Here is a 57,671-nt window from a genome sequence, read left to right on the forward strand (position 1 = left end):
TCTATCGCTGTTAAACGTAAAGGTGCAGTACGTAAAGCTAAACTTTACTACTTACGTGAACGTTCAGGTAAATCTGCTCGTATTAAAGAGCGTTTGGGCGAATAATTTCGCAAAGAAAAAGGCTTGGGATCCCAAGCCTTTTTTGTTAGGTTATTTAATCCGTTCTTCGATAATCCCACCGCCCAAACAAATTTCACCAAGGTAAAATACGGCAGATTGTCCTGGTGTGACGGCTGATTGAGGTTCATCGAAAATCACTCGAATAGTTTCATCATCAATCGGTTTAATCACACAAGGAATATCTTGTTGGCGATAACGTGTTTTAACCGTGCAACGTACTAATTCACGAATTGGCTCGCGATCAACCCAATGTAATTGGCTAGCAATCAAACCTTTTGAAAATAAACGAGGATGGTCATGCCCCTGAGCGACAATAAGCTCATTATTTTCAACATCCTTATCTACCACATACCAAGCCTCATCACCCGCATTTTTTAAACCACCAATGCCTAACCCTTTACGCTGTCCCAACGTGTGATACATCAAACCATCATGGCGACCAATAATTTCACCATCAACAGTACGAATATCACCAGGTTGAGCCGGTAAGTAACGAGCTAAGAAATCCTTAAATTTACGCTCACCAATAAAACAAATACCGGTAGAGTCTTTTTTCTTCGCCGTAATTAAGCCAAGCTCTTCAGCAATAGCGCGAACAATGGGCTTCTCAATTTCACCAACGGGGAATAAACTTTGTCCTACTTGTTTATGGCTTAAGGTATAAAGAAAATAACTTTGATCTTTATTAGCATCTAAACCACGTAATAATTTTGCATTTTCATCATCACCAGCCCTACGTACATAATGCCCTGTTGCAATGTAATGAGCACCAAGATCTTCAGCTGCATATTCTAAAAATGCTTTAAATTTAATTTCTTTATTACACAAAATATCTGGGTTCGGCGTGCGCCCTGCTTTATATTCAGTTAAAAAATGCTCAAATACATTATCCCAATATTCTGCAGCAAAATTAATTTTATGTAGTTTAATCCCCAACTTATCACATACAGCCTGAGCATCTGCAAGATCAGCTGCTGCAGTGCAGTAATCCGTATCATCATCTTCTTCCCAGTTTTTCATAAACAGGCCTTCCACCTGATAGCCTTGCTGTTGAAGAATAAAAGCTGACACAGAAGAATCCACTCCGCCAGACATACCACAAATGGCTTTTTTTGTTGCATTTCTCGCAAGCTGTTCTTGCGTCAATTGAGGAAAGTATTGATTATAAGTATTTGAAATTAACATAGTTCTCCCGTAACTTCGGTTAAGACGAAGCACATTGGTCATTGAATGAGAAAACGGCAAAATAATTTTGCACATAAAGTGCGGTCATTTTTGATGCAAGTTATTTCACTTCATAAAATTGCGAATCACCATCTTTTTTCGCAAATTTTTGCTCATATTCGGCTTTTGCTTGTTTATCGCCCGCATCTAATTTTGATTGAAGCGTGTCGCAAGGTTTATCACAATCACAAGCTTTGGCAATACCAAGGGTAGATAAACCACCGCAGCTGCCTTTTAAACTTTGTTTTTTGATAATAAATCCGATAGACATCAACAATATAATTGCGACGAAAGCGATTAAAGTAAAAAATAAAGTTTGCATAACTATTCTTTTGTTTCTGTTAATTTTTTGAAAGCAGAGGATGATTTTGTCACAAAACCATTATCTGTTTTAATGATTAAATAAACGGCAAGATTATTTTTCTCAGCCACTTCTAACGCCTTGTCTTCACCAAGCACAAATAACCCTGTTGATAAGCCATCTGCAGTCATTGAAGTTGGTGCAAGTACCGTAATTGAAGCTAAATGATGCTGAATTGGATAACCTGTTTTCGGATCAATTTCATGAGCAAAGCGTTTACCATTTTCTTCAAAGTAAATTCGATAATCGCCAGAACTTGCCATTCCCATATTGTCTAATCCAATGACAGCTTCAACCGCTCTTTCACCTGTTGTAGTTGGTTTTTCAATTGCGATCTGCCAAGGTTTGCCTTCAATATTTTTTCCTTTCGCACGAATTTCTCCGCCGATTTCAACCATGTAATTCTGAGCATTTAATTGTTCTAACTTTTCAGCGACCAGATCAACGCCAAAGCCTTTAGCAATCGAGGACAAATCGACATAAACTTGAGGAAGTGCTTTGCTTAATGTCGGTTTGGCAGCACTCATATCGAGGGCAATTTTATCAATACCAACCCAAGCTTGGCGTTCAGCTAATTGTTCTGGTGTAGGTTGTTTTTCTGGACGTTTTTCCGGGCCAAATCCCCATAAATTAACGACAGGGCCAACAGTTACATCCAATGCACCTTCAGTCACTTTATTTAAACGAATCGCTTCGGCCAATACTTTGGCAAAATCTGCTGAAATCTCAATCGGTGTATTCACTTGGGTATTTTGATTGAAACGACTCAATTCCGAATCTTTTTTGTAAGTGGACATTTTCGCGTTCACATCTTTTAAGATAGCTTCAATTTCTTCATGCGTCTTTTCAGATGTTGCTTTCATTGAGCCTTCATCAAGGTATTTAACATGATAAGTTGTTCCCATTGTTTTACCACTTAATGAGATAACTTTTGTTTCTTTTTCACAGGCTGCAAGACTTAATGCCATTGCCACCGCCACGATACCGCTTATTAATTTTTTCATCTGGATTTCCTAAATCTGTGAACTACTAGCAAACTAAACAAAATTTACCTGTAATCATAGAAAATTTTCTAAAAACACCTTAAATTTTGACCGCACTTCATCACAAAGTGCGGTCAGTTTTCATGATGTTTTGATTAACTAAAATCAACCACCGAAGTCATCTAGTAAGATGTTTTCATCTTCAACACCGAGGTCTTTCAACATTTTGATTACCGCAGCGTTCATCACCGGAGGTCCACACATGTAGTATTCACAATCTTCTGGTGCTTCATGATTTTTCAAGTAGTTTTCATAAAGTACGTTGTGAATAAAGCCAGTGTAACCTGTCCAGTTATCTTCTGGTAACGGATCAGATAATGCCACGTGCCATGTAAAGTTAGGATTTTCGGCTTGAAGCTGATCAAAATCTTCTACATAGAACATTTCACGTTTAGAGCGTGCACCATACCAGAATGACATTTTACGTTTAGAGTGTAAACGTTTTAATTGGTCAAAGATATGAGAACGCATTGGTGCCATACCTGCACCACCACCGATGAAGACCATCTCATTATCGGTTTCTTTCGCGAAGAATTCACCAAATGGACCAGAAATTGTCACTTTATCACCTGGTTTTAATGACCAAATGTAAGAAGACATTTGACCTGGAGGTGCATCAGGCTGACGTGGTGGAGGCGTCGCAATACGCACATTAAGCATAATGATACCTTTCTCTTCTGGATATGAGGCCATAGAGTAAGCACGGATAATATGCTCATCCACTTTAGAGACATAACGCCATAAATCATATTTATCCCAGTCTTCGTGGTATTCTTCAGGAATATCGAAATCTTTATAGTTCACCACATGTGGATCAGCTTCGATTTGGATATAACCACCTGCACGGAAAGGTACTTCTTCGCCTTCAGGAATCGCTAATTTAAGCTCTTTAATAAAGGTGGCTTTGTTATCGTTAGAAATAACGGTACATTCCCATTTTTTCACGCCGAAAATTTCTTCTGGAAGTTCAACGTCCATATTGCCTTTTACATTCACTTGGCAAGCTAAACGATATCCTTCTTTTGCTTCACGTTTATTAATATGAGAAAGCTCAGTTGGGAGAATTTCACCACCGCCACTTTTTACTTTCACAATACATTGGCCACAAGAGCCACCGCCACCACAAGCAGAAGAAACGAAGATACCTTTACTTGCTAAAGCACCAAGTAATTTGCCGCCAGCTGGTAAAGTGATCGCTTTTTCAGGATCATCATTAATAGAAATGGTGATGTCACCAGAATCCACTAATTTTGATTTAGCGAATAAAATAATTGCAACGAGCACTAAAAGGATAACCGTAAATGCCGCAACACCTAATAATAAAATTGAAGATTCGCTCATTTATGCCTCCTTATAACTGAATTCCAGAGAATGACATAAAGCCAAGCGCCATCAAGCCTGCAGTAATAAAGGTAATCCCTAATCCTTTTAAGCCTGCCGGTACATCGGCATATTTCATTTTTTCGGTTAAGCCTGCAAGTGCAACGATTGCTAACATCCAACCTAACCCTGCACCCACACCATAAACTGCAGATTCTGCAAAAGTGTATTCACGTTGTACAGCAAAAGATACACCACCAAAGATCGCACAGTTTACAGCAATAAGTGGAAGGAAAATACCTAATGCGTTATAAAGTGCTGGGAAGAATTTATCTAAAGCCATTTCAAGTAATTGAACAAGACCCGCAATAATCCCGATAAAGGTAATAAAGTTTAAAAACTCAAGACTTACACCTTCTACCAATGCGCCATCTTTTAATACATGTTCGTATACAAATTGGTTCGCAGGCACCGCAATACCAAGTACCACTGTTACCGCAACACCAAGGCCAAACGCCGTAGAAACTTTCTTAGAAACTGCAAGGAAAGTACACATCCCTAAGAAGAAAGAAAGCGCCATGTTTTCAATGAAGATCGCCTTCACGAATAGGCTAATATAATGTTCCATTGATTATTTCTCCTGTTGCTCAGGTTTCCACGTTCTTAAGCCCCAAATAACGAAGCCGATAATAAAGAACGCACTTGGTGCAAGAAGGAATAAACCATTTGGTTGATACCAACCGCCATCTTGAATCGTTTGGAATACAGGGAAACCAAATAAACGACCAGAACCGATTAATTCACGTAATGTGGCGACAATTAATAAGATCGCACCATAACCTAAACCATTACCGATACCATCAACAAAGCTTTCTAGCGGAGGTGATTTCATCGCAAACGCTTCTGCACGACCCATTACAATACAGTTTGTAATGATAAGGCCAACGAATACAGAAAGCTGTTTAGATAAACCATAGGCATAAGCTTTTAATACTTGGTCAACCAAGATTACTAAAGATGCGATAATCGCCAGTTGCACAATGATACGGATACTATTTGGAATATAGTTACGAATCAATGAAATGAACAAACTGGAGAAACCGGTTACCAAACTTACCGCAATCGCCATAACGATTGCTGTTTGTAATTGGGTCGTTACCGCTAATGCAGAACAGATACCCAAAATTTGTAAGGCAATCGGGTTATTTTTAACAATAGGATCGAATAAAAGACCTTTTAAGTTTACTTTTGCATCAGCCATTATTTGATTTCTCCTGCTTTAAATTTCGCTAAGAATGGACCAAAGCCATTTTGGCTGAACCAATAATCAAATGAACCTTGAACACCGTTACTGGTTAAAGTTGCACCTGATAAACCATCTACACCGTACTCTTTATCTGCAGCAGAGCTACCTTTGTAGATTTTGAATTTTTGGTTACCTTGCTCATCGAATAATTTTTTATCGACAAACTGTGCTTGCCAACGAGGGTTCGCTATTTCGCCCCCAAGACCGGCTGTTTCACCTTGATCATAGTAAGTAATACCTTTGATGGTATTCGCATCTGGTGCAACAGAAACAAAACCATACATGGTTGACCATAAACCACGGCCATACATTGGTAATACAACTTGGGTTACATTGCCTTGCTCATCTTTTACAAGATAAACACGCGCTTGGTTTGCACGGATCTTGATCCCTGCTTTATCTGCCTCAGTTGGGATAGCTTGACTTTTAGCTGGATCTTTAACGGCATCTTTAGGTTCAAATTTATTAATTTCTTCTGCTGAAGCTTGAACGTAATCACCACTTTGCAAATCCACTAAACGTGGTTCAATAAATTTGCTGTAAGTGTCTTTAATTACTGATGCATTATCTTCTTTCATTAATCCGGCAACAGTTAAAATGTTACGTTGAACGTCGAGTGCTTTTTGTTCATCTTGTTTGGATTTTAATGCTACTGCAGCACCAGAAACCACGATAGAACACACTAAACTTAGCAACACAACAACGGTAACTGTACCGCTAACGCTATCTTTATTAAATTTAGCCATTTGTTCTTGCTCTCCGACGTTTGATATTTGCTTGAACCACGATGTAGTCGAAAATTGGTGCAAATAAGTTTGCAAATAAAATCGCTAACATCATCCCTTCTGGATAAGCTGGGTTCACTGTACGAATTAATACCGCCATCACGCCAATTAACGCACCGTACCACCATTTACCCGTGTTGGTAAATGAAGCTGATACTGGGTCGGTTGCCATGAAGATCATACCAAGTGCAAAACCACCTAATACAAAGTGCCAATGCCAAGGCATTGAGAACATTTGGTTAGAATCAGAACCGATTAAGTTGAATAGGGTTGCTGTGCCAATCATACCGATCATGACACCAGCCATAATGCGCCAAGAAGCAATACGGGTGAATACAATTAACGCACCACCGATTAATAATGCAAGAGTTGAAACCTCACCCATTGAACCAGGAATATTACCGATGAATGCATCCATCCAAGTAATAGGTTGACCGGTTACCGTGTGTTGTAATGCGGCTTGACCACCTTGAGACCATTGTGAAAGTGCGGTTGCACCAGAGAAACCATCTGCAGCAGTCCATACTAAGTCACCGGAAATTTGCGCCGGATAAGCAAAGAATAAGAATGCACGACCAGCAAGCGCAGGGTTCATAAAGTTACGACCTACACCACCGAAGAGTTCTTTCGCTACCACGATACCAAAACTGATACCTAGTGCAGCCTGCCATAATGGCAATGTTGGTGGAACGATTAACGCAAATAAAATAGTTGAAACGAACATTCCTTCATTTACTTCATGGCCACGTACTACTGAGAATAATAATTCCCAAATTGTACAAACGGTAAATACCACTAAGTAAATTGGTAAGAAGAAGATCGCCCCTAACGCCATTTTTGAGCCCCAAGTTGCATTATTGGTTAAGTCTAAACCTAATGAACTTGCAAACGCATAGTGCCAATCGTTAGCAATTAATTGATCTAAATTGCCTAATTGATTTAAAGCTGGAATCGCTTGGTTACCCACATTGTACATCCCGTAGAAAATCGCAGGGAACAACGCAAGGAAAACCGTAATCATCATACGTTTTGAGTCTAACGCATCACGAACGTGTGTGTTTTTGTGCGTTACCGTACCTGGTGTATAAAGCAAGGTATAAATCGATTCAAAGATCGGATAAAGCTTGCTGTATTTACCGCCTGGTAAAAACGCGGGTTCCATTTTTTCAAAAAGATTTTTTAAACCCATTTTTAACCTTCCTTCTCAATCTTATCCAATACTTGACGCAAGATTGAACCGTATTCATATTTGCCCGGGCAAACGAAAGAACATAATGCTAAGTCTTCTTCATCTAATTCAAGACAACCTAACGCTTGTGAACCATCGGTATCGCCCACGATTAAATCACGTAATAATAATGTCGGTAAAATATCCAACGGCATCACGCGCTCATAGCTACCGATTGGTACCATTGCACGCTCACCACCATTTTCTGCGGTAGTGAAGTTGAATAATTTTTTACCAAAGTGACCCAATACGGTACGGGTAATCGAATATTTGTTCGATTGCGGTGTGATCCAACCTAAGAACTCTTTCTCATTACCTTCTGCAATCACAGACACTTGTAATGCATAACGACCTAAATAATCGTGAGCGTCTTTTGCAGTTTGACCACAAAGTACTGAACCAGAAATCACACGGTTATTACCGTCTTTTAACTCACCTGCCGTTAATTGAGAAAGGTTGGCACCGATTACTGTGCGAACTAAACGAGGCTCTTTCACTTGCGGACCCGCAAGAGAAACAACACGTTCTACATAAAGTTCACCCGTAGTGAATAATTTACCTACAGCAATCACATCTTGGTAATTGATGTGCCATACGGTTTTATGAACACCAACCGGATCGATAAAGTGGATATGTGTACCCACTAAGCCTGCAGGATGAACACCACCAAAATCATGTACTTTTAGGTTAGCTAAATCCACGGTTGGGATATTGCTATCGCCAGCTTTACATAGATTTAATGGTTTATTTGGGAATAGACGACTTAATACTGTTAAACCGTCAATAAAATCTTGCCAATGCTCTTTTGACACCACCTCTGGATTTGCTGCCAAAGGATTGGTATCCATCGCATTTACAAACAGAGAAGAGGGTTCTGCATCTAAGGAAGGCACTTTGCTGAACGGACGGGTGCGGAACGCTGTCCACAAACCGGATTCAACGAGGTTTTGTTTAACTTGTTCAGAAGAAAGTGTATTAAGTTCATCTGCGTTATATTTAGTGAAAGTAACTTGCTCGTCACCTTGGACATCAATAACAACAGATTGTAATACACGTTTTTCGCCACGATTAATTGCAATGATAGTACCACTTGCAGGAGCTGTAAAAACCACACCAGGATTTTTCTTGTCTTCAAAAAGTACTTGGCCTTTTTTCACGACATCGCCTTCGCGCACCTTCATAGAAGGACGCATACCCACATACTCTTCACCAAGAATCGCAACCTGATTCACAGCGTTACCGCTATGGATTACTTGTGCTGGTTTTCCTGCAATAGGAAGATCCAAGCCTTTTTTGATTGTAATCATACTGTTTGCACTACTTTTCTAGGTTAAAAACACGATTGCAATCAAAGCATATGCTCTAAAAGCAATCTCGCGATTGAGCGTGCCAGAAAATACTTTGAGATCAAAGTATTATTAACTGACACATAAAGTTAAAAACTCAAATCTGTTTAATTTCTCGACGAGCAAGTAATCACTTACATGTCTAGAAATGGAAATTCGAAAATTAAAAGCACCTCATTCTATCGAAAAATGAGCTTTTATTCCACTTTAAGCCTCTATTTTTGTGAAATATTTGTGAACTTTTTAAACAGATATTTATCTGGAGCAAAAATAAATCTCCATCAAAAATAAGAAGAGAGAAGACTTATCGCCTTCTCTCTTCTCATGAAAATCGAATATGGGGAACGTAAGGAAATACTTACTGTCCAACACCAAGACAGCTTGGTGATTTTGGAAATGTTTCACCTAGGCTTTCCCATTCGCTTTTTGTATAAAGATGAAGCGCTAATGCATGAATGCCATTTTTTAAATCATCAGCAAAAAGTTGGTAAAGTTTTTGGTGGCGTTGCACCTTGCGTATGCCTTCAAAAGCATCGCTGACAATCACTAATTTAAAATGAGAATCAGCCCCTCGACCGGAACTGTGCATATGGCTTTCATTTTCCACGGTGACAAAGTGCGGTTGAAATTCGGATTGAATTCTCTCTAATAATTCTTGCTGTTTTGACATAGATAAACTCCCTAACTTTTTGCTATACATTCAGTGTTAAGTTTGTAAGAATAACACAAATTAACCTAATTCAATGAGGAAATTATGAAAGTAACAAACAAAATCAAAGCATTATCAACAATGACGTTGGCCGCTGCGACATTATTTTTAGCCGGTTGCCAAGCGCAATCTAATACCTTAACTTTTACCCCGCAATCACCAACTGCATCAATGAATATTAACCAATCAGCAGTGGTAACAGTCAATACTCGCGATTCTCGTCCACAACAAGAAATTGCAACTTATACTAAATCAGGTGAGCTGATTAAATTAAACACATCACCAAGCGTTACTCAACTTTTCCAACAAGTGATGCAACAAAATTTAGTTAGCAAAGGTTTCCGTATTGGACAAGCGAATAATGCAAATGCTGGCGTAACTGTTGATGTAAAAGAATTCAACGCTAAAGTTGAGCAAGGTAATTTACGTTATACCTTAAACAGCAAAATTCAAGCGGTTGTTTATGTACAAGGTCCACGCGGACAATACAACAAAACCTTTAATGCAACCCGTTCACAGTCTGGCGCATTTAATGCGGGCAATGATGAAATCCAAAAAGTGTTAGGCGAAACCTTCAAAGATATTGTTAATAATATTTATCAAGATCAAGAAGTTACTAACGCAATTAATCAATATACCAATTAATTAAAAGTGCCGTGTCCTTTTCAATAATCACTTGACGAATACGCCTTTCAAGCGTAACATTCGACCGATTTTTTAACGAGAAGGACACACACTTTGGACAGTCATAGTCGATACCGAATATCGCGTTAGACTCTCGCCTCTTATCAGCGAGAGCTCGCTGGTAATCAATTTACCTTTCTTCGGCATCTTTTATCGAACGAACCCCATTTTAAAACATACAAAAATTTGACCGCACTTTTCTCTAGTGCCAATTTCGTTTGATCTTTTTTTGTTCACAGTTGGATCTTCATAATCCCAAAAGGAGTATGACCAATGATTAACGCTTTTGCCATTAACGATTCCCGCTTGCTTCGTATTGATGACGAACCAGCCGATCTCAGCTCTGCCATTTGGTTAGATTTGCTGGAGCCGACAGGGGAAGAACGTGAAATGTTGCAAGAAGGCTTAGGACAAAGTCTCGCCTCATTCCTCGAATTGGAAGATATCGAAGCGTCCGCACGTTTCTTCGAAGACGAAGATGGCTTGCACTTGCACTCATTCTTCTATTGTGAAGACGAAGAAAACTACGCTGACCTCGCAAGCGTAGCATTTACTATTCGTGATGGTCGTTTATTCACCCTGCGTGATCGTGAATTACCGGCATTCCGTTTATATCGTATGCGTTCCCGTAGCCAACGCTTATTGGAATGCAATGCGTATGAAGTCTTACTCGACTTATTTGAGACCAAAATTGAGCAATTAGCCGATGTTATCGAAAACGTTTATGCGGATTTAGAAAAATTAAGTCGCGTGATTTTAAACGGTACGCAAGATGAAGCTTTCAATGAAGCCTTAAATACCCTAACAGAACAAGAAGATACCAGTTCTAAAGTGCGTTTGTGTTTGATGGATACACAACGTGCATTGGGTTTCTTGGTGCGTAAAACTCGCTTACCGCCAAATCAGTTAGAACAAGCACGAGAAATCTTACGAGATATCGAATCATTGCAACCGCATAATGAATCATTGTTCCAAAAAGTAAACTTTTTAATGCAGGCGGCAATGGGTTATATTAATATCGAGCAGAATAAAATCATGAAATTCTTCTCGGTGGTGTCGGTGATGTTCCTACCGGCAACACTTGTGGCATCTACTTACGGGATGAACTTTGAATTTATGCCAGAGATCCATTTTAAATATGGTTACCCAATGGCTATTGGATTAATGATTGGTGCGGCGCTTACGCCTTATATCTATTTTAAACGGAAAGGTTGGTTATAATGGAAATTTCCCAAACTGCATTATTTTTAGGATCGATTATCGATCTGTATTGTTTAGTGTTAATTTTACGCGTATGGCTCCCCTTAGCGAACGTGGATTATTACAATCCTATTTCTCAATTTACGCTGAAATTAACCCAGCCAGTTATTGCCCCATTGCGTAAAGTTTTTCCTGTGGTGAAAAAAGTGGAAACTACTGCACTGGTTTTAGTCTTCTTGCTTTGCGGATTGAAATCGGTTCTGTTTGGCGGGTTAAATCTCAACTACTTCCTACTATTGGGCATATTAGGGCTGATTAAAAATATCGGTATAGCCATTTTCTATGTGTTAATCGCTGGCGCAATTTTAAGTTGGTTTAATCGTGGCAATAACCCTGCATTCTATGCGTTATATCAACTTACTGAGCCATTATTAAAACCAATTAAACGTATTTTACCAACTGTGGGCGCGATTGATTTTTCACCGATGGTTATCGCCATTATTCTGTTATTTTTGAATAATCTCTTTTACGACTACTTCCAGGTTTTATGGGCTATCGCCGCTTAAAGTGCGGTCAAAAATAACATTATTTTTTCGGGCTGGATCTTCCAGCCCTTATTGTAAATGTGGTGAGTAAATTTAGTTATGTCAGCAATCGAACAAACACCTGAAGGACTACGTCTTAAAATCATTCTGCAACCCAAAGCCAGTAAAGATCAAATTGTGGGATTGCATGATGATGAACTCAAAATCACGATTAGCGCACCACCTGTTGATGGTCAAGCAAATACTCACTTGCTGAAATTTTTGAGTAAAGCATTCAAAGTACCTAAAAGCTCGATAGTTCTTGAAAAAGGTGAATTAAACCGACATAAACAAGTTTGGATTCCTTCGCCTAAATTAATTCCATCTGAAATTCAAAATCTCTTATAAAATCAGCAAAAAAATCACCGCACTTTCTACCAATTTTCCCTGTTTTACGCTATCCTATATCACATTTTACAAATCAAAACATGCCGCAAAGTGCGGTCAAAATTTAAGGTGATTTTCTATGCAACAACATTACCGTCCCGATTTGATTGAACCTGCAGTTCAACAATATTGGGCTGAAAATAAAGTCTTCAAAGCAATCAAAGATACGTCTAAAGAAAAGTATTACTGCCTTTCAATGTTCCCTTACCCATCTGGTCGTTTACACATGGGCCACGTGCGTAACTACACTATCGGTGATGTGGTTTCTCGTTATCAACGTATGAACGGCAAAAATGTGTTACAGCCGATTGGTTGGGATGCATTTGGTTTACCGGCTGAAGGGGCTGCAATTAAAAATAAAACTGCACCCGCAAAATGGACTTACGAAAACATCGAATACATGAAAAACCAACTCAAAATGTTGGGCTTTGGTTATGACTGGGATCGCGAAATTGCGACCTGCCGTCCAGAATACTACAAATGGGAACAATGGTTCTTCACTGAGCTTTACAAAAAAGGCTTAGTGTACAAAAAAAACTCAACCGTAAACTGGTGTCCGAACGATGTAACTGTGTTGGCGAACGAACAAGTGCACGACGGTTGTTGTTGGCGTTGTGATACTCCAGTAGAACAAAAAGAGATCCCTCAATGGTTTATTAAAATCACTGATTATGCAGAACAATTATTAGGTGGATTAGACCAACTTCCACAATGGCCAGACATGGTAAAAACCATGCAACGCAACTGGATTGGCCGTTCTGAAGGGGTAGAAATTACTTTTGATGTGGCAGATACCGCAGAAAAAGTTGCGGTTTATACCACCCGCCCAGATACTTTCTATGGTGTGAGCTATTTAGGTATCGCAGCTGCTCACCCATTAGCAGAATTAGCAGCAGAAAAAAATCCTCAATTGGCTGAATTCATCCGTGAAGCAAAAAATGCCAAAGTGGCAGAAGCAGACCTTGCTACTATGGAGAAAAAAGGGATGGCAACCGGCTTATTCGCTATTCATCCATTAACCGGTGAAAAATTACCAATTTGGGTCGCAAACTTTGTATTAATGCATTACGGTACTGGCGCAGTCATGGCAGTTCCAGCACATGACCAACGCGACTTTGAATTTGCTCAAAAATACAATTTGCCAATTAAACAGGTAATCGCACCGCTTGCAGATGAAGAAATTGATTTAACCAAACAAGCTTTTGTTGAACACGGTAAATTAGTGAACTCTGCTGAGTTTGATGGTTTAGATTTTGATGCTGCATTCAACGGTATTGCGGACAAATTAGAAAAATTAGGCATGGGCAAACGCCAAGTTAATTATCGTTTACGTGACTGGGGCGTTTCCCGTCAACGTTATTGGGGTGCACCAATTCCAATGCTCACCTTACCAAACGGTGAAACCATACCGGCACCAATCGAAGATTTACCGATTATTCTGCCGGAAGATGTGGTCATGGATGGTGTGAAAAGTCCAATTAAAGCCGATCCAAATTGGGCGAAAACCACTTTCAACGGAGAACCTGCGTTAAAAGAAACCGATACTTTTGATACCTTTATGGAATCGTCCTGGTACTACGCACGTTACACCTCACCAAGCTATGCTGAAGGCATGTTGGATAAAGATGAAGCCAACTACTGGTTGCCGGTGGATCAATATATCGGCGGTATCGAGCACGCGACAATGCACTTGCTCTACTTCCGTTTCTTCCACAAATTATTGCGTGATGCAGGTTTCGTAACGAGCGATGAGCCAGCACAAAAATTATTATGCCAAGGCATGGTATTAGCTGATGCGTTCTACTACACCAGCCCGACTAACGAGCGTATTTGGGTAAGCCCAACGCAAGTGACCCTTGAGCGTGATGAAAAAGGTCGTATCATCAAAGCCACTGATCCGGAAGGCCGTGAATTGGTTCATACGGGTATGACCAAAATGTCGAAATCCAAAAACAACGGTATCGACCCACAAGAGATGGTGGAAAAATACGGTGCAGATACTGTGCGTCTCTTCATGATGTTCGCGTCTCCTGCAGAAATGACACTTGAATGGCAAGAATCTGGTGTTGAAGGTGCGAAACGTTTCTTAGGCCGTGTATGGAATTTGGTGTATGAATACAGTCAAAATCCTGCAAAAACTGCTTTAGATATGACCGCACTTTCAGCTGACCAAAAAGCACTTCGCCGTGATGTGCATAAAACGATCGCGAAAGTGAGCGATGATATTGGTCGCCGCCAGACTTTCAATACCGCTATTGCAGCAGTGATGGAGTTAATGAATAAATTGACCCGTGCGCCATTAGAAAATGAACAAGATCGTGCTGTGATGGCAGAAGCATTAAGCGCAGTCGTGCGTATGCTTTACCCAATCACACCACATATCTGCTTTGAGTTATGGAAAGCTTTAGGTAACGAAAGCAACATCGACCATGCAGAATGGGTGAAAGCTGATGAAGCGGCGATGGTAGAAGATGAAAAACTTATCGTGGTTCAAGTCAACGGTAAAGTACGTGGTAAAGTGACTGTCGCAGCTGATGCGGATGAAGAAACCGTGAAAACGGTTGCATTTGCAGATGAAAATGTGAAGAAATTTACTGACAATACACAAATCGTGAAAGTGATTTATGTACCAGGTAAGTTATTAAATGTGGTGGTTAAACCGCAATAATCCATAAAATAACCGCATTTTATTCCAAGAGTTGCATAAACGACTCTTAAACAAAATAAAGTGCGGTGAATTTTACAGGTAATTTTTATGATGAAATCAATCAAAACGATCTGCTTTGTTGGGGCTACTGTCTTTTTAACGGCTTGTGGTTGGCACTTCGATAATGGTGCGGCTGTTCCTGCAGAATTAAAAACAATGGCTCTTGAAAGTAGCGACCCATACAGTGAAATGTCAATGGCAATGCGTAAGCAACTGCTTAGCAACAACGTAAACCTTGTTCCTGCAAAACAAGGTGTGCCAGTGTTGCGTTTAAATAAACAGACTTCAAGCGATAAAGTCGCATCTGTCTTTAAACAAGGCCGTGAAGCAGAAAAAGTACTGACTCTTGATGTTGAAGCAAGTGTACGTTTGGCAAACGGAGAAACCTATCCAATCTCTGCAAAAATCAACCGTACTTTCTTTGATAACTCACGTGCTGCATTAGCAAAATCAGCTGAACGTGATGTGATTTGGAATGATATGCGTGAACAAGCGGCTCGCCAATTAATTAATAAAATGGCCGCCTTGCAACATCAAGTTCAAGGAAAATAATGAACCGCATTTTTCCTGAGCAACTGGCCTCTAACCTGAACAGCCATTTAGCGAAAGTCTATTTTTTGGTTGGGACAGATCCCCTGTTGCTCAGTGAAAGTGAAGACCTCATTCATCAAGCCGCCCTTCTTCAAGGTTTTGATGAAAAAAATCAAATCACTATAGATACTAATACTGACTGGCCTGCATTAATCGAGGCCAGCCAGTCTATGGGACTCTTCTTTAATAAGCAAATTTTCATTCTCAATTTACCCGAAAATTTGACCGCACTTTTGCAGAGAAACCTTCTGCAATTTATCAGTGGATTAAATGAAGATAGCTTGCTTGTTCTCACCTTGCCTAAATTGTCTAAAGCAGCCGAAAAACAAGAGTGGTTTATTCAGGCGAATCAACTTGATCCGCAATCAGTTATAGTGAACTGCCAAACACCGAATTCAGAACAGCTTTCTCGTTGGGTGAAGCATCGTACAAAAAATATGGGATTATCAGCTGATGAGGAAGCCATTCAACTACTTTGTTACAGCTATGAAAATAATCTACTGGCATTGAAACAAGCATTACAGCTTTTAGATTTGCTTTATCCTGATCACAAACTTACGTATAACCGCGTTAAATCAGTGGTAGAACAATCTTCTGTCTTTACCCCTTTCCAATGGGTTGATGCATTGTTATCAGGCAAAGCAAACCGCTCAAAGCGGATTTTGCGTGGTTTACAGGCTGAAGATGTGCAGCCCGTTATTTTGTTGCGTACTTTACAGCGTGAACTGCTCACGTTGTTAGAATTAACCAAACCACAGCTGCGTAATCCCTCTCTTAACACGAGTTTGCCTACACAGACACTCAAAGCGGATTTTGATCGCCTTAAAATTTGGCAAAGTCGTCGTCCTCTTTATACAGCGGCAATACAACGACTCACCTATCAAAAGCTCTTTGAAATATTGCAAGAATTAGCAGATATTGAGCGCATAACCAAACAAGAATATGGTCAAGACGTGTGGGTAAAATTGGCAGACTTATCGGTTAAATTTTGCTTATAAAAAAATCTCGGCGTTAACCGAGATTTTTTATTATTGCGCAATTTTTAAATCTTGATACAGATAATTTCGATAGCTATTCACTAAATCCACATCCTCTGCATCTTCGAGCTTACCTTGGCTTAGCTGACGCATCGCGATATTCGCTCGCATAAAGTCATCTTTCGGTGATAAACCTGCCACATCAAGTAATACACCACCAACAAAGGCTAAATCTAAGAAATCTTGCTGTTGAACAAAGTCAGTCTTACGATTAGTTCTAACGACAAATTGAGTCACATAATCTGGATTTACAAAATTACCTTTCTTCGGTGGAAGCTGATTATCAAAAGCGACTTGGTGATCACCAAAATAACCGAATACATAAGGTGTTTCACGTGCTTTCAAATAATCATTCAAGCCTTCGATTGCCTCATTAAGGCTAGTAATGCGATCAATATAATCATTTAGGCAGGAAATCGCTTTTCCCCCTAAACGTTTACTCGCCAAATTAAAATGGTTTGGCATATTTGTGTTGTAAGGGCCGTGCTCTTTCATCGTGAGCACATAGACAAACATAGGCTGTTTCACATTTTCCAATGATGGATGCTGTTTCTGCAGAATCAGCTTAGTGTAATACATCATCTCTTCACTGGTAATGTGCCAGAGATTTTTGCTGATTGATGCTGGATAGCCTAAATCTTGTGGTTGCAACATCAAATCAAAACCAAAGTGGTCATAAGCAGGTTTTGCATTGTAGTTACCTTTCGTAAAAGGCGATAACGCCACACAAAAATAGCCTTGCTCACGAAGATTTTTAATAAAACCCGTCTGTAAGTGTGGCACAACCGAATAAAACACCCCACTTGCCAAAGCACCAAAATCGGTTGAAGGCACCCCTGCAAGAAAAGCAAATTCAGATTTCCACGTTGCACCGCCCACCGTATGTACGCGCAATGGACTTACAAATGCGGTATCTTCTTGCTTATTAAACATCGAAAATGGCGGGATGGTTTCTGCATCAAAATCAAATTGATGCGGATTCAAGGTTGATTCTTGTAGACACACCACAATATCGGGCTTTTCTGCACTTTCAGTTTTGCTCTCTGCCTTTTCACTTAAAAGTGCGGTCAGTTTTTCTTTAAATTTTTGGCTATCGCCTTCAAATTCTGGCACTTTAAAGAATACGCCTCGACAAGACATAGGCAGGTTTAAGAAAACATCTCGACCATCATCAGGCAATGAATCCAACCAGACTTTTGTCGCATCCGGATCTTTAGAATAATGCCACATTAAACCAAAGCTTGTTGCTGCGAGTATTGCTGCAAATAAGCGAAATCCAGTAGAGGCAGTTTCAACATCCGACCAACCAAAGATAGCATAACCCAACAGACCCAATAGCCCCAACACGCCGAAAATCGCCCCTTTATAATGTAAAAGGGTTTCCCAATTTCGCCAGTCTGTCACAAGCCAAAAATCTGAAATGAGTAAAGGCTGTTTGTAGTAATGAATTTTCATTCGATGGAATAACATCAACACCACAAAAAGTACGGACGCAAAATTCAATCCGCGTTGCCATTGACCGGTTATCGCAAACATTGAACTAAACAATAAGACGAATAATGCAATCGCAAAAAAATATGTCCAACGATAGTGCGAATTGACGATAAAAATCACCGTCGCAATAAAAAATAAACTCAGAAAAATACTTGGAATCATAGTAAATAAATTTGATTAAATGTTATTTGACACTTTCAGCCACTAAACGCTGAATCAGCTTTGAATTGGCTGGGGGGAATTGCCCTGCATCAAGCTCACTTTGTTCAAGCCAAAAACCTTCCTGACCTTCTCGACCAAACGGCTCGCCAATCCATTCAGTGACCAGATAAAAACTAAAATCTAAAATTTTGGTTGGATATTCAAATTGAAAACGTTCGTACAGTTCAGCATTTAAAATATGAATGCCAATCTCTTCTTCCAATTCTCTTTTTAAGGCTTCTTCAGGGGTTTCACCTGCATCAACTTTACCACCTGGAAATTCTAATGCCTGTGCAAAATCTTGCCCTTCTAAACGCTGGGTCAAATATAGCTGCCCAAATTCATTACGAATAATCCCTGCCGCAACTTGAATGATAGGCTTACTCATCATTTTTCCTTATCTCAAAAGTAGAAAGAGCGGTCATTTTTAGCGGTGTTTTAAAACACGCAAAAATTTAACCGCTCTTTTCCTTAACTAAGCATATCGGGCTTTATTGCCGTGACAATGCTTGTATTTTTTACCTGACCCACAAGGACAAGGTTCATTACGTCCAATATGGCGATCTGAATAGTCCTCGCTTTGAGCTTGCTCTGTGTTTTCGCCTAAAGGATGATGCGTTTGAGCTTCACGCTCAGCCATTGCTTGACGTGCACGTTCTGCTTCTTCCATCTCTTCCTGCGTACGTACTTTCACACGAGTGAGTGTCGTAATCACATGATGTTTTAAAGAATCTAACATTTCAGTAAACATACGGAAAGATTCTTTTTTGTACTCTTGTTTTGGATCTTTTTGCGCATAACCACGTAAATGGATACCTTGACGTAAATAATCCATTGCAGCCAAGTGCTCTTTCCAGAGTTCATCAAGGGTTTGTAACATCACGCCTTTTTCGAAATGACGCATAGTTTCTTCACCCGCAAGCGCTTCTTTCGCTTTGTATTCATCTTCCGCTTCTTGAATAATGCGCTCACGCAAGTTTTCTTCGTGAAGATTATTATTTTCTTCTAACCAATGTTCAATTGGTAACTCAAGGCCAAACTCTTGCGCTAAACGCTCTTCTAAGCCTTTAATATCCCATTGTTCTTCCAACGATTGCGGTGGAATATACTGGTCAATCACATCATTAAATACATCGCTGCGGATTGCTTTAATAGTCTCTGAAATATCATCATTATCGAGCAAGTAATTACGTTGTTCGTAAATCGCATGACGTTGGTCATTAGCCACATCATCATATTCAAGCAAGTTTTTACGACCATCAAAGTGGAACGCTTCTACTTTCGCTTGCGCCGATGCGATCACTTTAGCAAGTAGCTTAGACTCCATCGCTTCGCCTGGTTGAGTGAAGGCTTTACGCATCATATTTAATTTACCTTCATTCAGATAAATACGCATTAAGCCATCTTCTAAAGAAAGGTAGAAACGTGAAGAACCAGGGTCACCTTGACGACCTGAACGACCACGCAACTGGTTATCAATACGACGGGATTCATGACGTTCTGTCCCGATAATATGTAAACCACCGGCTTGCATCACGATCTCGTGATTTTTCTCCCACTCAGCTTTGATTGCCTCAATTTGCTCTGGTGTTGGATTATCCAATTTTGCTACTTGAGCTTTCCAGTTACCACCTAGGATAATATCGGTACCACGACCTGCCATATTGGTTGCAATAGTTACTGCACCTGGTGCCCCCGCTTCAGCAACGATTTCCGCTTCTTGTGCGTGGAATTTTGCATTCAACACATTGTGTTTGATACCCGCTTTATCTAACGCTTGAGAAAGCATTTCAGATTTTTCAACAGATACTGTACCCACTAGAACTGGTTGATTGCGAGCAACGCAGTCTTTGATATCCTCAATAATTGCATTGAATTTGTATTCTTCATTCTCAAACATGACGTCCGTACGGTCATCACGAATCATTGGACGATTTGTTGGGATGACGACAGTTTCTAAACCATAAATTTGTTGAAATTCAAAGGCTTCGGTATCTGCTGTACCTGTCATACCCGCTAATTTGTCATAAAGACGGAAGTAGTTTTGGTAAGAAATAGAGGCAACAGTTTGGTTTTCGCTCTTAATCTCTACCCCTTCTTTCGCTTCGATCGCTTGGTGTAAACCATCAGACCAACGACGCCCAGCCATTGTACGACCAGTATGCTCATCCACGATCACGATCTCGCCATCTTTCACGATATAGTCTACATCGCGCTCAAATAAGGTGTTTGCACGTAATGCCGCCATAACGTGGTGTAACAACACAATACGCGCTGGTGAATAAAGGGAATCACCTTCTGGCATTAAACCTTGTGCGATTAGCCACTCTTCTACTTTTTCTTGACCGCGTTCAGTTAAATACGCTTGTTTGGTTTTAAGATCTAAGGTGTAATCGCCTTCACCGGTATATTCTTCCGTATCTTCTTTTTCTTGCTTAATTAAATTCGGAATTAATTTATTTACCGCAATATAAAGCTCAGAACTGTCTTCCGCTTGACCCGAAATAATCAACGGCGTACGTGCTTCATCGATTAAGATAGAGTCCACCTCATCCACTAAAGCATAGCCTAAATGACGTTGGAAACGTTCTTCTTTGGAATGCGCTAAGTTATCACGAAGATAATCGAAACCTAATTCGCTGTTTGTCGCGTATGTAATATCTGCCGCATAAGCTTCACGTTTTGCTTCAGGCGGTAAGCCAGGGATATTCACCCCAACAGTCATACCTAAAAATTCAAATAATGGACGATTGGTATCCGCGTCACGACGTGCCAAGTAATCATTCACTGTCACAACATGTACGCCTTTACCCTCCAACGCCATCAAATAGCAAGGTAAGGTTGCGGTTAAGGTTTTACCTTCACCCGTACGCATCTCAGCGATACAACGGTTTGTTAGCACCATACCACCAATTAATTGCACATCGAAATGACGCATACCGAGTACACGTTTACCCGCTTCACGCACGGTAGCAAACGCTTCAGGTAAAAGTTGTTGTAAGGTTTCACCGTTAGCTAAACGGCTACGGAACTCATCAGTTTTTGCTCTTAATTCATCATCACTCAATGCTTCAAAAGCCGGCTCCATTTTGTTGATTTTCGCAACTTGTTTTCTTAATTTACGTAAAATACGATCGTTACGGCTACCAAAAATTTTTGTTAAAAAACTCATAATTTCTCTTTCAAATAAAAAATAAAAAGGATCATCCGATTAAAAAATCGGTTCGTTCAAAGATAAAAGAAAATTAAATGATGGCTGGGCCGGCACGAATAGGGGCAAAAACAGGGAATTCTGCCGCAATAAAGTGCGGTTGAATTTTTTCGTGTTTTTGATTGGAATGGGTTTTGTGATTTGTTGGCTGAGGTTGAACCTGCAATGCTTGACGAATTTCACGTACCGCAATCAACATATGTTGTTCAGATGATGTTTGGTAATTTTCGCCGCTCATATTTGATGAAGGCTGAGCCTCCAATCCCTGAGCGACAGGCAAAGCAAAAATCGCAATCATGCTTAACAGCAACTGCGACCAGAAATTTGTTTTACCTTTGTTTGATTTCATCATCTTATTGTCTCTGACAAAATTTGTGTGTATTGTATCGGAAATTCAACGTAAAGTCATTATTGGGGTATTTTTGTGGAAAACAAGCATGAGCGTTATCAAAAAGCCATGAATATTATTGATGTGCTAGAAGGATCACAATTTGCCAAAATCATGCAGAAAGGGTTAATGTTGAATGAACTGAACCAAAACATCAGTCGCCTTTTCCCACAAGAATTCAAAGGGCTCTTCCGTTTAGGCTCCATTACAGATGGGAAACTCTTTATCGAAGTCAAAAGTGCGGTCGTTCGCCAAGGGATTTTATTTCGCCAACGCGAATTACTCACTGCAATTCAACCAACTTATCCCGAAGTAAAAGGCTTTGAGATTAAAATCAATCCAGAATTAACCTGCTAAGCTAACCTTTAAAGATGGCAATTAATTCTTTTACTTTAACTCGTTTTTCTGAAGATTGGCTAATTGAGCGCTGTACTTTAACGCGTTTAAATTTTGCCCCTTTGTAAATCTCACGTGTGAATTTTGTATCGTGGTTAGAAATCACGACGGAAATTTGCTTTTCTTTTTGCGCTTTCTTTGCACATTCCGCTAAATTCTTTTGATGTTCAAGGCCAAAAGCATTCCCCGCATATCCAGTAAAATTGGTATCTTGTGGAAGCGGTGCATAAGGCGGATCACAATAGATCACACTGTGTTTATCCGCTAATTCAAACGTCTGTTGAAAATCGGCACATAAAAAGACCGCACTTTGTGCTTTATGGGCGAAATAGCGTAATTCATCTTCTGGGAAATAATGGGTTTTATAAGCCCCAAATGGCACATTGAACTCATTTTTACTGTTATATCGGCACAAGCCGTTAAACCCAAAGCGATTCAAATAAAGGAACAACACGGAGCGCTCAAAAGGATCGGTTGATTGATTAAAGGCATCTCGCTGGGCGTAATAATAGCCAGCTGTATTCGCATTTTCAGCGAAGAAAATTGGCTTACAAGCCTCAATATAGGCATCCACATTGTCTTTGACGATATTAAACAAGTTAATCAAATCAGGATTAATATCCGCCAAAATATAACGTTCAAAGTGAGAATTTAAAAAAACAGCGCCCGCGCCGACAAAAGGTTCAATTAAACACTGTTTTCTTTTAGGAAAAACTCGATTGAGATCGTCCGTTAAACGAAATTTACCGCCCGCCCATTTTAAAAACGGGCGGTGTTTAATTCGAGGTTTCGTTTTGTTATTTTTCGGACGCAACATGAGAGCAATGACAGTTAGTCATGTTGTGTGCAACGCTCAATCGCGTTTAGCACAAGAGATTTGTCAGTATCAGTTGCCACGTGGGCTTGTCCAAGCGCTTTTAACAACACAAGACGCAACTTGCCTGCCAGCACTTTTTTATCACGCATCATGTGCGGTAAATAATCGTCTGGTTGCATAGTATCAGGCGAAACGGTCGGTAAATTAGCACGCGCTAAAAGTTTTTCTAAACGTGCAACATCTTCAAAAGAAAGATCGCCTAATTGTTCAGATAACACCGCAGCCATCATAGTTCCTGCTGCAACAGCTTCACCATGTAACCAGTTTCCGTAACCTAAATGTGTTTCGATCGCATGTCCAAAAGTATGGCCGAGATTTAATAATGCACGATCACCTTTTTCAGTTTCATCGCGCGCAACGACATCCGCTTTAATTTGGCAACAACGCGCAATACAATGCTGAAGTGAACTTTGATTTAACGCAACTAATTCATCAATATGTGCTTCAAGCCATTCGAAAAAGGCATAATCTAAAATTGCCCCATATTTAATGACTTCCGCAAGTCCCGCATTCACTTCACGTTTTGGCAAGGTATTGAGTGTAAGGGTGTCAATAATCACCGTAGAAGGTTGATAAAACGCCCCAATCATATTTTTGCCTAACTCATGATTAACGGCAGTTTTGCCACCAACAGAAGAATCCACTTGGGCTAATAATGTGGTAGGAATTTGAATAAAACGCACACCACGCTGATAACTTGCTGCTGCAAAACCTGCCACATCACCAATCACACCACCACCTAATGCAATAATGGTGGTATCTCGCCCATGATTATGCTTTAAAAGTGCGGTAAAAATGAGGTTTAAAGACTCTAACGTTTTATATTTTTCGCCATCAGGCAATAATACCGATTCAACCTGACAACCTATTTTTTCTAACGTTTCTGTAACAGGCTCAAGATAATATTGTGCGACGGTTGGATTAGTCACGATCATCACCTTATCCCCTTTTTTCAGCGGATAACAGGTTTCATCTTTAAGTAACCCTTCGCCAATATAAATAGGATAACGACGTTCTTTTAATTCAACATTTACGCACAACATTTTAAATCCTTAAAGTGAACTGTTTAAGCCGTTTAGATTATCAATTAAATCAACAATTTGATTAACCATTACTTTGGCATTTTGCTCATCTGTTGGTAAGGTGATATCAGCAATTTCTTCGTATAACGGATTGCGTACTTTGGCTAAATCTTCCAACACTTGGCGTGGATCATCTGTCCCTTGTAATAAAGGACGTTTTTTATCACGTTGCGTACGTTGATATTGTTTATCTACTGAGGTTTCTAAATAAATTACAATGCCACGAGCAGAAAGATAATTACGATTCTCTTTTGACATCACTGCTCCACCACCAGTGGAAAGCACAACGCCTTGTAATTGGGTTAATTCATTGATAATACGCTCTTCACGCTTACGAAAGCCTTCTTCGCCTTCTAAATCAAAAATCCAGCTAATGTCTGCTCCCGCACGTTCCTCAATTACTGCATCTGAATCGACAAAATCCATATTCAATTGTTGCGCAAGCTGACGGCCAATGGTGCTTTTACCCGCGCCCATCGGACCCACTAAAAAAATATTACGTTTTTCAGCCATTGTTATTCTTCTAACTTAAATAATGTTCAAATTAATCTTTCCTAATAAAAACTGGCCACCTGAAAAAATGGCAGCCCGAAAGATCACCCAAAAAATAATGAAGATTATCGCAATAAATCCCCCTATGTTTCAACCTTTAGCGGGAATTTATTTTAAGAAGCGCAAAAGTGCGGTCAGTTTTTGAGGGATTTTAATGAATGATAAAGTCAAATAGAGCATCGAGATAAAGCATCCTAAAATTTAACCGCACTTTACAAACAAAAAAGGCTATTCAAGCGAATAGCCTTTTCTTTTATCAGTGAGTTAATTATAGATAACCAAACAAGCTTGTGAAAATGTAACCAAAGATACATGAAGTGATTACACCGATTAAGCCCGGTAAAATAAAGCTGTGGTTAATTACAAACTTACCAATGTGGGTTGTACCTGAACGGTCGAATTGGATTGCCGCAAGATCACTTGGGTAAGTAGGTAAAATGTAGTAACCGTAACAAGCTGAAGCAAAGGCTAAGATAACAGCTGGATCAACACCGATACCTAAAGCGAGTGGAACGAATGCAACCAATGCTGCCGCTTGTGAGTTTACGAATTTAGAAATTAATAATAACATCACCGCGTAAGTCCAAGGATGTGCTTTTACCACATCACCAAGTGCTGCTTTCATCATCGGTGTATGAACGGTAAACATGGTTTCCGCCATCCAAGAAATCCCGAATACAGCGACTAACGCAATCATACCTGAACGGAAAATTTCATTTTTACTGATTTTGCCCGCATCAGTTTTTGTAAAGATAACAATTAATGCACCCGCTAATAACATGAAGATTTGAATAACGTGAACCATACTTAAATTCACTTTTTTCTTCGCCGTATCTTTTAATACGATTGCAGCATTATCGATAGTTTCGGTTTTATCTCCCGCTGTGATCACAACTCTGTTATCTTGAGCGGTAATTGTTTGAGCAACTTCACCTTTATCGTTATAAATCGCGACGTTGTTATAGGCTGTTTTTACTTTTGCTTTACTGTCTTTAACATCAAGTACTAATGTACCATCTTTTGCTAACGCAACGATTTTACCGTCTTTAACATTAAAGGTTTTCACAGCTTTATCAGCAGAAACGATTTCAACCACTTGAGCTGGTGCTGATTTTTCAAAGGCTGGGCGTAAATCTTTAAAGTAACCTAATAGCGCTACCACTAAAATCGCACCAAAGAAGATCCACATCGCATTCCAGCTAGATTGTGGTAATTTTTTGTCTAACAATGATGTGCTATCACCATAAACATACTTTTTGAATTCTGGATCTTTTAATTTCTCTTGAAATTCCGGGTCTTTATCTAAATCTTTACCACGGAACCAACTGAAAATACCGATAGCTAATACACCACAAAGGGTTGAAGGCACAGTAATTTTTAATAAATCTAAATAGCCATCAAAACCTGCTAATGGGGTTTTAGCATTCACTAAGAATGTGGTTAAAGTCACTACTGCTACAGAAACTGGTGACGCAATGATACCCATTTGAGAAGCTATTGAACTTGCCGCCATTGGACGTTCAGGACGAATATCATTTTTGATCGCGATATCATAGATGATTGGCAACATGGTATAAACCACGTGACCTGTACCACATAAAATGGTTAAGAAACAGGTTACAAACGGCGCCAAAATACTGACATATTTCGGGTTACGACGAAGCATTTTCTCCGCAATTTGTAACATGACATCTAAACCACCACTGGCTTGTAATGTTGCCGATGTCACCACCACCGCAAGGATAGTTAACATCACATCGATAGCTGGCTTACCTGGTTCAATACCAAAGCCGAAAACAAGAACAATTAAGCCTACCCCACCGAGCATACCCAGTGCGATACCACCTTTTTTTGCCCCGTAAAACAAACAGATAAGAACAATAGCAAGCTGAATAGCAAACTGGCTACCTTCACCTAGGTTCATTAGAAAATCCATAAGATACTCCGAATCATTTTATGGTTAATTAGAAAAAATTTTGATCGAATACTAGCATCAAAATTAACTCATAATAAGTACTTTTAAGGTAAATCTTGTTTTAAATCAAAAAATAAAGGAACTAAATAATAAAAACAAATCTGAGTGAGATTAAATAAAGGAAAGTGCGGTCAGAAATTTAAGAGATTTAGATATATTTTGTTTTATTTAAAGATAAAGAATTTAGAAAAGAAATTTAAAGAAAAAAAATTAGGCGACCTAAAAGATCGCCCAACTTAAAAATTACTGATTGTTTTGAACGTAGTCAATCGCAGATTGAACAGTTGTGATTTTTTCAGCTTCTTCATCAGGAATTTCGATATCGAATTCTTCTTCTAAAGCCATTACTAATTCAACTGTATCTAAAGAGTCCGCACCTAAATCTTCAACGAAAGAAGCTTCTGGTTTTACGTCTTCTTCTTTAACACCTAATTGTTCAACGATGATTTTTTTCACGCGTTCTTCAATACTCATTTGTTTTTCCTATTGTTGTTTTAACTCATTTAAGAGCGGTTAGTGTATGCATTTTTGATAAAGTTGCAACTATTTCTTAGGTGGTCGCACCACAAAAAAATAGGCAATGTAAAAACACATACAGAGAAAAAGTTACATTGCGATTGGGATTTTATCATTAACTAAACTGCTTTGCTATATTTTATAGACAAAATCCCCGATATATATGCCCTAAAGGGTTAGCTCATATATAAGCCGCCATTCACATGTAATGTGGTACCGGTAATATAAGCCGCATCGTCAGAAGCTAAAAACGCTACCGCTTTTGCGATATCTTTTGGTTCACCTAAACGGCCTGCCGGTACATTACCAAGAATACCTGCTTTTTGTTCTTCAGTAAGCACTTCAGTCATATCTGTTGCGATAAAGCCGGGTGCTACAACGTTTACGGTAATGCCACGTGATGCCACTTCTTTCGCTAAACCTTTAGAGAAACCAATCAAGCCTGCTTTTGCTGCACAATAGTTAGATTGACCTGGGTTACCCATTGAACCCACCACTGAACCAATAGTAATGATACGCCCGAAACGTTTTTTCATCATGGAACGTAACATTGCTTTAGAAAGATGGAATACAGAAGTTAAGTTGGTTTGCATAATATCGAACCATTCTTCATCTTTCATACGCATTAATAAATTATCACGAGTGATACCTGCGTTATTCACAAGGATATCAATATCACCAAATTGTTCTTTAATTTGTTCTAATACGGCATCAATACTTTCTTTGTCTGCCACATTTAATACTAAACCTTTACCTTTATCACCAAGGTAAGCAGAAATGGTATCAGCACCTTTTTCAGAGGTTGCGGTACCAATTACAAATGCACCTTTTGATGCTAATTCTTCTGCAATTGCGCGACCAATACCACGTGTTGCACCTGTTACTAATGCGATTTTATTTTGCATTCTTAATCCCCTTTTATGCTAATAATGCTTCAACGGCATCTAATGATGCCACATCGTTTACTGATGTTGCTTGTAATTCTGCTACGATACGTTTTGTTAAACCGTTTAATACTTTACCTGGGCCGATTTCAACTAAAACCTCTACGCCATCTTGTGCCATTTTCTCAACGGTTTCAGTCCAACGAACTGGGCTATATAATTGGCGAATAAGTGCGGTACGAATTTCTGCACTTTCTGTTTCCGCTTTAACATCTACGTTATTTAATACTGGTATTGCTGGCGCATTAAGCGTAATCCCTTCAAGTGTTACAGCTAATTGATCAGCAGCTGGTTTCATTAATGCACAATGTGAAGGAACACTTACCGCTAATGGTAAAGCTCGTTTTGCGCCCGCTTCTTTACATAATGCAGCAGCACGTTCAACTGCCTCTTTCGCTCCAGCAATGACTACTTGACCTGGTGAGTTAAAGTTTACTGCAGACACCACTTTACCTTGCTCTGCTTGTTTACATGCATTGATAATCGCTTCATTGTCTAAACCAATAATCGCATACATTGCACCAGTACCTTCTGGTACTGCTTGTTGCATTAATTTACCGCGTAATTCGACTAATTTAATCGCATCTTTAAAATCAATGACACCTGCGCAAACTAATGCTGAATATTCACCTAAACTGTGACCAGCCATCACGCTTGGTTGCAATTGTGGGTATTTTTCTTGCCATACACGGAAAATCGCAATGGATGCCGCTAATAATGCCGGCTGAGTTTGCCAAGTTTTATTTAATTCTTCTGCCGGACCTTGTTGAACCAAGTTCCATAAATCATAGCCAAGCGCTTCAGATGCTTGTTTAAAAGTCTCAGCGACTACCGGATATTCGTTAGCAAGATCAGCCAACATGCCAACAGCTTGAGAACCTTGTCCTGGAAAAACCATTGCGAATTTTTTCATGTTTTCTTCCTATTTCTTCATCGTTTAAATGTTGAAAGTGCGGTCAAATTTAACCGCACTTTTAAAATTCTGTCGGGATTCTAACAAATTAATTAAAATCGCACCAATGCTGAACCCCAAGTCCAACCACCGCCAAAAGCTTCGAGTAGAAGCAATTGACCGCGTTGAATTCGGCCATCACGCACCGCTTCATCTAAAGCTGTTGGTACAGTCGCTGCACTGGTATTGGCTGTACGATCAAGCGTTACCACCACTTGCGACATATCCATCTCTAATTTTTTCGCTGTCGCAGTGATGATACGTAAATTCGCTTGATGCGGCACAAGCCAGTCGATATCTGTTTTTTGGAGATTATTGGCAGAAAGGGTTTCTTCCACGACATTGGAAAGCTCGCGCACCGCTAATTTAAAGGTTTCATTACCTTGCATTTCAATATAGCCAGATTTCTCCACGCCACGTTCTGCTTGTGGAAGCTGTAATGCCGCATTGTTATCTGACGATGCATGTAAATGCGTCGAAATAATACCTTCTTGCTCTGATGCTTCTAAGATCACGGCACCCGCACCATCACCAAATAAAACGACAGTACTACGATCAGTTTCGTCTAATTTACGCGAGTTAAGATCCGCACCAATGACAAGGGCTTTTTTCACGCTACCTGAACGAATAAATTTATCTGCTACGCCTAAAGCATAAACGAAACCGGTACAAGCCGCTGCTAAATCAAAAGAAATCGCGTCTTCAATACCTAATAAACCTTGAACTTGGCAAGCTGAACTTGGATAAGCGTGAGAACCACTGGTCGTTGCAACGATGATCAACTCAATTTCTTGAGGATCAAGATTGGCCATTTCAAGTGCTTTTTTGGCTGCTTCACATCCCATTGTTGCAACAGTTTCATCTGCTGCCGCAATACGACGTTCACGAATGCCAGAACGCGTCACGATCCATTCATCTGAAGTATCAACCATTTTTTCCAAATCCGCATTGGTACGAATATGGCTCGGCAAATAGCTACCGGTAGATAAAATTCTACTATTCATAATATCAAAACTTATTAATTAATAACGTTGTAAACCCGCCAAGATTTTTTGTGGAATTTGCAAACGAGCTTGCAAAGCTGCATCTGCAATTGCACGAGCAAATGCATCCACATTTGCGCTGCCATGACTTTTCACCACAACAGCCGTTAATCCGAGTAAAGATGCCCCATTATATTCATCTGGGTTAATGCGTTTCAAGCGATGATAAGCATCCTTAAAGAAAAAACGCAGAATCAATTTGGCAAATGATTTAAAAATAGGCTGTTTTTCTTTTCCTTTCAGAAGAGATAACAGATTCTTAGCCGCCCCTTCAAGGGTTTTTAATGCAATATTTCCCGAAAACCCATCACTCACGATCACATCAGCCACGCCATTTAATAAAAAGTTACCTTCAATAAAGCCGATATAATGAAGTGCGGTCGATTTTTCTAATAAATTCGCGGCTTCACGAATGGATTGATGTCCTTTAATTTCTTCCACACCAATATTGAGTAAAGCAATACGTGGATAAACTAAGTTCAATCGGTTTTCGGCAAAGATCGAGCCCATGACGGCAAATTCATAAAGATTTTGAGCAGAACATTCTACGTTTGCGCCTAAATCTAACATTACGGTTTTATCACCCGTCATCGACGGTAATAAGGATACCAACGCTGGGCGTTGAATCCCTTCTAAAGGCTGTAAGAGTACCTTTGACAATCCCATCAATGCACCTGTATTCCCTGCACTCACACAACCTTGTGCCTCGCCTTTCTGAACCATTTCAATTGCTAAACGCATCGACGTGCCTTTGCTATGACGCAATGCATGAGAAATGCCTTGATTGTTATCAATAGTCTTAGTGCAATGATGAATTTGAATACGTTCTAAAAGAGAAGAGGGTGCATTTTCCAGTAAAGGGGAAATTTGTTGGCTATCGCCAAACAGCACTAAAGAGAGCATTGGATCTGCTTCCAACGCTGAAAGAGATGCGGGGATAGTAATACGGGGACCAATGTCCCCGCCCATCACATCTAACGCTAAGGTTAGACGGTGCAAGTGAATACCTTATAAGTAAAATTACTTATTGATCACTTTGCGACCACGGTAGTAACCGTCAGCAGTTACGTGGTGGCGTAAGTGAGTTTCACCGCTTGCTTTATCCACTGATACTGCAGCAGTAGTTAATGCATCGTGTGAACGACGCATATCACGACGTGAACGAGATTTTTTGTTTTGTTGAACAGCCATTGGCTATACTCCTAAATTTAATTTACTTTTGCTTTAAATTAGCTAATACAGCGAACGGGTTCGGTTTTTTTGCCAATTCTTCAGGCAATTCGCCAAAAACCTGTTCGTGCGCGGACACTTCACAGTGTTCAGATGAATGCATTGGAACAAGCGGTAGAGCTAAAATAAGTTCGTCTTCCACTGCACCAAGTAAATCTATTTCACCAAACGTATTAAATTCGATTGGCTCATAAATTTCCGGCAAGTCATCAGCCTGATCCCAATTAGCCACTGGACTATACATAAAATGACATTCCAATGTTTGTTTGAATAGTTCGCCACAACGTTGACAGTCTAATTCGACATCAACTTGTACTTGCCCTTTCATCACCACTAATTTTTGTGGATCAATATAAAACGATAATGTTACCTGTGCATCGCTGAGCACTTTCCCCGTAGATTCAGCTAAACGCACTAACTGACTAGCGGTATAATAACCATCATAATCAATTCTTTGTTGAGCGTCTTTAACCGGATCAACGGTTAGGGGTAGTTTTACCTTTTGCATAGGGTGCGAATATTACCTGTTGTCAATAAAATAGTCAAAGGAAATTCGCACTAATTATAAGAAAAGTTCAATCTCTATCTAAACTCTCTCAAGATTTACACCTTTGCAAAGTGCGGTCATTTTTTCCTGTGTTTTACTCGGCATGCTCACTCAAGAAGCCACCACTTTGATGTTTCCAAAGGCGAGCATAAAGGCCATTTTGTTCAAGCAATTCTGCGTGAGTCCCTTGCTCAACAATTTGCCCTTTATCTAACACAATTAAACGATCCATTGCCGCAATAGTGGATAAACGGTGAGCGATGGCAATAACCGTTTTATTTTCCATCATCTTGTCGAGACTTTCCTGGATCGCCACTTCCACTTCGGAGTCTAACGCACTGGTTGCTTCATCCAACAGTAGAATTGGTGCATTTTTTAACATGACACGTGCAATAGCAATACGTTGACGTTGACCGCCAGACAATTTCACTCCACGTTCACCAACATGGGCATCATAGCCTTTTCTACCTTGCGCATCGCTGAGATAAGGGATGAAATCGGCTGCTTCCGCACGTTTAGCCGCATTGATCATTTCTTCATCTGTCGCTGTTGGGCGACCATAAATGATGTTATCGCGAACAGAACGGTGTAAAAGCGAGGTATCTTGTGTTACAAGACCAATCTGACTACGAAGGCTTTCTTGGCTTACATCTAAAACATTTTGACCATCAATGGTAATTGAACCTTCTTGTGCTTCGTAGAAACGTAGAAGTAAATTCACAATGGTTGATTTACCTGCACCAGAACGACCAATTAAGCCCACTTTTTCACCTGGTTTGATGGTGAGAGTAAAATGGTTAAGTAACGGTTTATTCGAATCATAGGCAAACGAAACATTGTTAAATTTTATCTCACCTTGTTTTACTTCTAATGCAACACAATTTGGCTTATCAACAATGGTATGCGGTTTGGTTAGCGTTGCCATACCATCATTCACTGTCCCGATATTTTCAAATAAACGAGCTGATTCCCACATAATCCAACGAGAAAGACCATTTACACGTAATGCCATCGCGGTTGCTGTAGCCACTGCTCCCACGCCAACTTGGCCGTTTTGCCATAACACCACACCTAAAATCGCAGTGCTTAACGTTAAGAAAATATTGGTTGCGTAAGTTAAGGTATCTAATGAGCTCGCCAACCGCATTTGTACATGCACGGTGACCATGAATTCTTCCATGGAGCGTTTTGCATAATTCGCTTCTCTCGCATCATGTGAAAATAGTTTCACCGTTGCAATATTTGAGTAAGCATCCGTAATACGTCCTGTCATTAGAGAACGCGCATCAGCTTGTCGTTGTGCTGTTTTCGCTAAACGAGGAATAAGCAAACGTAAAATAGTCACAAATGCCACAATCCACAAGAAAAACGGCACTAAAAACCAAGTATCTAAAGCCGCAAGCACCAAACCTGAAGTAATAAAATAGACGGCAACATACACCAGCATATCCGCAATGGTCATGACTGTATCACGCACCGCAAGCGCAGTTTGCATCACTTTCGCCGATACGCGACCTGCAAATTCATCTTGGTAGAAGCTTAAACTTTGGCCTAGCATCAAACGGTGGAAATTCCAACGCAAACGCATTGGAAACACCCCTTGTAGTGTTTGTAAGCGCACATTCACGCCCACAAATGACCATACAATACTGAAAATAAGCAAGGCTGTCATGCCGGCAAGCAAATGCCCTTTTTCTTGCCAAAGTGTGGTTGGTGAATAAGCACCCAGCCAATCCACCAATAATCCCATAAATTGGAAAAGTAAGGCTTCCATCACACCGGTACCGACCGTCAATACCGCGAGTAAAAAGATCCAGCCTTTCATGCCATCAATGCTTGACCAAATAAAACGAAACAAACCTTTTTCAGGCGTCGTTGGATTGCTTTCCGGATAAGGATTTAAACGGTTTTCAAACCATGAAAATATTTTATTAAACATAATAATACCTTAAAAAATTAAAGGCGACAGAGCCGCCTAAAGTGCGGTCATTATAACGTAAGTTTCAAACGATGGGCTAGGTTTTGCGAAATTGGCTCGGTGAAAGCCCATAAATTGCTTTAAACGCCTTACTAAAATGTGCTTCTGATTGATACCCTACCTCAAGGGCGATTGCCAAAATGGTCTTTTGCGTATTTTTCAATAAAACAGCCGCCATTTCTAACCGCACTTGTGTGAGAAATTTTCCTGGTGGCATCCCGAGTTGCTGTTGAAAGATCCGCATAAAGGTCGCACGAGACATGGATGCCAACTCGGCTAATTGCTCAATATTCCAATCTAATTGAGGTGAAAACAGGATTTTTTCAAGGACTTGATTCAGTCTTTTATCCTGCAACGAGGCTAATAAGCCTTGATTGAGCAAACCTATTTGTTGAGCATGACGCAAAATATAAATAAACAACACATTTGATAGCGCGTCTATCACGGATTTTGTGCCTTGCTCCGGTTTCTCGGTTTCTTGTAAAAAAAGTGAAACCAAAGGCTGCACTGGCGTATTTTGTAGCGAAAGATGTAAGTAATCTGGTAACGACTCAATTAATAATGACGGTTTTTGATAATAAAACGTCCCACAAAACATCTTCAGATCGGGCGTACCTGCACCTATTTGATGGACATTAAAAAGTGCGTTTGATTTCTCTCTCTGTAGACTATTCTCTCTTTTTTGTTGAGAACTGCCCAAAAAGTGCGGTCTATTTTGAGGGAGAAAAAAGAGATCGCCTTTTTTCAAATGAAACTGTTTTTCTGCAAAGGTTACCCAGCACTCACCTTGCTCAATTAAATGAAATAAACCTTGATATTCCGCCGCATCTGGCTGATGTTCAACTTGCCAATCCCCTTGAAACAAGCAGCGAATATTAATTTCCCCACGCACTTGCGCCAGTTGCGTTAATTTATCTAAATAATCCATTGTGAGATTTTCCGTCTAAAAGTTAAGACAATTTGACAAGTATCATACGCTAATCTGCTTATAATTCCTCCCGAAATTTGTACTAAATTTAAGGAGAAAAACTATGTTTGCAGATTGGAAAAATGATGTAGCACACGTTAAAAAATCATTCGGTGCATTAGGTAAAAAATACCCTAAAATGTTACAAGCTTACGGCGCATTAGGTGCGGCTGCAGCAGAAGGTAACGTATTAGATGCCAAAACCCGTGAATTAATTGCATTAGCCGTTGCAGTAACAACACGTTGTGAAAGCTGCATTGGCGTGCATGCTGATGAAGCGGTGAAAGCAGGTGCAACTGAAGAAGAAGTGGCAGCAGCATTAGCGATGTCTATCGCATTAAATGCAGGTGCAGCTTACACCTATTCTCTTCGTGCATTAGAAGCTTACAACGCACAAAAAGGCGAATAATTCGCAAGAAACTTTATGATTCTTTTAGCCCTCATTTGAGGGCTTTTTTTATCTCTAAAATTGACCGCACTTTAAAATAAATTCAAGGCTCTCATCTGGGCTACCACTTGTTCTACCTGAATTTCAGCCATTAAATTTTTGCCTTTTAATTTTGTCGCCCAAGGCAATTCACTTGAAGGTTTTCCTTGTTCTTTTTGCACATTTTCTTCATATACCGACACCACATTATCCAGATTATGATAAGGTGCGGTGCGCAATGGATTGTGATAGGCATACAATCCAATCACTGGCGTACCTTGAGTAGTAGCAATATGGGCCGGACCTGAATCGGGCGAGATGACTAAATTTGCTTGATGAATTAATGCGGCAAGTTGTTTCAAACTGGTTTTGCCTGAAGCATCAACCGGTTGAAAGTCACAAAGTGTGGTAATTTTTTTCACCATTTCTAATTCGTGTTTTGCCGGCGAGCTACAAAAAATCACATTCACATTATGTTGATGAGCAATATTTGCCACTTCCGCATAACGTTCAATCAACCAATCTTTCTCGGCTTTACTAGAACAAGGGGAAATAATCAGATTTTTACGTGTAGGATCAATAAACTGTTTGGCATATTCTCGATCTGAATCAGAAATTGCCAATTGCCAAGAAAGCATTTCTGCTGGTGGCACTCCTAGATAATCGGCAAAAGCCATAAAACCATCTAGTACATGAGGCGTTTCAGGATCTTGAACTCGACGATTCACAAACAACCACTGCCCTTCTCGAGAACGTTTTTTGCCAAACCCAATTTTATATTTCGCTTGAAGACCAAGAGAGATAATAGAAGCACGAAATGCCGTCTGCATATTCAAAAGTGCATCAAATTGATTATTTTTCAAAAACATCCATAAATTCCACACACCTTTCCAACCGCTCTTTTTATCGTAAGGAATCAATTCCACGCCTTCAATACCAGAAAGCAGACCCATTTCTGTTTTACCCACAATCCACGTTAATTTTGTTTGCGGCCAATAACGTTGAATATGTTGTACCACCGCAAGTGCATGGCAAACATCACCCACCGCAGACAAACGCAAAATGCAAAGTGATTTAGGGGAAGAGGTAAAAAGTGGAGAATGGGACATTTGAGTTCCTCGCGCATTTAATTTCCGTCTATTTTAAAGTAGAATGAGGGCATTTTCTATTATTCGGTTCAACTAAAATGCTTGAATTCCAACAAGATAATCAATTCTTTCTTTTTAATCTCACGGAAAAACCAACTGAACCCGCTTCATTTTTTGAATCGGCTTTTTGGGAAAAACAACAACGTATTACTGGTTCAGCCAAAGGACGCGGCACAACCTATTTCCTGAATACAAAAGATCTGTTTGGTGTAAACACTGCCCTTCGTCATTATTATCGCGGTGGTTTATGGGGAAAATTCAACAAAGATCGCTATCGTTTTCAATCATTTAGTGAAACTCGTAGCGTGGCAGAATTTCAGCTTTTAAATCAACTCCATCAAGCAGGTTTAGCCGTACCCAAACCAATTGCTGCACGTGTTAAAAAAGGCAAACTAGGGATTTGTTATCAAGCGGATATCTTGATTGAAAAGATCGAAAATGCTCAAGATCTGACCGCACTTTTGCAAACCCAGCAACTGCCGAATGACATCTGGCAAGCCATTGGTAAATTAATTCGTCAGTTGCATAATTTGCAAATTTGCCATACGGATCTCAACGCTCACAATATTCTCGTTCAACAACTCGGAAATGAACAAAAATGTTGGCTCATTGATTTCGATAAGTGCGGTCAAAAATCGGGTGATTTTTGGAAGCAAGGCAACTTGGAAAGATTACACCGCTCTTTTGTCAAAGAAGCCAGCAGAATGAATATTCAGTTCAATGAAGAAAATTGGACTGAATTGTTGAAAGGGTATAACACCTAAAACGCGTTAGAAAAAGACAATAAAAAAGACCGCCTAATGCGATCTCAATAAATGGTCCCCCCTGCCGGACTTGAACCAGCGACCAAGCGATTATGAGTCGCCTGCTCTAACCGACTGAGCTAAGGGGGGAAAGTGCGGTGATTATAGAGAAATAATCACTTGAAGTCTATAAAAGAAGGGATGATTGATGAAAAATCAATCATCCTTTTTTATCATTATTGAAGCACTGAAATATCAGCTACTTGTAAGAACAAGTCTTGCAACGTATTTAAAATCGCTAAGCGGTTTTGACGTAATGCAGGATCTTCGGCATTCACCATCACATTATCAAAAAAACTGTCCACTGGTGCGCGTAAATTCGCTAATTTATCTAACACAGCGGTGTAATCGCCTTGTGCGATAAGCGGTTGTACTTCAGTGCGTAATGCAAGTACCGCTTCAGCAAGGGCTTTTTCTGCTGGCTCTACGCACGCGGTCAAATTGATCTCGCCAATTGTAGCATCCGCTTTGGCTAAGATGTTGCTTACACGTTTATTTGCTGCTGCTAACGCTTCCGCTGAATCTAACGTACGGAAGTGAGAAACCGCACGTACACGTGCATCAAAATCAGCAGGGCGAGTTGGACGACGCGCCAATACTGCTTGAATCACATCCACTGCAATGCCTTCATCTTGATACCATGCACGGAAACGGCCGAGCATGAAGTCCACCACATCGGCAACCACGTTTTTATTCGTAAGTTTATCACCAAAAAGTGCGGCTGATTTTTTCACTAAATCTTCTAAATCTAGTGGTAAGTTTTTCTCTACGATAATACGTAACGCTCCTAATGCCGCACGACGCAATGCAAATGGGTCTGCGCTACCTTTTGGTGCTTGGCCGATACCGAAGATACCCGTTAGGGTGTCAAATTTATCCGCTAAAGCAACCGCACTTGCCACCAAAGATTTAGGTAATTCATCACCCGCAAAGCGTGGCATATATTGTTCGTTTAACGCCACTGCGACTTCTTCATCTTCACCGTCATGACGAGCGTAATGCATACCCATTACACCTTGTGTATCGGTGAATTCAAACACCATGTTGGTCATCAAATCACATTTTGAGAGTAAACCCGCACGTTTTGCTTTCGCTTCGTCTGCACCGATTTGTTTCGCAATTTCGCCTGCAAGTTGTTCAATGCGGTCAGTTTTGTCTTTCAATGTACCGAGTTGCTGTTGGAACAACACGGTTTCTAAACGTGGTAAACGATCAACCAGTTTTTGTTTTAAGTCGGTTTTGAAGAAGAATTCTGCATCGGTTAAACGTGGACGAACCACTTTTTCGTTTCCTTCAATGATTGCGGTTGGATCTTCAGGATTGATGTTTGAGACAAAAATAAAGTGCGGTAATAATTTTCCGTCTTTGTCATAAATTGGGAAATATTTTTGGTCGCCTTTCATGGTGTAAACCAAAGCTTCTGCAGGCACCGCTAAGAAACGTTCTTCAAATTTAGCCGCTAAAACGTTTGGATATTCCACCAAGGAAGTGACTTCTTCAAGCAAGCTTTCTTCAATATCAGCCACGCCGCCAAGTGCGGCCGCTTTTGATTGAGATTTTGCCAAAATTTCTGCTTTACGCTCGTTGAAATCAGCCACTACAGAACCTTTTTCACGCAATAATTGCGGATATTGATCTGCATGTTGAATTTCAAATTCTTTCTCGCCTAAGAAACGGTGACCGCGAATAGTGCGAGCACTTGCCACACCTAAAATTTCGCCTTTGATTAACTCATCACCTAACAGCATGGTCACAGTATGAACTGGACGAATAAATTGCACGGTTTTATCAGCCCAACGCATTGGTTTTGGAATTGGCAATTTTGCTAGCGCATTTGCCACAATGTCGTTCAGCAAGTTTTTAGTTGGCTGACCCTCAATTTTTGCACGATGAACTAACCATTCGCCTTTATCGGTCGCAATGCGTTCTGCTTGCTCAACGGTAATACCACAACCGCGCGCCCAGCCTTCTGCCGCTTTAGTTGGTTTGCCTTCTGCATCAAAGGCTGCAGATACTGCTGGCCCGCGTTTTTCGATTTCTTTGCTCGGTTTCTGTGTGGCTAAGTTCAACACTTTCACCGCTAAACGGCGCGGTGCCGCAAACCATTCGATTTTATCGAAGGTTAAACCCGCTTGGTTTAATTCCGCCTCAACGTTATCCGCAAAAGAGGTCGCTAATGTTTTGAGAGCTTTTGGTGGCAGCTCTTCAGTGCCGATTTCTACTAGGAAGTTTTGGGTTGTCATTTTGTTTCTCTTAAATAAGGCAAATTTAATATACTAAACATTTGTTAGTTAGAATTGATTTTTATTTAGAACTCCTTGAAATTGAACTTCTTCATAAGCATTTCTTAAACTATCAATTTGGTCATTTAAATTCTTTTCAAATAGTTCTTTCCTTTGTAACTCTGCAGCTTTTACTAGTAGCTCATTAAGTTCAACAGGATTTTCAGGATCTCGAACACTAATACTTTCACCAATAATATCACTAAACTTAGTACATATTTTATCTATAGTTAGCTCTTCTTTTACATTTTTCTCTATCTCAGACAAAATATTCTTTATAGGCGCTATAGTTTCAGTAGAAGGAACAACTAAATATATACACTCATCAAAATTATTATTTTTAGGATAATCTGAATCACTTCTAAGTTGAATTCCTTTGCTAGGATGAATAAATACTGAAAAAATACTAGAACCACAATTGGTTTGGAAATTTAAGCCATCACAATCTTTACCAAGTTCAAAGAATTCAGCCTTATAATATAAATTTAGAATATAAAGCCCAGCCATTGATGAAATAAGATGTTTTATATTTGCTCTTTCTAGAGAGGTTCTTCTGTTGTGTTTTATCGCTTGATACGCTTGCAACCACTTTTCAGAACTAGAACCTCGTTTATGAGCTTTCTTGAGAGGAGAAAGGAGTTTATTTTCATCATTATTAAAATAAAAATTATTGGAAACAACTTGTACTTTTTTTGATTCCAATTTCCATAAAGAATTCAAGTAGTTCATACAATCAGTATCAAAAAACAGGTTATTATCATCTGCTTTTGGTCCACCATTATTTATATATAACTCTTTCGCTAATGACTCAAACTCAATAGAAGCTCTTATCAAGAGTTCGGAAATCTTCATGGAATAAACATTTATTTGTTTATCATCAACATGAATATGATTAGTTAATTCAATCAGTTCTTTTTCTAAATTCTGATAGACAGACCAATATAAATTATTAGACATAATTATTCCTTTATAAGAAATCCTTCTCTCGCCCGTTCCACCACCAATGCAATCGCTGTTCTAACACTTCTTTACTTGGCAACACCGTCATATATTCCGCGATGTGAATATCAGAATTATTTACTTCCTGATAGCTTACCGTTCTTAATACTCTCCCTCAACACCCGTTGAAATTGCTCATAATCACAAAAGCCCTTTTCATCTCTTTCACAACCTTTGAGGGTTAATGCTATTTGGTTTGGTGGAGTCGCTAAACTTAATGGCGTGATGTTAATCAGCTGTTCGGTGGTTTGATACACATAATCCAACTTAAATTTAAGTTTGCCACTTGGTTTGTGTTTCCATACTTCAAATAGCAACTTGCCACCGATTGGGATATTTTCTAATGAATCATCCAACTCATAAGGCTCAACACCTAGTGCTGCAAGCAGAGCGACGATATTAGAATCATGTCCAACCAATAAGTTAATTTTGTTTTCACTATTTAGCTGTTGCTGAATAAATGCCAATAACGGATATGATGCATTTTGTGCTAACGCTTCGTTATTTTTAAATAAAGTACGGTAATATTCGTTTTTAATTTCGTTAATTGCACGCCATTTTTCTTGGCTATCCACGCGACCGTTTGCGATTTCTGAAGCAGGCTTGCCCACATAATGCGCGAGCAATAATGCACTGACAATTTTCTTTCCTTTGCTGATAGAGCCAGTAATTTTGACTGACTTGCCGTCTTTAATACTGTATTCACCGACTTTTCCACCTAAATCACACTCGCCTTTTTGTAAGCAGTTTGGTGAATGTTTATAATCGATGATTTCACTCAATAGCGCATAATTTGGCGCTAATTTTTGCTGTAAAGCGGTTAAATCAACGTTATTTTTTGCAGATTCAATCAAGTCTTGGCTTGGATTATGCGCCTGCGTGTTGAAAATGGGATCTTTTTCTGAACCAATTTTACCGTGATGTTGCAGTTGAACATTACAACCCGCAAATGCACCAGAAACAATCGCTTGCCCTGTTGCAATGGTGCGTTGCACACCATTTGCATAAGCAAAAATGCCTTCGCCCGATGCACAACGTTCTGTTGTTAGTAACCCTTTATCTGCAAGCCATTGACCTAAATACTGTCCGAAATAGGTTTCTAGCACCGTCCCTTTTGCAGTGAGATAGCCAGATGGTACATTCCATTTTGCCCATTCATACGGGGAATATTTCGCCATTTCTTGCGGATCTTTTTCCACTGGTGAACGCAATCCGTGTCGGCTGAAAATCAATACTTTCTCTAATTCATAATCAGAACTTGAGGAAGTTTGAGCATTTTCTGTTGCAAACGCACTACTTGCTAAAGCTGAGCCAAGCAAAAGTGCGGTGAATTTTAGGGTTATTTTTTTCATATTCGAGACCTAATCTAATTTTTCTACTAGTACCAATCTTTCTTCATTCACGCAATCCACTAAAATGCGTTTTACCCGTTCTTGCCAGAGGCTTTGGAAATGCGTGATTTCATCTGCTTTTAATTGATTGTTAAATGCTCTTGGCAGCAACTCACGGATTTCATCTGACCATGGGGCTACTTCATCTAAATTAAGGGTTAATTTAACCGCACTTTGATTATCTTTACGTTTTAAGATGAAGGTCGCATCAGTTTCATTATTGAAGCTCAATAAATTTCGGCGAGAAAAACGTTTAGCCACACCCATGCCAGCAAAACCCACTTCCGTTGTTGCGCCCGTAAGTAATGTTGCGATAGAGGCAACCACACCTGTTGTGCCTTCTTCTCTACCTTTTGTCATCAATACTTCAATATTGCCACGCTCTGGCATGTCATTACCATAAAGCGCTTTTAAACCTCGAATAACCGCAACAAAGCTTCCTGCAACAGTCGGGCAAGAATGACCAGCCAGTTTCACTGCATCTTGATAAGAATAGGTCATTAAACCACCTTCTGCTGCACCTAAAAATGCAGCTAAGGGATCACGCAAACAAATCGTCGGTCCTTGCTCAAAGAAAGTAGGAACGCCATTTTTAAATTCAATTGTCATAGTAAGATCCTTAGGATTACTTGTTACTTCTATTATGAAATGAAACTACTTACGAATCTTCCAACTTGTCTTGGTTTTCATTACAAGCGATCAAAATCATGGCAGAGGTTGCAAGAGCTAACGTTTTTTTCATCACTTTAGAAAATCTCTTTTAATTTAGATTCATCTAAAATAACACGATCATCATCTAACAATAACGCTGGAAAGCCCGCATAGCCTTGTGCTTTGGCATCATCAAATGCGGCGTGACGATCACGTAAGCGTAACCATTGTTTCAAGTTTGGAATGGAAGATAATACTTCCACTGACTCATAATCCACGCCCAAGCGCTTTAACTCTGCCACAAATGGCGCAGTATCAGGGCAATCTGCCGCATAATAAAGAATGGGTTTCATTATTCACCTCCTTGTTCTGCTGCCGCAGTTGGATTTAATTTCGGCTCAGCAATTTTGGTTAAGCGGTTACGATCACGATGTTCAAACGGCGCATCATAATTCGGGATAATCATGGTTGTTGTTTGATCGTATGACCAAGTGCCATCATCATGGAATTTTACCGTCATTTCAAAACTTTCCGTTGTAAATGAACGCTCTAAGAACGGATTCGAAATGATACCGTTTGTTAGTGAACCACGTACTGCTTTTACCGTAAACTCTTTCGCATCAGCTGGGGCATTACCGACAGCAATAAAGGTTTGCCCACGTGGAATGCTACCTGTTAATAAAATATTGCCTGTTTCAGGTTCCCATAACCAATAACCCACTTGGTCGTGGAATGTTTCCACTTCACCTGGCTCAACAATATGGGTGTGATAACGTAATCCATAATAGAGTTGCGGACCGTTGGTTTGACCATCAGTTGGATGGGCTTCGTAACGCTCGATATAAGGATCTTTTTCTGGCCCTTCTGCTTTCGGGTTGATATCCACACCACGCTTACCTTCCCAAACCCCTGCTAATTTTGCCAATGGGCCTAAATTCGCAAGTGTATTAGGATCAGTTTCTGCTTCCGTGTAGATATCATCTGGGTATTGAAAATCTTTCATTATTTTCTCCTTATATCGTTGTGTTAATGCTTAAAGTGCGGTTGTTTTTTGCCTATTTTTTACAGCCAGGGAAACCTAAGGCTTCACGGCTTGCATAATAAGCTTCAGCCACGCCTTTAGTTAATGCACGAATACGTAAAATGTAGCGTTGACGCTCGGTTACCGAAATCGCTTTACGTGCATCTAACAAGTTAAAGCTGTGTGCTGCTTTCAAAATACGCTCATAAGCCGGCAATGGTAATGGTTTTTCTAAGGCTAATAACTCTTGTGCTTCTTTTTCGTATTGATCGAAGCAGTAGAATAAGAAATCTGTGTTTGCGTGTTCAAAGTTATAGGTTGATTGCTCAACTTCGTTTTGATGGAACACATCACCGTAAGTAGTTTTGCCAAGCGGACCGTCAGACCAAACTAAGTCATACACAGAATCTACGCCTTGAATGTACATGGCTAAACGCTCTAAACCGTAGGTCACTTCACCTGTTACTGGTTTACATTCTAAGCCACCCACTTGTTGGAAATAGGTAAATTGGGTCACTTCCATGCCGTTTAACCACACTTCCCAGCCCAAGCCCCAAGCACCTAAGGTTGGGTTTTCCCAGTTATCTTCTACGAAACGAATGTCGTTTTGTGTCGGATCGAAACCGAGCATTTCAAGTGAACCTAAATAGAGTTCTTGAATGTTATCTGGAGACGGTTTAATCACCACTTGGAATTGATAGTAATGTTGTAAACGGTTTGGGTTTTCGCCATAACGACCATCGGTAGGACGACGTGAAGGTTGCACATAAGCAAATGCCATCGGCTCTGGGCCTAACGCGCGTAATGCAGTCATTGGGTGAGAAGTTCCAGCGCCCACTTCCATATCAAAAGGTTGAACAACGGTACAACCTTGATTTGCCCAATATTCTTGCAAGGCTAAAATCATGCCTTGGAATGTTTTTACGTTGAATTTTGTACTCATAATTTTTTAATAACAATGTGATGAAAAATACAGGCATTATACTTGAAACTATAAGGCGGATAAAGGCGAAAAAGTGCGGTCAAAAACCGAATTTTTTTACAAAATGAACAGAATTTGTAAAGTAAATGAAAATTCTCAACTAGGAAATGAATTTCTATTGTGCCAAAATAGTGCACTTTTCTAAAAGAGGAACCAACTTAATGAAAACTAACTTAATTACTACCGCACTTTTATTGAGTGCGTCAGCTTTTGTACAAGCTGAAACCAAAACCGAGCTTGAACCGATCAATGTGTATTCAGCTTACGCAACACCTGTAAACCAAGATCAAACTGCATCATCAGTCACCGTATTAACAGAAAAAGATTTTGCTGAGCGTAATGCGACTTATGTAAGTGATGTATTGAAGACTGTGCCAGGTGTGGCAATGGGAGCAACTGGAGGTCGTGGTGCTGTAACTAGTTTATTTTTACGTGGTGCAAATTCAAAACATACTGCGGTCATTATTGACGGCATTCGCGTTAATCCGGCTGATACTAACTTTGATTTTGGTGGATTAGCATTAAGTAATATTGAACATATCGAAATATTACGTGGTGAGCAATCTGCACTCTGGGGCAGTGATGCTATGGGTGGTGTAGTTTATATCACCACAAAAAGTGGATTATATAAAGACAAGCCATTTAATGCAGATTTTGACTTTGGCACAGGGTCGCACCGTACACGAGATGGTTCTGTTACACTTTCCGGTCAGCATCATGGCCTTTATTATGCGCTTCATGGCGATAGCCATCGTACACAAGGGATTTCTGCGCGTAGCGAACACGTATTTAATTATACGAGCGTATCCGGCATGAAAAGCACAAACGTGCCGGCAACTGAAAAAGACGGCTTCCACCGTGATAACGTGTCTATGCGTTTAGGTTTTGATGATAGTAAAAAAGGAGTGGATTTCCTTGCTTCTCACTCTTCTCAAACCTTGCATTTTGATAATAGTGCAGCAGATGAATTAAAATTTGATGATAATACCCGTACACGCGAAACTCGCTATAAATTAAGCGGTTATTTTGGTAATGCAGAAGATTTATTTGTGCATAAAGCGGCGGTAAGTCACGTTAAAATGGATACTGATACTGCACAATATAAAAGTTGGGCTTCCGCTGTTGGTAAAACAGAATACGACAGCAAAAAGTTGAATACGAACTATCAACTTGATATTAACTTCGACCGTGAAGGTGAAGTCAAACAAGCCGTCAGCGTATTAGCGGATTATCAAAATACGAAATATATTGCTTCCGCTTACAACTTTGCTGAGAAAAAATTAACCGAGAAAAGTATCGCTGCTGAATACCGTTTATTTACTGAATCTGACCATAGTCTCTCTGTAAGCGGTCGTTATACAGATAACAGCTTATTTGAAAATGCATTCACGGCTCGCCTTGCTGGAGCTTATCGTTTATCACAAAATTTAAAAGCACACGCAAGTATTGGTAAAGCAATCCACAATCCAACATTTATTGATGTTTATGGATGGGGAAATTATACCAGTTGGGCTGCAAACCCAAATTTAAAACCAGAAAAAAGCTTAGGTGGTGAATTAGGTTTATTAGTTGAAAGCAATGACAAACGTCATAGCTTAGATACCACACTCTTTGCCCGTAATGTAGATAATTTCCTTTCTGCAGTCCCAGTTAGAGGTTCTACAGCTTATCGCACAATCAATCGTGACGGTAAAACCAAAATCAAAGGCGTAGAAGTGGCGTATAACGGTAAATTTACCGAGCAGCTGTCAGGTTACGCGAACTATACTTACACCTATATTAAATCTGAAAATGATCAATATGGTTCAAACTACGTTCGCCGTCCAAAACACACAGGAAACCTTGGTTTAGCTTATCAAATCACGGAAAAACTAGGTTCTGATGTGAATGTTTCTTATGTAGGTAAACGCCTTGATTCCGGCGATTTCAAAATGCCATCTTACACCTTGGCAAACTTAGGCTTGAACTACAAAGTGGTAGATTACTTGACAATTTATGCGAACCTCAACAACCTATTCAACAAAAAATACGAAAACGTACTTGGCTACGGCCAAGACGGTCGCAACGTTTACGTTGGGTTGAAAGGATCGTTCTAATTATTATCCAGATATAAGGGCGTGCTTAGCACGCCTTTTTTACATTATTAACGGCGTAGCGTATTATTATCTATATGCAAAAAACTCGTTTGATTTTAACCGCACTTTTCTTGCCATTGACTTCGCATGCGTCGGAGCAATTTGTCTCGCTCACGCTTTGTGGCGATCGTCTTTTGTCGGAAATTGCACGTCCTGAGCAAATTGCCGCACAGTCACCTTATTCGAAAAATCCGTTGATGATGTTAGACAAAATCAATACCGACAAACCTGTGCTGGAACCACAATTAACGGAATTATTGCCCTATTTGGATAAAACTATTCTGATTAACGAAACCTTTTATCCACAATTAGTCGCAGAGCTGAAAAAACTCAATGCGAAGATTATTCCTATTAACGACAGCCCACAAACGCCTGATGAATTATTTGCGCTGATTCTAGACTTAGGCAAGCAACTGGGGGATGAGCAAAAGGCGGCAGATTTAGTAACAAAACTCAAATCGCAAAACTTTCACTTAAATCGACCGCTTACTGACACACTAATTTTGTCGGAAACAGGCGTAGTAGAGAGTTACTATCCGCAATATCCCGTGCTGTTAAATTTGCTCGGATTAACACCGTTAAAAACACCACTTACTGCACAAAATTTCTCACTAGAAAAAGTAATTTTAAGTCAACCAAATGTGCTAATTTCTCTGACTGACAAACAAGGTTACAATGCACAAGCCGAATTACTACACCACCCTATGTTGCAAGATTTTTTCAAAAACCAACCGCTTGTCAGCATCCCGATGAAATATACCTATTGCTTCGATCACGGCGTATGGCAAGGAGCGGAGAAGATTTATCAACAGTTAAAATAATGTAGTTGCAAATCTCTCCTAACCCCTCTTTGCTAAAGAGGGGTTAGGGGAGATTTGACAAACTAAAATTAACAAATAATATTTGGATTACATAGGAAATTGATCATTGACCAAAACACTTAAATTAAATACCGCACTTTTCTTCGCGTTGCTATTGATTAGCGGCTTTGCTGTTTATCATCAGCTCGGTGATTTCGCGCATCTCAAAAATGCGGATGGCGTGCTCACCGATATGCGTTCGATGGTGCTGTGGAATATTCGTTTCCCACGCATTGGTTTAGCTTTATTGACGGGTGCCAGCCTAGCGATTGCCGGCAATGCGATGCAAGGTATTTTCCAAAATCCATTAGCGAGTCCAGGCTTACTCGGCAGTAGCGCTGGTGCAACGGCTGCTAGCGTATTTATTCTTTATTATTTTGCTGTGCCATTTTCACTGCTTTTAGCGGGTGGTGTAATTGGGGCGCTTTTAAGTTTTTTCATCGTGTATTTGATCGCCAAAAACTACGGCACCACGATGATGATTCTAAGCGGTTTAGCGGTTAATATGTTGCTTGGTTCAGCAATTGCATTACTGCTTTCCAACGCGGAAAGTCCGTGGGCATTAGCCGAACTTTACCGCTGGTTACAAGGCTCGTTGATGTGGGCAAAATTAGATACTTTACTTATTTCACTCCCCATTGTTCTGGTGGGGATTTTCTGTTTATACCACACTCGCCGATACTTAGATTTACTCACCTTTGGTGAGGAAACAGCGAGCACCATGGGCGTGGATCCGAAACGTAGCTTTTTCATCAGCACCTTCGGTGTGGCTTTATTAGTGGGGGCAACCATTCCACAAACCGGCACCATTGGTTTTATCGGCTTAATCGCACCACACTTTGCCCGTATTTTATTGAAAACTCGCCCATCACAGCTTTACCTCAGCTGTGCGTTAATCGGGGCATTATTGCTGTTACTGGCCGATTTAGCCATTTTATATATCCCGCTGTTCTCACATATTTACATCGGCACATTGACGGCACTTATCGGCGCGCCTTGCTTGATTTGGATGTTATTAACGCAACAGAGAAAAATCTATGATTAGAATTGAAAAACTCACCCAATCCTATTGCTTAAATGACATCAACTGTACGCTTCCATCAGGTAAATTGATCGGCATTATGGGCGCCAATGGTGCGGGAAAATCTACCTTATTGAAAACCATTGCGGGTATCTTGCCCCTCAAACAAGGGGAGGTTTGGTTCGATAGCCAACCATTAAGCAAAATGAATGCAACTGAAAAAAGCCAACACATTGCTTACCTCGCTCAAAATACGCAAATTCATTGGGATTTATCCGTTTATGATGTGATAGCGTTAGGTTTAGCAACTCCGTTACCAAAAGAAAAAGAGCGGTCAAAAATTCAAGCGTTTTCAGAAAAATTTGCGATAATGCATTTGCTTAATAAGCCATTTCAACAACTTTCTGGCGGTGAGAAAGCGCGTGTGCAACTTGCTCGTTGTTGCATTAAGGAATCCCCTGTTTTATTGGTCGATGAACCGATTGCGCCACTCGACCCTTATTATCAAATTGATATGATGGAACAGCTTCAATCACTCACACCACAACACACATGTGTTGTCGCGATTCATCATCTTTCATTGGCTTATCAATTTTGTGATGAAATTGTTCTATTAGATAAAGGAAAATTGTTAGCTGTAGGTGAAACGCAAGCCGTGTTAAATGCGGAGAATTTGGCAAAAGCCTTTCATATTCGGGCTGAAATTGATCCAATGAAAAAGACTATCTCAAAAATTGAAAAGCAATAAAAATAAAAGCACTTAGCGATTCACTAAGTGCTTTTTTATAGAAATGAATTACGGTTGGATTTCTGAATCTACAAAGAAATAAGCAATTTCTCGTTTTGCACTTTCAACGCTATCAGAACCATGGACAGAGTTTTCACGCTGGCTTAACGCGAAGTCTTTGCGGATAGTGCCTTCTGCCGCCTCAGCCGGATTCGTTGCCCCGATTAAAGTGCGGTAATCTTTCACGGCATTTTCTTTTTCCAATACAGAAACCACCATCGGTCCAGACATCATATACTCCACCAACGGTTCAAAAAATGGTTTACCTTGGTGTTCCGCATAGAAACCTTCCGCTTGGTCTTTGGTTAATTGCACCATTTTAAGCGCAACGACACGGAATCCCTGTGCTTCAAAACGCCCTAAAATAGCACCAATTAAATGACGCTTTACTGCATCGGGTTTGATAATTGAAAAAGTACGTTCTGTCATAAAATCCTACTTAACTTGCTTTCGTTACTAATAAATTTGCTAATGTTTTCACACCGATTCCAGTTGCGCCAACCGCCCATAAATCACTACCTGATTTACGATAAGTGGCCGAACAATCAATATGCAACCAACGTTGTTGATAGTTTTTCACAAAATACGATAAAAATGCCGTTGCAGTACTTGCGCCCGCGACAACCGGTGCTGTACCTGTATTTGCAATATCAGCAAAAGAAGATGTGATTTGGCTACGATGGAATTCTTCAAAAGGCAAACGCCAGAACGGTTCATTTTCTTCTTTCGCAGCTTGGAATAGGCTATTTACCAACGCATCATCCATAGAAAGTGCACTGTGGTAATCATTACCCACTGCGACTTTCGCCGCACCAGTTAAGGTTGCACAATCCACAATAAATTGTGGATTTTGACTATCGGCTTCAATTAAGCCATCCGCCAATACTAAACGACCTTCCGCATCAGTATTTAAAATCTCAGCGGTTACACCATTTTTATACGTGATGATATCACCCAATTTAAACGCATTACCACTCACCAAGTTTTCTGCACAGCACAGATAGAGTTTTACACGTTGATTTAAACCGTGCGCAATCGCAAATCCTAATGCGCCCGTTAATAACGCTGCGCCGCCCATATCGGTACGCATAGTACTCATACCATCACTTGGTTTGATGCTATAACCGCCACTATCAAAAGTAATACCTTTACCGACTAAACAAGCTAATACCGGCGCATTTGGATCATTAGTCGGGTTAAAATCTAATTGCAGCATAGCTGGTTTATTAATAGAACCTCGACCTACAGTAAAGATCCCATGGTAACCTTGCTCTTTTAACGCTTCGCCAGAAATGATTTGAAAACTGACCGCACTTTTATCGGCATAATTTTCGGCTTGTTTAGAAATAAACTCAGCCGCGCGTTCTGCTAATTTAACCGGAGTAAGGGTTTGTGCCGGTTCATTAATAATTTCACGCACAAAATCGCCACATTCAATACGGGCCAATAATTCATCTTGTGGCTCATCATCTAAATGAGGAAATTCAATCGAATAATCTTGCTTCGCCGAGTAAAAACCTTGATAAAATGCCCAACAATTTTCTAACTCCCATGCATCCCCCACAAGTTCAACATCTTTAATACCTTGCCCACGTAACTTACGTGCGGCTTTTTGAACTAAAACAAGGTTCGATTTTTCATCATCTTTAAGATGAATAACGGCTTGATCTTGATTAAAACTTAAAATGGCATTTTTGCCCCAACTCTCCGAAGCGGGAGCCGTTGATAATGTAATTTGCATGTGGTTCTTCTCCTTTATTTATCTATTATTCTCTAGGTACCATTTTACCGTTTGACGAAGCCCTTGTTCAAAGGTTATTTGCGGTTGCCAACCTAATTCTGCATGAATTTTAGAACAATCCAATGAATATCGCACATCGTGACCAGGTCGGTCTTTTACAAAAGTCATTAAATCTTCATAATACTTAATGTGATTAGGCTTATTAGGTGCAAGTTCTTCGAGTAATTGGCAAATGGTTTTAACCACTTCAAGGTTTGTTTTTTCACAATTTCCACCGATATTATAGTTTCCCCCGACTCGACCTTTTGTCAAAACTAAATATAAAGCTTGAACATGATCTTCCACAAATAACCAATCACGAATCTGCTGTCCATCACCATAAATTGGCAAAGGCTTCCCCATCAGCGCATTTGAAATCATTAAAGGAATGAGCTTTTCAGCATGCTGATAAGCCCCATAGTTATTGGAACTGTTTGTGATAATCACTGGCAAACCATAAGTACGATGCCAAGCGTGAACCAAATGGTCACTCGCCGCTTTTGATGCTGAATAAGGACTACTCGGATGATAAGGAGACTGTTCGGTAAAGGCTGGCTCAGAAAGGGATAAATCCCCATACACTTCATCTGTAGAAATATGGTGGAATCGAAAGGCAGATTTTTTAACCTCGTCTAAGGTATGCCAATAATTCTTAGCAACCTCTAACAACGTATAAGTACCAACAATATTGGTTTGAATAAAATCAGCCGCTCCCGAAATAGAACGATCGACATGACTTTCTGCCGCCAAATGCATCACTGCATCTGGCTGATATTTCTCGAAAACGCTTTCTATCGCCTTAAGATCACAAATATCAATTTGCTCAAAAGCATAGCGAGGATTATTTTCTACCTCTTTCAAAGCGGATTGATTTGCCGCATAGGTCAGTTTATCAATATTGATAACAGAATATTGAGTATGGTTAATGATATATCGAATAAGGGCGGAACCGATGAAGCCAGAACCGCCGGTGATGAGGAATTTTTTCATTATTTTTTAACAACTAAAAGGTTTTCTATATACCTATAGCTAAATTCGGAAGCTATGAACATAGCAACAATCGCAAATAAAAATAATGATAGCTGGTTATCTATGCCAAGTAATATATAAACTCTTTTCACTATACACCAAACCAAAATATGAGTACAAAATAGAGCATAACTACGACTAGCAATATAATCAACAATTGTGGATAAAATCTTATTCTTGGGATAAAAATAACCATTATTACTTAATGCCAATAATAACATAAAAGCGGCTGTTATTGAACTTACTGAAAATTTAAAATTAGAGTATATAGCTAACATCGGCAGGACAGCAGATAAGGAAGCAACTAGTAATAGTGATATGAAAATTTTTGATTTTCTTCCAGCCTTAAAAATATTTTCTATAAAATCTTGCCCGATATACCTTATAAAATAATATATAAGAACCCCATAAAGCATAGGATCAAATCTAAAGAGCCATCCCATTTTTTCACCAGGACGGTAAATCATCATTATCAAACAAAATAATACCGATATATATATTACGTACTTCTTTCCTAAAAATAAGTAAATAATGCTAAATATAACAAAAAATTGGAACTCCAAGGATATAGCCCAGAAGTAACCTAAATGTGTTGGTTCAGCAGCCTCATTAAAATTTCTAACCCATAATATTGTAGAAAAAACTTTTTGAGCCATTTGATATGGTTCTAGAAAAAGTTGTTTATTTGGTAAAAATACAGAAAAAAACAAAGCTACAAACACCCAAAAATAGGCAGAAGGAGCTAATCTCTTAAATTTCTTTATCATGAACTCAACTACGAGTTTTGCTCCATTAGCTTTAGAATGATTAGATATTTCCAATTTTTCTAAACTAGCCATCATAAAATAACCAGCTAACACAAAAAAATAACTCAACTCCTGTAGAGGTATGAAATACTTTCCAAATAGCATTTTTCATTGAGCCCCACTCTTCAGGAAAAATAATTGGAGAATGAACGAAAATAACCATTAAAATAGCAAAAAAACGAAGGGATTGGACTTCTTTTATCATAACATTTTCTAAATCTATGAGGTATATTTAACTCGCAATGACATAAAAGGTTTTTCGACAACATTAAAGGTAAGGAAAGCAATCGTGATTACAACTGGCACTTTCCAGACAAATGCCAAAAATAATTCTGTCAAAGTTGTTGGTGATGAATATGAGAAAGTTTTATTTAACATATCAATAATTGGTAGATGTAACAAATATATTGAAAAACTTAATTCTCCTAGTTTTGCTAAAAATTTATCTAGAATTACGGAGTGAAATAAATTCATAGATAAATAAGAAACAACCACTCCTCCCCAACATACTGCTTCAATTGTAAAGGATAGGAAATTTTTATTACCAAATTGCCCCATTAACACTAATAATGAAAATATTAGAATACATAAAGCCGCAATATTATTACCATTTATTCTTTGAAAAAACCCAGTTTTATATAATACAGCAAATAACATTCCAATTAGAAACTGGTCTAATCTACCAACAATTGAATGATATAAATTATAGTAAATACTATCTCCCTTTAGAACAAATAGGTTAAATTTGACTAACACAATTAGTAAAATTAAACCTAATAAATACTTAACTCCAAACCGTGCTAAAAATAGTGCAAGAAAAGGAAATAATAAATAAAACTGAAATTCAACACCGATCGTCCAAATTGGTCCGCTAGGGTAAAATTGATGTCCCCAACCAGTATATGAATGACCAGTATTCAGCTGTAAAGTTAATATCCTAAAAATATCCATTGGAGTTGATGTTTGTCTGCTTGCTGTAATGACTATAAAAGCTAACAAGACCATCATTGGGAATATTCTTAAAACTCTGTTATAGATAAATCCAGAATATTTAATTTTTTTATGTCCCAGATCACTAATTAAACAAAAAAGAAATCCAGTTAAAACAAGGAATAAACTTACTCCAGTAGAGCCTGCAAAAATCCAGTTTTTAATAAAATTACTCAATGATGAAAAAGCACCCTGTATTCCAACATCATCTACAGACAAAGTTATCTTCCCCTTGAAATGAAAAAAAATGACTAACAAGGCAGCCCAAAATCGTAAATGATCTAGCCGCGTCATATAATTAAGATTTAATGATTTCATTTTGTTGTTTAGCAAGCTATTGTTATTAATAAGCGCCATCTCGTTTCAAAACTACATCAACTGTTTTAAACAAAATGGCAATATCATTCCAAAGTGACCAATTTTTCACATACCAAGAATCAAAATAAACGCGAGTGCTATAATCTACATCATTACGACCACTTACTTGCCATAGCCCCGTCATTCCTGGTTTTGCCATAAGGTAATATTCAACATCATCCTGATAGCGCTCTAACTCCTCAGCTACAATAGGGCGAGGACCAACTAAACTCATTTCACCTTTTAAAACATTAAAGAGTTGAGGTAATTCATCTAAACTTGTCTTACGAATAAAAGCACCGATTTTAGTAATGCGAGGGTCATTCTTTAATTTAAAATCTTTTTCCCATTCAGCTCTTGCTTCGGGATCGGTTCTTAGCAATTCATCTAGCACTTCTTTAGAATTCACAACCATGGATCTAAATTTCAGGCAGTTAAACGTTTTTCCATTATGACCAATTCGAGGATGTCCATAAATCGCATTACCTCCATCTTTTTTTACTGAGAAATAAAGATAAAGCAATACTGGAGAAAGTAGAATAATAATAACTAAAGAACCTACAATATCCATTATTCTTTTTAAAATACGAGAGGAACGCTTTGCAAGATTATTATTAACTCTCAACAGCAACATTTCATGGCTGAATAAGAAAGACATATCTGTACCATACAATGGTATTCCTCTAATATTAGGAATAACAGAAACTGAACGGCATTTGTTCAAAGCTAAATATCTCAACCAAGAATCTAACAATATTTCGTCATCTACAGCTAATATGAACTGAACCGTCTTAGTATCTAGTTGCAAAAGTGAAATGATATCCTTATTCTTTGCATCGATTACTTTAATTTTATCTATACCGACTTCGGGAATAGCATCAGATACAACAAAATAGCAAAAACTAAAACCTAAATAAGACTCATCAGATAGTGCTTTATATATATTTTTAGCATTTCGACCACTACCAATAATAACTGTATCTTTTTGGTATAAATTTAGTTTCAAAAGTAATTTTTTTAAACTAATTCTAACTACAGGCACTAAAACTACAATCCAAAACCAAGTCCCGCCCCATAATGTTCTAGATACATAAAGTTTAGAGAAAGCTATAATTGCCAGTTCTATAATAAAAAATATAACTAAGGTTCGAAGTATTTCTTTAAGCTCAAACCAAAAAGGTTTTCTATATGTATAGTGACGTAAATGAATCCAAAACCAGCATACACAACTGAGAGAAATCACGAGGTGAATAAGAATATATTCATCTAGCTCCTCTTTTGGAAAAACGACTTGACTATCATTGAGTAAAGGCAATAGCATCAATGAAATAAAAAAAGAGGAAAAAAAAGCACCAAAATCACCAAGCCAAAGCAATATTTTTGATAATGTTATTCTGTGCATATCAGTCCTTATTTAATTTAGCTCTTTAGCTGAACATGCCAAAGCTTCAGCAATAATATTATGCATATCAAAATATTTATATTGAGCTAAACGACCTCCAAAAATAACATTTGATACATTATCTGCTAATGTTTTATATTTTGAATATAATTCATTATTACGCTGATCGTTAATTGGATAATAAGGTTCATCCCCCTCTTGATATTCTTTTGAATACTCACGAGTGATCACCGTCTTATCTTGCGTACCATATTCAAAGTGCTTATGTTCAATTATACGTGTATAAGGGACTTCACTTTCAGTATAGTTCACAACTGCATTACCTTGATAATTTGGCATGTCTAATACTTCATTACCAAAACTCAAACTACGATATTCTAATTTGCCAAATTGATACTCAAAATACTCATCAATCATTCCTGTAAATACGATTTTATCAGCTACGCTTTCGTAATATTCACGTTCGGCAAAGAAATCGATATTCAATTTTACTTCAATACCTTCTAACATTCTTTCAAAAATACCTGTATAACCACCAATTGGAATACCTTGATAAGTATCATAGAAATAGTTGTTATCATAGGTATAACGAACAGGTAAACGTTTAATGATAAATGCTGGAAGTTCTGTGCATTCCCGTCCCCATTGCTTTTCAGTATAACCTTTAATTAATTTTTCATAGATATCGCGGCCAACTAATGAGATAGCTTGCTCTTCTAGATTTTTAGGATCTGTAATATTCTCTTTTGATATCTGCTCTTTAATTTTAGCTTCAGCTTCTTCTGGTGTGATAACGCCCCACATTTTATTAAATGTAAGCATATTGAAAGGTAAACTATACAATTCATCTTTGTAGCGAGCTACAGGAGAGTTAGTAAAACGGTTAAATTCAGCAAATTGCTGAATATAGTCCCAAACAACTTTATTGCTTGTATGAAATATATGAGCACCATATTTATGCACATTGATACCTTCAATCTTTTGGGTATAGCAGTTTCCCCCAATGTGATCACGTTTTTCAATTACTAAGCATTTTTTACCACGCTTAGTCGCCTCATAAGCAAAAATTGAGCCGAAAAGACCTGCTCCAACAATAAGATAATCATATTTCTTCATTTTATTATTCCTGTAATTCCCAGCTTCTAATCATACGTTTAAACATATTCTCAAGATCCATTTCAGGTTGCCAACCTAATGATTTAAGTTTATCTGAATTTAGTTTTAATTTAACATCTGGAGCATATCCCAAACCACCTAAATTTTCAGGAATACGAACTTCTGCTTTAATTTGATTGTTACCAATTTTATCTGCAACCATTTTTGCCATATTTAAAATGGTGCTATGATTGCGAGCGACATTATAACTTTGCCCTTTCTCGCCTTTTTGCAAAAGAACAAAAATACCGTACACCGTATCTGCCGTATAACAATAATTACCTTCAGATTGCCCCATAGTATGTAAAATAATATCCGTTTTATTGAGTGCACTTTTCGCGAATTGTGCAAATACACGGTTATCAGAAAGAGGTACACCCGCTCCAAATGTTTGAGCAAGCCTTGCACTACACACATTCAGATTATATTGCACTACATAAGCATTGCATAGTGTCTCGCAAACTCGCTTACTTTCAGGGTAGCAACTACGTGGTTTACTAAGATCAATATAACCTAATTTATCTTCAGTAACATTAGTATAATCATCCTTAACCTGACCATAATATTCCATTGAAGAAATATAAACCATCTTACAACTTGGATGTGACTTCACATATTCCAGTAAATTCCTTGTACTTTCAAATGCTGTTAATAGTACGC

At 39.2% G+C, this 57,671-nt stretch carries 59 protein-coding genes and 1 tRNA gene (1 of these 60 running past the window's edge); 15 read left to right on the forward strand and 45 right to left on the reverse strand.

Features of this window, described 5'->3' with window-relative positions; translation table 11 throughout:
- The coding region (locus DPV97_RS04355; RefSeq protein WP_114989575.1) for a 50S ribosomal protein L19 at positions 1 to 105 on the forward strand (105 nt) is incomplete at its 5' end.
- Between the two features lie 45 nt (positions 106 to 150).
- On the opposite strand, the gene mnmA is transcribed toward DPV97_RS04355, so the two are convergent.
- The 10 genes from mnmA to DPV97_RS04405 all read right to left on the reverse strand — a co-directional run bounded on the left by mnmA (position 151) and on the right by DPV97_RS04405 (position 9,403).
- Positions 151 to 1,305: a tRNA 2-thiouridine(34) synthase MnmA gene (gene mnmA / locus DPV97_RS04360; RefSeq protein WP_111382901.1), complete on the reverse strand. Its 1,155-nt coding sequence runs from the start codon at positions 1,303 to 1,305 to the stop codon at positions 151 to 153.
- Between the two features lie 100 nt (positions 1,306 to 1,405).
- A complete protein-coding gene (gene nqrM, locus DPV97_RS04365; protein WP_005695380.1) occupies positions 1,406 to 1,666 on the reverse strand; it encodes a (Na+)-NQR maturation NqrM in 261 nt (86 codons plus the stop codon).
- Between the two features lie 2 nt (positions 1,667 to 1,668).
- Positions 1,669 to 2,709 (reverse strand): FAD:protein FMN transferase, encoded by a 1,041-nt coding sequence (locus tag DPV97_RS04370; RefSeq protein WP_005695379.1) that lies wholly within the window; start codon positions 2,707 to 2,709, stop codon positions 1,669 to 1,671.
- 144 nt (positions 2,710 to 2,853) lie between these two features.
- Positions 2,854 to 4,089, reverse strand: a complete 1,236-nt coding sequence (nqrF, locus tag DPV97_RS04375) for an NADH:ubiquinone reductase (Na(+)-transporting) subunit F (protein WP_070714893.1) — start codon at positions 4,087 to 4,089, stop codon at positions 2,854 to 2,856.
- Between the two features lie 10 nt (positions 4,090 to 4,099).
- Positions 4,100 to 4,696, reverse strand: a complete 597-nt coding sequence (gene nqrE / locus DPV97_RS04380; RefSeq protein WP_070714890.1) for an NADH:ubiquinone reductase (Na(+)-transporting) subunit E — start codon at positions 4,694 to 4,696, stop codon at positions 4,100 to 4,102.
- Between the two features lie 3 nt (positions 4,697 to 4,699).
- Complete coding sequence (locus DPV97_RS04385; RefSeq protein ID WP_005695375.1) at positions 4,700 to 5,329, reverse strand: NADH:ubiquinone reductase (Na(+)-transporting) subunit D; 630 nt, start codon at positions 5,327 to 5,329, stop codon at positions 4,700 to 4,702.
- Positions 5,329 to 6,120, reverse strand: coding sequence for a Na(+)-translocating NADH-quinone reductase subunit C (locus DPV97_RS04390; RefSeq protein WP_070714887.1), 792 nt, complete (start codon positions 6,118 to 6,120; stop codon positions 5,329 to 5,331). The genes DPV97_RS04385 and DPV97_RS04390 overlap by 1 nt, the downstream gene beginning before the upstream one ends.
- Positions 6,113 to 7,348, reverse strand: a complete 1,236-nt coding sequence (locus DPV97_RS04395; protein ID WP_070714885.1) for an NADH:ubiquinone reductase (Na(+)-transporting) subunit B — start codon at positions 7,346 to 7,348, stop codon at positions 6,113 to 6,115. The genes DPV97_RS04390 and DPV97_RS04395 overlap by 8 nt, the downstream gene beginning before the upstream one ends.
- A 2-nt stretch (positions 7,349 to 7,350) precedes the next feature.
- A complete protein-coding gene (locus DPV97_RS04400) occupies positions 7,351 to 8,694 on the reverse strand; it encodes a Na(+)-translocating NADH-quinone reductase subunit A (RefSeq protein ID WP_049383262.1) in 1,344 nt (447 codons plus the stop codon).
- 397 nt (positions 8,695 to 9,091) lie between these two features.
- The gene (locus DPV97_RS04405; protein ID WP_070714881.1) at positions 9,092 to 9,403 is read right to left on the reverse strand and encodes a BolA family protein; all 312 of its coding nucleotides are present in this window, start codon (positions 9,401 to 9,403) and stop codon (positions 9,092 to 9,094) included.
- A gap of 84 nt (positions 9,404 to 9,487) precedes the next feature.
- Between DPV97_RS04405 and DPV97_RS04410 the strand changes: the two genes are divergently transcribed.
- The 7 genes from DPV97_RS04410 (at position 9,488) to holA (ending at position 16,593) form a co-directional block, all read left to right on the forward strand.
- Positions 9,488 to 10,087, forward strand: coding sequence for a YajG family lipoprotein (locus tag DPV97_RS04410; protein ID WP_070714880.1), 600 nt, complete (start codon positions 9,488 to 9,490; stop codon positions 10,085 to 10,087).
- Positions 10,088 to 10,399: 312 nt separating this feature from the next.
- Entirely contained in the window at positions 10,400 to 11,347 is a 948-nt protein-coding gene (corA, locus tag DPV97_RS04415) for a magnesium/cobalt transporter CorA (RefSeq protein WP_049358016.1), read from the forward strand.
- Positions 11,347 to 11,892, forward strand: a complete 546-nt coding sequence (locus tag DPV97_RS04420; protein ID WP_049358015.1) for a YggT family protein — start codon at positions 11,347 to 11,349, stop codon at positions 11,890 to 11,892. Before corA ends, DPV97_RS04420 begins: the two co-directional genes overlap by 1 nt.
- 78 nt (positions 11,893 to 11,970) lie before the next feature.
- Positions 11,971 to 12,258: a DUF167 family protein YggU gene (gene yggU / locus DPV97_RS04425; protein ID WP_049358014.1), complete on the forward strand. Its 288-nt coding sequence runs from the start codon at positions 11,971 to 11,973 to the stop codon at positions 12,256 to 12,258.
- A gap of 118 nt (positions 12,259 to 12,376) precedes the next feature.
- Positions 12,377 to 14,965: a leucine--tRNA ligase gene (gene leuS, locus DPV97_RS04430; RefSeq protein WP_070714878.1), complete on the forward strand. Its 2,589-nt coding sequence runs from the start codon at positions 12,377 to 12,379 to the stop codon at positions 14,963 to 14,965.
- An 87-nt stretch (positions 14,966 to 15,052) separates the two neighbouring features.
- A complete protein-coding gene (locus tag DPV97_RS04435; RefSeq protein ID WP_005695362.1) occupies positions 15,053 to 15,556 on the forward strand; it encodes an LPS-assembly lipoprotein LptE in 504 nt (167 codons plus the stop codon).
- Positions 15,556 to 16,593, forward strand: a complete 1,038-nt coding sequence (gene holA, locus DPV97_RS04440) for a DNA polymerase III subunit delta (RefSeq protein ID WP_070714877.1) — start codon at positions 15,556 to 15,558, stop codon at positions 16,591 to 16,593. Before DPV97_RS04435 ends, holA begins: the two co-directional genes overlap by 1 nt.
- A 30-nt stretch (positions 16,594 to 16,623) precedes the next feature.
- Here the strand turns inward: holA and DPV97_RS04445 are convergent, their stop codons facing one another.
- From DPV97_RS04445 to secM, 4 genes are all read right to left on the reverse strand, one after another.
- Positions 16,624 to 18,288 carry a sulfatase-like hydrolase/transferase gene (locus DPV97_RS04445; protein WP_070714874.1) on the reverse strand — a complete coding sequence of 555 codons (1,665 nt, stop codon included), beginning with the start codon at positions 18,286 to 18,288 and terminating at the stop codon, positions 16,624 to 16,626.
- Positions 18,289 to 18,310: 22 nt separating this feature from the next.
- Positions 18,311 to 18,715 carry an 8-oxo-dGTP diphosphatase MutT gene (gene mutT, locus DPV97_RS04450; RefSeq protein WP_070714872.1) on the reverse strand — a complete coding sequence of 135 codons (405 nt, stop codon included), beginning with the start codon at positions 18,713 to 18,715 and terminating at the stop codon, positions 18,311 to 18,313.
- Between the two features lie 87 nt (positions 18,716 to 18,802).
- The gene (gene secA / locus DPV97_RS04455) at positions 18,803 to 21,499 is read right to left on the reverse strand and encodes a preprotein translocase subunit SecA (RefSeq protein ID WP_070714870.1); all 2,697 of its coding nucleotides are present in this window, start codon (positions 21,497 to 21,499) and stop codon (positions 18,803 to 18,805) included.
- Between the two features lie 73 nt (positions 21,500 to 21,572).
- On the reverse strand, positions 21,573 to 21,890 hold the full coding sequence (gene secM, locus DPV97_RS04460) for a secA translation cis-regulator SecM (protein ID WP_014064170.1): 318 nt from the start codon (positions 21,888 to 21,890) through the stop codon (positions 21,573 to 21,575).
- 72 nt (positions 21,891 to 21,962) lie between these two features.
- On the opposite strand from secM, the gene DPV97_RS04465 reads away from it, so the two are divergent.
- Positions 21,963 to 22,283 (forward strand): DciA family protein, encoded by a 321-nt coding sequence (locus DPV97_RS04465; protein ID WP_049375781.1) that lies wholly within the window; start codon positions 21,963 to 21,965, stop codon positions 22,281 to 22,283.
- Between the two features lies 1 nt (position 22,284).
- Here DPV97_RS04465 and DPV97_RS04470 read toward each other — a convergent pair whose 3' ends face one another.
- The 13 genes from DPV97_RS04470 to DPV97_RS04530 form a co-directional block, all read right to left on the reverse strand.
- Complete coding sequence (locus DPV97_RS04470; RefSeq protein ID WP_070714868.1) at positions 22,285 to 23,139, reverse strand: Dam family site-specific DNA-(adenine-N6)-methyltransferase; 855 nt, start codon at positions 23,137 to 23,139, stop codon at positions 22,285 to 22,287.
- A 14-nt stretch (positions 23,140 to 23,153) separates the two neighbouring features.
- Positions 23,154 to 24,242, reverse strand: a complete 1,089-nt coding sequence (aroB, locus tag DPV97_RS04475; RefSeq protein WP_070714866.1) for a 3-dehydroquinate synthase — start codon at positions 24,240 to 24,242, stop codon at positions 23,154 to 23,156.
- Between the two features lie 9 nt (positions 24,243 to 24,251).
- Complete coding sequence (aroK, locus tag DPV97_RS04480) at positions 24,252 to 24,794, reverse strand: shikimate kinase AroK (RefSeq protein ID WP_005695353.1); 543 nt, start codon at positions 24,792 to 24,794, stop codon at positions 24,252 to 24,254.
- A 307-nt stretch (positions 24,795 to 25,101) separates the two neighbouring features.
- Complete coding sequence (locus tag DPV97_RS04485; RefSeq protein ID WP_065242762.1) at positions 25,102 to 26,769, reverse strand: anaerobic C4-dicarboxylate transporter; 1,668 nt, start codon at positions 26,767 to 26,769, stop codon at positions 25,102 to 25,104.
- Between the two features lie 282 nt (positions 26,770 to 27,051).
- Complete coding sequence (gene acpP / locus DPV97_RS04490) at positions 27,052 to 27,282, reverse strand: acyl carrier protein (RefSeq protein WP_005544465.1); 231 nt, start codon at positions 27,280 to 27,282, stop codon at positions 27,052 to 27,054.
- A 218-nt stretch (positions 27,283 to 27,500) separates the two neighbouring features.
- Positions 27,501 to 28,229, reverse strand: coding sequence for a 3-oxoacyl-ACP reductase FabG (fabG, locus tag DPV97_RS04495; protein ID WP_005695317.1), 729 nt, complete (start codon positions 28,227 to 28,229; stop codon positions 27,501 to 27,503).
- A 13-nt stretch (positions 28,230 to 28,242) separates the two neighbouring features.
- Positions 28,243 to 29,181 carry an ACP S-malonyltransferase gene (fabD, locus tag DPV97_RS04500; RefSeq protein WP_070714865.1) on the reverse strand — a complete coding sequence of 313 codons (939 nt, stop codon included), beginning with the start codon at positions 29,179 to 29,181 and terminating at the stop codon, positions 28,243 to 28,245.
- Between the two features lie 92 nt (positions 29,182 to 29,273).
- On the reverse strand, positions 29,274 to 30,224 hold the full coding sequence (locus tag DPV97_RS04505; RefSeq protein ID WP_070714864.1) for a beta-ketoacyl-ACP synthase III: 951 nt from the start codon (positions 30,222 to 30,224) through the stop codon (positions 29,274 to 29,276).
- A gap of 18 nt (positions 30,225 to 30,242) precedes the next feature.
- The gene (gene plsX / locus DPV97_RS04510; protein WP_070714862.1) at positions 30,243 to 31,262 is read right to left on the reverse strand and encodes a phosphate acyltransferase PlsX; all 1,020 of its coding nucleotides are present in this window, start codon (positions 31,260 to 31,262) and stop codon (positions 30,243 to 30,245) included.
- A 21-nt stretch (positions 31,263 to 31,283) separates the two neighbouring features.
- A complete protein-coding gene (rpmF, locus tag DPV97_RS04515; RefSeq protein ID WP_005544470.1) occupies positions 31,284 to 31,454 on the reverse strand; it encodes a 50S ribosomal protein L32 in 171 nt (56 codons plus the stop codon).
- Positions 31,455 to 31,476: 22 nt separating this feature from the next.
- Positions 31,477 to 32,001: a 23S rRNA accumulation protein YceD gene (yceD, locus tag DPV97_RS04520; RefSeq protein ID WP_070714861.1), complete on the reverse strand. Its 525-nt coding sequence runs from the start codon at positions 31,999 to 32,001 to the stop codon at positions 31,477 to 31,479.
- A 133-nt stretch (positions 32,002 to 32,134) separates the two neighbouring features.
- Positions 32,135 to 33,979, reverse strand: a complete 1,845-nt coding sequence (locus DPV97_RS04525; protein ID WP_070714859.1) for an ABC transporter ATP-binding protein — start codon at positions 33,977 to 33,979, stop codon at positions 32,135 to 32,137.
- Between the two features lie 76 nt (positions 33,980 to 34,055).
- On the reverse strand, positions 34,056 to 34,946 hold the full coding sequence (locus DPV97_RS04530) for a cupin domain-containing protein (protein ID WP_070714858.1): 891 nt from the start codon (positions 34,944 to 34,946) through the stop codon (positions 34,056 to 34,058).
- A 103-nt stretch (positions 34,947 to 35,049) separates the two neighbouring features.
- On the opposite strand from DPV97_RS04530, the gene DPV97_RS04535 reads away from it, so the two are divergent.
- Positions 35,050 to 35,394 (forward strand): carboxymuconolactone decarboxylase family protein, encoded by a 345-nt coding sequence (locus tag DPV97_RS04535; RefSeq protein ID WP_005698020.1) that lies wholly within the window; start codon positions 35,050 to 35,052, stop codon positions 35,392 to 35,394.
- Positions 35,395 to 35,465: 71 nt separating this feature from the next.
- On the opposite strand, the gene DPV97_RS04540 is transcribed toward DPV97_RS04535, so the two are convergent.
- Positions 35,466 to 36,521: a glycosyltransferase family 9 protein gene (locus DPV97_RS04540; RefSeq protein WP_070714854.1), complete on the reverse strand. Its 1,056-nt coding sequence runs from the start codon at positions 36,519 to 36,521 to the stop codon at positions 35,466 to 35,468.
- 77 nt (positions 36,522 to 36,598) lie between these two features.
- On the opposite strand from DPV97_RS04540, the gene DPV97_RS04545 reads away from it, so the two are divergent.
- On the forward strand, positions 36,599 to 37,324 hold the full coding sequence (locus DPV97_RS04545) for a 3-deoxy-D-manno-octulosonic acid kinase (protein ID WP_070714852.1): 726 nt from the start codon (positions 36,599 to 36,601) through the stop codon (positions 37,322 to 37,324).
- Between the two features lie 52 nt (positions 37,325 to 37,376).
- On the opposite strand, the gene DPV97_RS04550 is transcribed toward DPV97_RS04545, so the two are convergent.
- From DPV97_RS04550 to glyQ, 8 genes are all read right to left on the reverse strand, one after another.
- Positions 37,377 to 37,453 (reverse strand) — tRNA-Ile (locus DPV97_RS04550).
- A gap of 86 nt (positions 37,454 to 37,539) precedes the next feature.
- A complete protein-coding gene (gene glyS / locus DPV97_RS04555) occupies positions 37,540 to 39,606 on the reverse strand; it encodes a glycine--tRNA ligase subunit beta (protein ID WP_111382903.1) in 2,067 nt (688 codons plus the stop codon).
- A 48-nt stretch (positions 39,607 to 39,654) separates the two neighbouring features.
- Positions 39,655 to 40,602 carry a hypothetical protein gene (locus DPV97_RS04560; protein ID WP_111382904.1) on the reverse strand — a complete coding sequence of 316 codons (948 nt, stop codon included), beginning with the start codon at positions 40,600 to 40,602 and terminating at the stop codon, positions 39,655 to 39,657.
- Positions 40,603 to 40,718: 116 nt separating this feature from the next.
- The gene (locus DPV97_RS04565; RefSeq protein ID WP_111382906.1) at positions 40,719 to 41,996 is read right to left on the reverse strand and encodes a histidine-type phosphatase; all 1,278 of its coding nucleotides are present in this window, start codon (positions 41,994 to 41,996) and stop codon (positions 40,719 to 40,721) included.
- Positions 41,997 to 42,005: 9 nt separating this feature from the next.
- Entirely contained in the window at positions 42,006 to 42,644 is a 639-nt protein-coding gene (locus DPV97_RS04570; RefSeq protein ID WP_070714845.1) for a hypothetical protein, read from the reverse strand.
- 137 nt (positions 42,645 to 42,781) lie between these two features.
- Entirely contained in the window at positions 42,782 to 43,039 is a 258-nt protein-coding gene (locus DPV97_RS04575) for a hypothetical protein (RefSeq protein ID WP_005709778.1), read from the reverse strand.
- Entirely contained in the window at positions 43,039 to 43,689 is a 651-nt protein-coding gene (locus DPV97_RS04580; RefSeq protein WP_070714843.1) for an FABP family protein, read from the reverse strand. The genes DPV97_RS04575 and DPV97_RS04580 overlap by 1 nt, the downstream gene beginning before the upstream one ends.
- A 52-nt stretch (positions 43,690 to 43,741) precedes the next feature.
- A complete protein-coding gene (gene glyQ / locus DPV97_RS04585; protein ID WP_070714842.1) occupies positions 43,742 to 44,650 on the reverse strand; it encodes a glycine--tRNA ligase subunit alpha in 909 nt (302 codons plus the stop codon).
- A gap of 200 nt (positions 44,651 to 44,850) precedes the next feature.
- Between glyQ and DPV97_RS04590 the strand changes: the two genes are divergently transcribed.
- From DPV97_RS04590 to DPV97_RS04605, 4 genes are all read left to right on the forward strand, one after another.
- Positions 44,851 to 46,785, forward strand: a complete 1,935-nt coding sequence (locus tag DPV97_RS04590) for a TonB-dependent receptor plug domain-containing protein (RefSeq protein WP_070714840.1) — start codon at positions 44,851 to 44,853, stop codon at positions 46,783 to 46,785.
- A gap of 74 nt (positions 46,786 to 46,859) precedes the next feature.
- The gene (locus DPV97_RS04595; RefSeq protein ID WP_070714838.1) at positions 46,860 to 47,645 is read left to right on the forward strand and encodes a substrate-binding domain-containing protein; all 786 of its coding nucleotides are present in this window, start codon (positions 46,860 to 46,862) and stop codon (positions 47,643 to 47,645) included.
- A gap of 106 nt (positions 47,646 to 47,751) precedes the next feature.
- Complete coding sequence (locus DPV97_RS04600) at positions 47,752 to 48,729, forward strand: FecCD family ABC transporter permease (protein ID WP_070714836.1); 978 nt, start codon at positions 47,752 to 47,754, stop codon at positions 48,727 to 48,729.
- The gene (locus DPV97_RS04605; protein WP_070714834.1) at positions 48,722 to 49,453 is read left to right on the forward strand and encodes an ABC transporter ATP-binding protein; all 732 of its coding nucleotides are present in this window, start codon (positions 48,722 to 48,724) and stop codon (positions 49,451 to 49,453) included. The genes DPV97_RS04600 and DPV97_RS04605 overlap by 8 nt, the downstream gene beginning before the upstream one ends.
- Before the next feature lie 48 nt (positions 49,454 to 49,501).
- On the opposite strand, the gene ndk is transcribed toward DPV97_RS04605, so the two are convergent.
- The 9 genes in view from ndk to DPV97_RS04645 are tightly spaced (at most 18 nt apart) and all read right to left on the reverse strand, a layout consistent with a single transcriptional unit that may run on beyond the window.
- Complete coding sequence (gene ndk, locus DPV97_RS04610) at positions 49,502 to 49,921, reverse strand: nucleoside-diphosphate kinase (RefSeq protein WP_049374675.1); 420 nt, start codon at positions 49,919 to 49,921, stop codon at positions 49,502 to 49,504.
- A gap of 10 nt (positions 49,922 to 49,931) precedes the next feature.
- Positions 49,932 to 51,233 (reverse strand): aminopeptidase PepB, encoded by a 1,302-nt coding sequence (gene pepB / locus DPV97_RS04615; RefSeq protein WP_049374676.1) that lies wholly within the window; start codon positions 51,231 to 51,233, stop codon positions 49,932 to 49,934.
- Positions 51,234 to 51,251: 18 nt separating this feature from the next.
- Complete coding sequence (gene rfbB, locus DPV97_RS04620) at positions 51,252 to 52,262, reverse strand: dTDP-glucose 4,6-dehydratase (RefSeq protein WP_070714832.1); 1,011 nt, start codon at positions 52,260 to 52,262, stop codon at positions 51,252 to 51,254.
- Positions 52,262 to 53,143, reverse strand: coding sequence for an acyltransferase family protein (locus DPV97_RS04625; RefSeq protein WP_070714830.1), 882 nt, complete (start codon positions 53,141 to 53,143; stop codon positions 52,262 to 52,264). The genes rfbB and DPV97_RS04625 overlap by 1 nt, the downstream gene beginning before the upstream one ends.
- Positions 53,133 to 53,312, reverse strand: a complete 180-nt coding sequence (locus tag DPV97_RS09575; RefSeq protein ID WP_070714827.1) for a hypothetical protein — start codon at positions 53,310 to 53,312, stop codon at positions 53,133 to 53,135. Before DPV97_RS09575 ends, DPV97_RS04625 begins: the two co-directional genes overlap by 11 nt.
- A gap of 14 nt (positions 53,313 to 53,326) precedes the next feature.
- Positions 53,327 to 54,454: an acyltransferase family protein gene (locus DPV97_RS04630; RefSeq protein ID WP_070714825.1), complete on the reverse strand. Its 1,128-nt coding sequence runs from the start codon at positions 54,452 to 54,454 to the stop codon at positions 53,327 to 53,329.
- Positions 54,441 to 55,856, reverse strand: coding sequence for an undecaprenyl-phosphate galactose phosphotransferase WbaP (gene wbaP, locus DPV97_RS04635; protein ID WP_070714824.1), 1,416 nt, complete (start codon positions 55,854 to 55,856; stop codon positions 54,441 to 54,443). Before wbaP ends, DPV97_RS04630 begins: the two co-directional genes overlap by 14 nt.
- 12 nt (positions 55,857 to 55,868) lie before the next feature.
- Positions 55,869 to 56,972 (reverse strand): UDP-galactopyranose mutase, encoded by a 1,104-nt coding sequence (gene glf, locus DPV97_RS04640; protein ID WP_070714822.1) that lies wholly within the window; start codon positions 56,970 to 56,972, stop codon positions 55,869 to 55,871.
- Between the two features lie 4 nt (positions 56,973 to 56,976).
- Positions 56,977 to 57,671, reverse strand: partial view of an NAD-dependent epimerase/dehydratase family protein gene (locus tag DPV97_RS04645; protein WP_070714820.1) — the 3' portion only. The gene runs 352 nt beyond the window's last position; 695 of the gene's 1,047 nt are visible here — the last part of the coding sequence; its start codon lies off the right edge, out of view; it ends in the stop codon at positions 56,977 to 56,979.

It is taken from the genome of Haemophilus parainfluenzae, assembly GCF_003253005.1.
In the GTDB taxonomy this organism is placed as follows: Bacteria; Pseudomonadota; Gammaproteobacteria; order Enterobacterales; family Pasteurellaceae; genus Haemophilus_D; species Haemophilus_D parainfluenzae_M.

Excerpts from the sequence above, each read along its gene's own strand:
- mnmA (WP_111382901.1), bottom strand. The coding sequence starts at position 1,305 with ATGTTAATTTCAAATACTTATAATCAATACTTTCCTCAATTGACGCAA.
- nqrM (WP_005695380.1), bottom strand. The coding sequence starts at position 1,666 with ATGCAAACTTTATTTTTTACTTTAATCGCTTTCGTCGCAATTATATTG.
- DPV97_RS04370 (WP_005695379.1), bottom strand. The coding sequence starts at position 2,709 with ATGAAAAAATTAATAAGCGGTATCGTGGCGGTGGCAATGGCATTAAGT.
- nqrF (WP_070714893.1), bottom strand. The coding sequence starts at position 4,089 with ATGAGCGAATCTTCAATTTTATTATTAGGTGTTGCGGCATTTACGGTT.
- nqrE (WP_070714890.1), bottom strand. The coding sequence starts at position 4,696 with ATGGAACATTATATTAGCCTATTCGTGAAGGCGATCTTCATTGAAAAC.
- DPV97_RS04385 (WP_005695375.1), bottom strand. The coding sequence starts at position 5,329 with ATGGCTGATGCAAAAGTAAACTTAAAAGGTCTTTTATTCGATCCTATT.
- DPV97_RS04390 (WP_070714887.1), bottom strand. The coding sequence starts at position 6,120 with ATGGCTAAATTTAATAAAGATAGCGTTAGCGGTACAGTTACCGTTGTT.
- DPV97_RS04395 (WP_070714885.1), bottom strand. The coding sequence starts at position 7,348 with ATGGGTTTAAAAAATCTTTTTGAAAAAATGGAACCCGCGTTTTTACCA.
- DPV97_RS04400 (WP_049383262.1), bottom strand. The coding sequence starts at position 8,694 with ATGATTACAATCAAAAAAGGCTTGGATCTTCCTATTGCAGGAAAACCA.
- DPV97_RS04405 (WP_070714881.1), bottom strand. The coding sequence starts at position 9,403 with ATGTCAAAACAGCAAGAATTATTAGAGAGAATTCAATCCGAATTTCAA.
- DPV97_RS04410 (WP_070714880.1), top strand. The coding sequence starts at position 9,488 with ATGAAAGTAACAAACAAAATCAAAGCATTATCAACAATGACGTTGGCC.
- corA (WP_049358016.1), top strand. The coding sequence starts at position 10,400 with ATGATTAACGCTTTTGCCATTAACGATTCCCGCTTGCTTCGTATTGAT.
- DPV97_RS04420 (WP_049358015.1), top strand. The coding sequence starts at position 11,347 with ATGGAAATTTCCCAAACTGCATTATTTTTAGGATCGATTATCGATCTG.
- yggU (WP_049358014.1), top strand. The coding sequence starts at position 11,971 with ATGTCAGCAATCGAACAAACACCTGAAGGACTACGTCTTAAAATCATT.
- leuS (WP_070714878.1), top strand. The coding sequence starts at position 12,377 with ATGCAACAACATTACCGTCCCGATTTGATTGAACCTGCAGTTCAACAA.
- DPV97_RS04435 (WP_005695362.1), top strand. The coding sequence starts at position 15,053 with ATGATGAAATCAATCAAAACGATCTGCTTTGTTGGGGCTACTGTCTTT.
- holA (WP_070714877.1), top strand. The coding sequence starts at position 15,556 with ATGAACCGCATTTTTCCTGAGCAACTGGCCTCTAACCTGAACAGCCAT.
- DPV97_RS04445 (WP_070714874.1), bottom strand. The coding sequence starts at position 18,288 with ATGATTCCAAGTATTTTTCTGAGTTTATTTTTTATTGCGACGGTGATT.
- mutT (WP_070714872.1), bottom strand. The coding sequence starts at position 18,715 with ATGAGTAAGCCTATCATTCAAGTTGCGGCAGGGATTATTCGTAATGAA.
- secA (WP_070714870.1), bottom strand. The coding sequence starts at position 21,499 with ATGAGTTTTTTAACAAAAATTTTTGGTAGCCGTAACGATCGTATTTTA.
- secM (WP_014064170.1), bottom strand. The coding sequence starts at position 21,890 with ATGATGAAATCAAACAAAGGTAAAACAAATTTCTGGTCGCAGTTGCTG.
- DPV97_RS04470 (WP_070714868.1), bottom strand. The coding sequence starts at position 23,139 with ATGTTGCGTCCGAAAAATAACAAAACGAAACCTCGAATTAAACACCGC.
- aroB (WP_070714866.1), bottom strand. The coding sequence starts at position 24,242 with ATGTTGTGCGTAAATGTTGAATTAAAAGAACGTCGTTATCCTATTTAT.
- aroK (WP_005695353.1), bottom strand. The coding sequence starts at position 24,794 with ATGGCTGAAAAACGTAATATTTTTTTAGTGGGTCCGATGGGCGCGGGT.
- DPV97_RS04485 (WP_065242762.1), bottom strand. The coding sequence starts at position 26,769 with ATGGATTTTCTAATGAACCTAGGTGAAGGTAGCCAGTTTGCTATTCAG.
- acpP (WP_005544465.1), bottom strand. The coding sequence starts at position 27,282 with ATGAGTATTGAAGAACGCGTGAAAAAAATCATCGTTGAACAATTAGGT.
- fabG (WP_005695317.1), bottom strand. The coding sequence starts at position 28,229 with ATGCAAAATAAAATCGCATTAGTAACAGGTGCAACACGTGGTATTGGT.
- fabD (WP_070714865.1), bottom strand. The coding sequence starts at position 29,181 with ATGAAAAAATTCGCAATGGTTTTTCCAGGACAAGGTTCTCAAGCTGTT.
- DPV97_RS04505 (WP_070714864.1), bottom strand. The coding sequence starts at position 30,224 with ATGAATAGTAGAATTTTATCTACCGGTAGCTATTTGCCGAGCCATATT.
- rpmF (WP_005544470.1), bottom strand. The coding sequence starts at position 31,454 with ATGGCTGTTCAACAAAACAAAAAATCTCGTTCACGTCGTGATATGCGT.
- yceD (WP_070714861.1), bottom strand. The coding sequence starts at position 32,001 with ATGCAAAAGGTAAAACTACCCCTAACCGTTGATCCGGTTAAAGACGCT.
- DPV97_RS04525 (WP_070714859.1), bottom strand. The coding sequence starts at position 33,979 with ATGTTTAATAAAATATTTTCATGGTTTGAAAACCGTTTAAATCCTTAT.
- DPV97_RS04530 (WP_070714858.1), bottom strand. The coding sequence starts at position 34,946 with ATGGATTATTTAGATAAATTAACGCAACTGGCGCAAGTGCGTGGGGAA.
- DPV97_RS04535 (WP_005698020.1), top strand. The coding sequence starts at position 35,050 with ATGTTTGCAGATTGGAAAAATGATGTAGCACACGTTAAAAAATCATTC.
- DPV97_RS04540 (WP_070714854.1), bottom strand. The coding sequence starts at position 36,521 with ATGTCCCATTCTCCACTTTTTACCTCTTCCCCTAAATCACTTTGCATT.
- DPV97_RS04545 (WP_070714852.1), top strand. The coding sequence starts at position 36,599 with ATGCTTGAATTCCAACAAGATAATCAATTCTTTCTTTTTAATCTCACG.
- glyS (WP_111382903.1), bottom strand. The coding sequence starts at position 39,606 with ATGACAACCCAAAACTTCCTAGTAGAAATCGGCACTGAAGAGCTGCCA.
- DPV97_RS04560 (WP_111382904.1), bottom strand. The coding sequence starts at position 40,602 with ATGTCTAATAATTTATATTGGTCTGTCTATCAGAATTTAGAAAAAGAA.
- DPV97_RS04565 (WP_111382906.1), bottom strand. The coding sequence starts at position 41,996 with ATGAAAAAAATAACCCTAAAATTCACCGCACTTTTGCTTGGCTCAGCT.
- DPV97_RS04570 (WP_070714845.1), bottom strand. The coding sequence starts at position 42,644 with ATGACAATTGAATTTAAAAATGGCGTTCCTACTTTCTTTGAGCAAGGA.
- DPV97_RS04575 (WP_005709778.1), bottom strand. The coding sequence starts at position 43,039 with ATGAAACCCATTCTTTATTATGCGGCAGATTGCCCTGATACTGCGCCA.
- DPV97_RS04580 (WP_070714843.1), bottom strand. The coding sequence starts at position 43,689 with ATGAAAGATTTTCAATACCCAGATGATATCTACACGGAAGCAGAAACT.
- glyQ (WP_070714842.1), bottom strand. The coding sequence starts at position 44,650 with ATGAGTACAAAATTCAACGTAAAAACATTCCAAGGCATGATTTTAGCC.
- DPV97_RS04590 (WP_070714840.1), top strand. The coding sequence starts at position 44,851 with ATGAAAACTAACTTAATTACTACCGCACTTTTATTGAGTGCGTCAGCT.
- DPV97_RS04595 (WP_070714838.1), top strand. The coding sequence starts at position 46,860 with ATGCAAAAAACTCGTTTGATTTTAACCGCACTTTTCTTGCCATTGACT.
- DPV97_RS04605 (WP_070714834.1), top strand. The coding sequence starts at position 48,722 with ATGATTAGAATTGAAAAACTCACCCAATCCTATTGCTTAAATGACATC.
- ndk (WP_049374675.1), bottom strand. The coding sequence starts at position 49,921 with ATGACAGAACGTACTTTTTCAATTATCAAACCCGATGCAGTAAAGCGT.
- pepB (WP_049374676.1), bottom strand. The coding sequence starts at position 51,233 with ATGCAAATTACATTATCAACGGCTCCCGCTTCGGAGAGTTGGGGCAAA.
- rfbB (WP_070714832.1), bottom strand. The coding sequence starts at position 52,262 with ATGAAAAAATTCCTCATCACCGGCGGTTCTGGCTTCATCGGTTCCGCC.
- DPV97_RS04625 (WP_070714830.1), bottom strand. The coding sequence starts at position 53,143 with ATGATGGCTAGTTTAGAAAAATTGGAAATATCTAATCATTCTAAAGCT.
- DPV97_RS09575 (WP_070714827.1), bottom strand. The coding sequence starts at position 53,312 with ATGATAAAAGAAGTCCAATCCCTTCGTTTTTTTGCTATTTTAATGGTT.
- DPV97_RS04630 (WP_070714825.1), bottom strand. The coding sequence starts at position 54,454 with ATGGCGCTTATTAATAACAATAGCTTGCTAAACAACAAAATGAAATCA.
- wbaP (WP_070714824.1), bottom strand. The coding sequence starts at position 55,856 with ATGCACAGAATAACATTATCAAAAATATTGCTTTGGCTTGGTGATTTT.
- glf (WP_070714822.1), bottom strand. The coding sequence starts at position 56,972 with ATGAAGAAATATGATTATCTTATTGTTGGAGCAGGTCTTTTCGGCTCA.